The following is a 55,521-nucleotide window of genomic DNA, read 5'->3' as shown; positions in this document are numbered from 1 at the left end:
GCACGGTCCTCTGCCGGTGTTGTAAGGAGATCCTATGATTCGCGAGCAAATAGAAGCAAAGTTAAGGGCGGCGTTTGAGCCCGCGTATCTGGAAGTCGTTGATGAAAGCTATCGTCATAACGTTCCGGCGGGCTCAGAAAGCCATTTCAAAGTGGTATTGGTCAGCGATCGCTTCGTCGGCGAACGTTTTTTGACGCGCCACCGCTCCATCTACGGCGTGCTGTCGGAGGAGCTGGCGGACGGCGTACACGCGCTGGCGCTGCACACCTACACGCTCAAAGAGTGGGAAGGGTTGCAGGATACCGTGCCGGCCTCGCCGCCGTGTCGCGGCGCCGGGACGCTGGCCTGAGGGGGAAATTTTCAGGTATCAGTGGAACTTTGCCCTTGAATTAGGGTATTACTACTGACGAATTTTGAAACGGCCTGCGGGCCGTTTCTGTTTTTGACGACGACACGGCCGATGCGCAATGTGGCCAACGTTCGGGCTGTTTTGGCGGCCTTTTGGCGATCGAATCGGCAAAAGTGTGAGTTTTAGCGCGCCTGCGCCGCCTAGCTTTCCTCGACTCGCCATGCATGCGCCGCTATAATGTCGCGTCTTATTTTTCCGGAATGGTTTCGGGACGCTTCTGTCATCAGGGAACTCGGTTCTTATTTGTAGCCGTCCTGGTTCTTGGAACGGAGTTGACCGAGCACTGTGATTTTTTTGAGGTAACAAGATGCAAGTTTCAGTAGAAACCACTCAAGGCCTTGGGCGCCGTCTCTCTATTACTGTACCGGCTGATACTATCAAGCAGGCGGTGAAGAAAGAGCTGATCAACGCAGCGAAAAGCGTGCGTATCGACGGCTTCCGCAAAGGCAAAGTGCCGATGAACATCGTGGAACAGCGTTACGGCGCCTCTGTTCGTCAGGACGTGCTGGGCGAAGCGATGCAGCGCAGCTTCGTTGACGCGATCATCAAAGAAAAGATTAATCCGGCCGGCGCACCAAACTACGTGCCGGGCGAGTACAAAGAAGGTGAAGACTTCACCTTCGCCGTTGAATTCGAAGTGTATCCAGAAGTTGAGCTGAAAGGCCTGGAAAACATCGAAGTTGAAAAACCTGTGGTTGAAGTGAACGACGAAGACGTCGACGCGATGCTGGATACCCTGCGCAAGCAGCAGGCGACCTGGAAAGAAACCGATCGCGCAGCGGAAGCTGAAGATCGCGTGACCGTTGACTTCACCGGTTCTATCGACGGTGAAGAGTTCGAAGGCGGCAAAGCGTCCGACTTCGTACTGGCAATGGGCCAGGGCCGCATGATCCCAGGCTTCGAAGAAGGCCTGGTCGGTCACAAAGCGGGCGAAGAGTTCTCCATCGACGTGAACTTCCCGGAAGATTACCACGCGGAAAACCTGAAGGGCAAAGCGGCCAAATTCGCTATCGTGCTGAAGAAAGTTGAAGAGCGCGAACTGCCGGAGCTGACCGAAGAGTTCATCAAGCGTTTCGGCGTGGCGGACGGTTCCGTTGCCGGCCTGCGCACCGAAGTTCGCAAGAACATGGAGCGCGAGCTGAAAGGCGCCGTGCGTAACCGCATCAAGTCTCAGGCGATCGACGGCCTGGTGAGCGCGAACGAAATCGACGTGCCAGCTGCCCTGATCGACGGCGAAATCGACGTACTGCGTCGTCAGGCTGCACAGCGTTTCGGCGGCAACGAGAAGCAAGCGCTGGAACTGCCACGCGAGCTGTTCGAAGAGCAAGCGAAACGCCGCGTAGTGGTTGGCCTGCTGCTGGGCGAAGTGATCAGCACCAACGACCTGAAAGCTGACGAAGACCGCGTGAAGACGCTGATCGAAGAAATGGCTTCTGCCTACGAAGATCCGAGCGAAGTCATCGAGTTCTACAGCAAAAACAAAGAGCTGATGAACAACATGCGCAACGTGGCTCTGGAAGAGCAAGCGGTTGAAGCCCTGCTGGCAAAAGCGAAAGTGACTGAAAAAGCCACTACCTTCAGCGAGCTGATGAACCAGACTCAACAGGCGTAATGCCGGCGTGCCGGGCGCCATGAACGGCGCCCCCGGTTTCGCCTGGCGAACCGGCGCACGATGAAAAAGCCCGCAACCTCAGGTTGCGGGCTTTTCTTTTTGCCACGTTGCTGATTAATCTCAGGTTAAGTGGGGCAATATGCACTATATTTACCCTGTTGCCTGGGGAACTGGCTGGCATGATAACGGTCAGATTAACGGCATCGTTTTCGGCGCGCGGAGAAAATCGGCCTCTGGGCTTGAAATCGCGCCGGGATCCCCCAATCTGTAAAGAATAATTCTGGGGCTGTTTGCCAAAGTGCGCGGGATGAAATAACCGTCGGGTACGTGCGGCGCGGGTCGAATGCTTGAGCATAGTCATCATGGCCGTTCTCAAGTAGAATCGGCGTATTAGGGTGACACCCTGGCCGCCAAGGCAATTTCTATTAGGAGACGGTAATGTCATACAGTGGCGAACGAGATCAATTTGCACCGAACATGGCGCTGGTGCCGATGGTGGTAGAGCAGACTTCACGCGGGGAGCGTTCTTACGACATCTATTCCCGCCTGCTGAAAGAGCGCATCATTTTCCTGACCGGCCAGGTGGAAGATCACATGGCCAACCTGATCGTGGCGCAAATGCTGTTCCTCGAAGCGGAAAGCCCGGAAAAAGACATTTTCCTCTACATCAACTCGCCGGGCGGGGTGATCACCGCGGGCATGTCGATTTACGACACCATGAAGTTCATCAAGCCGGACGTCAGCACCATCTGTATGGGGCAGGCGTGCTCGATGGGCTCCTTCCTGCTGACCGCGGGCGCCAAAGGCAAACGTTTCTGTCTGCCGAACTCGCGCGTGATGATTCACCAGCCGCTGGGCGGCTACCAGGGCCAGGCGACGGACATCGAAATCCACGCGCGCGAAATCCTCAAGGTGAAAGCGCGCATGAACGAACTGATGGCCGAGCATACCGGCCAGCCGCTGGAGCAGATCGAGCGCGACACCGAGCGCGATCGCTTTATGACCGCGGAAGAAGCCGTGGAATACGGCCTGGTTGACGGCATTCTGACACACCGCAGCTAGAACCACGCGGCGCCGATGGACTATAGTAATCAGAGTGGGCAGGGGCTCGCTCTGCTATGGCCACTCGGCGTTCCCGATATGAGTTTGGGCGCACTGCCGCCGTGATTTTCCTGCGGGACAAGACTAAAGAAGAGGTTTGACTGATGACAGATAAGCGCAAAGACGGTTCAGGAAAGCTGCTGTACTGCTCTTTTTGCGGCAAAAGCCAGCATGAAGTGCGTAAGCTGATTGCCGGGCCGTCAGTGTATATCTGCGATGAATGTGTCGATCTGTGTAACGACATTATTCGCGAAGAGATTAAAGAAGTTGCCCCGCATCGTGAGCGCAGTGCGCTGCCGACGCCGCACGAGATCCGCCACCACCTGGATGACTACGTCATTGGCCAGGAGCAGGCGAAGAAAGTGCTGGCGGTTGCGGTGTACAACCACTACAAACGCCTGCGCAACGGCGATACCAGCAACGGTATCGAGTTGGGCAAGAGCAACATCTTGCTGATCGGCCCGACCGGCAGCGGCAAAACCCTGCTGGCGGAAACGCTGGCGCGCTTCCTGGACGTGCCGTTCACCATGGCCGACGCCACCACGCTGACCGAAGCCGGTTACGTGGGCGAGGACGTGGAAAATATTATCCAGAAGCTGTTGCAAAAATGTGACTATGACGTGCAGAAAGCGCAGCGCGGCATCGTTTATATCGATGAAATCGATAAGATTTCCCGCAAGTCCGACAACCCGTCGATCACGCGTGACGTCTCCGGTGAGGGCGTGCAGCAGGCGCTGCTGAAGCTGATTGAAGGCACCATCGCCGCGGTTCCGCCGCAGGGTGGGCGCAAGCATCCGCAACAGGAGTTCCTGCAGGTCGATACCTCCAAGATCCTGTTTATCTGCGGCGGCGCATTCGCCGGCCTGGATAAGGTGATCGGCCAGCGCGTCAACACCGGCTCCGGCATCGGCTTCGGCGCGACCGTCAAGGGCGAGTCCGAGAAGGCGACCGAAGGCGAACTGCTGCTGCAGGCCGAACCGGAAGACCTGATCAAGTTCGGCCTGATCCCTGAGTTCATCGGCCGTCTGCCGGTGGTGGCGACCCTGAGCGAGCTGAGCGAAGACGCGCTGATTCAGATCCTGAAAGAGCCGAAGAACGCCCTGACCAAGCAGTATCAGGCGCTGTTCAACCTGGAAGGCGTGGAGCTGGAGTTCCGCGACGAAGCGTTGAACGCCATCGCCAAGAAAGCCATGGCGCGCAAGACCGGCGCCCGCGGCCTGCGTTCCATCGTGGAAGGCGCGCTGCTCGACACCATGTACGATCTGCCGTCGATGGACAGCGTAGACAAAGTGGTGATCGACGAGTCGGTCATCGCCGGCCAATCCAAACCGCTGCTGATTTACGGCAAGCCGGAAGCTCAGGCGTCTGGCGAATAATTAGCCAGTCAAACCAGGGCGTTATCAGCAAAATGGGGGATTTTATCCCCCATTTCTTTTTCCTGCATTCTTGCCGTTGAATGTAAGAGATTCATCCCCATATACTCGTTAACCAGATTTTATGAAACGTTAGATGCTTGCGTCTCATGAGATTCCCCCTCAACCTGGCGGAAATTAAACTAAGAGAGAGCTCTATGAACCCTGAGCGTTCCGAACGCATTGAAATCCCCGTTCTGCCATTGCGCGACGTGGTGGTTTATCCGCACATGGTGATCCCGTTATTTGTTGGCCGGGAAAAATCGATTCGGTGCCTCGAAGCCGCAATGGATCACGATAAGAAGATCATGCTGGTGGCACAGAAAGAGGCCTCAACGGATGAACCTGGCATTAACGACTTGTTCTCGGTTGGCACCGTAGCGTCGATCCTGCAGATGCTGAAGCTGCCGGACGGCACGGTAAAAGTGCTGGTCGAGGGGCTGCAGCGCGCGCGCATCACCACGCTGTCCGACAGCGGTGAGCATTTCGCCGCGCAGGCGGAATACCTTGAGTCGCCGTCGATCGACGAGCGCGAGCAGGAAGTGCTGGTGCGCACCGCGATCAATCAGTTTGAAGGCTATATCAAGCTGAACAAAAAAATCCCGCCGGAGGTGCTGACTTCACTGAACAGCATCGACGACGCCGCGCGCCTGGCGGACACCATCGCCGCCCACATGCCGCTGAAACTCAGCGACAAGCAGTCAGTGCTCGAGATGTCCGACATCACCGAGCGCCTGGAATACCTGATGGCGATGATGGAATCGGAGATCGATCTGCTGCAGGTCGAGAAACGCATCCGCAACCGCGTCAAGAAGCAGATGGAGAAGAGCCAGCGCGAGTACTATCTGAATGAGCAGATGAAGGCGATTCAGAAAGAACTGGGCGAGATGGACGACGCGCCGGACGAGCACGAAGCGCTGAAGCGCAAGATCGATGCGGCGAAAATGCCGAAAGAGGCGCGCGAGAAAACCGAAGCGGAACTGCAAAAGCTGAAGATGATGTCGCCGATGTCGGCGGAAGCGACCGTGGTGCGCGGCTACATCGACTGGATGCTGCAGGTGCCGTGGAATGCGCGCAGCAAGGTGAAAAAAGACCTGAACAAGGCGCAGGAAGTGCTCGATACCGATCACTACGGTCTGGAGCGCGTCAAGGATCGCATTCTCGAGTACCTCGCGGTGCAGAGCCGCGTCAGCAAAATCAAGGGGCCGATCCTGTGTCTGGTGGGGCCGCCGGGCGTGGGTAAAACCTCGCTGGGGCAGTCGATCGCCAAAGCGACCGGCCGCCAGTACGTGCGCATGGCGCTGGGCGGCGTGCGTGACGAAGCGGAAATCCGCGGCCACCGTCGTACCTACATCGGTTCGATGCCGGGCAAACTGATCCAGAAGATGGCCAAGGTCGGGGTGAAGAACCCGCTGTTCCTGCTGGATGAGATCGACAAGATGTCTTCCGACATGCGCGGCGATCCGGCCTCCGCTCTGCTGGAGGTGCTGGATCCGGAACAGAACGTGGCGTTCAACGACCACTACCTGGAAGTGGATTACGATCTGTCCGACGTGATGTTCGTCGCCACCTCGAACTCGATGAACATTCCTGCGCCGCTGCTGGACCGTATGGAAGTGATCCGCCTGTCGGGTTACACCGAGGACGAGAAGCTCAACATCGCCAAGCAGCACCTGCTGCCGAAGCAGCTTGAGCGCAACGCGCTGAAAAAAGGCGAGCTGACGGTCGACGACAGCGCCATCATCGGCATCATTCGCTTCTACACCCGCGAAGCCGGGGTGCGCAGCCTGGAGCGTGAAATCTCCAAGCTGTGCCGTAAAGCGGTGAAAACGCTGCTGATGGACAAGAAGCTCAAGCATCTCGAGATCAACGGCGACAACCTGAAGGATTACCTGGGCGTGCAGCGCGTCGATTACGGCCGTGCGGATACCGAAAACCGCGTGGGCGAAGTCACCGGGCTGGCGTGGACGGAAGTGGGCGGCGATCTGCTGACCATCGAAACCGCCTGCGTGCCGGGCAAAGGCAAGCTGACCTACACCGGTTCCCTGGGTGAAGTGATGCAGGAATCGATTCAGGCGGCGCTGACCGTGGTGCGCGCGCGCGCGGAGAAATTGGGCATCAACGCCGATTTCTACGAGAAACGCGACATCCACGTGCACGTGCCGGAAGGGGCGACGCCGAAAGACGGCCCGAGCGCCGGTATCGCGATGTGCACCGCGCTGGTCTCCTGCCTGACCGGCAACCCGGTACGCGCCGATGTGGCGATGACCGGCGAGATCACGCTGCGCGGCCAGGTGTTGCCGATTGGCGGCCTGAAAGAGAAGCTGTTGGCGGCGCATCGCGGCGGTATCAAAACCGTGCTGATCCCTTACGAGAACAAGCGCGATCTGGAAGAGATTCCGGACAATGTTATCGCCGATCTGGAGATTCATCCGGTGCAGCGAATCGATGAAGTTTTGAACATTGCGTTGCAAAACCCGGCCTTCGGCGCACTGCCGGTAGCGGCAAAATAGTGACGAATCGCAAAAACCATTGATAAAACTTATACTGGCAAGCCATTTCGGACTTGCCAGTATTTTTTTGTACCGCTAAGTTAGATCTCTGTCGGCCCGCGTTTTGCCACCCAGTCGGTGGCTTGCCAAGGTTCGATGGGATTGATATAACAGCTGCGCTGTCGCAACCGTAGGGATTTTTCGGTGCGACGATAGAATTCTAGAGGGGATGATAGAGTGAATAAGTCACAACTGATCGACAAGATTGCCGCAGGTGCTGATATTTCCAAAGCGGCAGCGGGACGTGCTTTAGACGCAGTAATCGCTTCCGTTACCGACTCTCTGAAAGCAGGGGATGACGTGGCTCTGGTAGGTTTCGGTTCCTTCACCGTGCGTGAACGTTCGGCTCGTACCGGCCGCAACCCGCAGACCGGTAAAGAGATCAAAATCGCGGCAGCCAAAGTACCGGCCTTCCGTGCAGGGAAAGCGCTGAAAGACGCTGTAAACTGATTTAGCGTCTAACCGTTTAGCGTAACAGGGTTTTGTAATAAACAATCACCTGACGCAGCGGTGCTGGTAAGGTAAGATACAAGGCGCATCGGACTGATGCGCTTTTTTTATTTTTGTCGCAGGGAACGCGCCTGCACAAGGGTTGTTAATCCACATCACAGCGGAGTGTTGTCACACTATGATGGACAATTTACGCGCGGCTGCTAATCACGTCGTGCTCAAAATCATCCTGGCCCTGATCATCCTGTCATTCGTTCTGACCGGGGTGGGTAACTACCTGATCGGCGGCTCCGGCGATTATGCTGCGAAAGTAAATGGTCAGACGATCGAGCGCGCTCAGCTGGAACAGGCTTTCCAAAGCGAGCGTAGCCGCATGCAGCAGCAGCTGGGTGACCAGTTCTCCGCGCTGGCCGGCAACGAAGGCTATATGCAGCAGATGCGCCGTCAGGTGTTGTCCCAGTTGATCGACAACATGCTGCTCGACCAGTACGCCAAGAAGCTGGGCCTGGCGGTCAGCGACGATCAGATCAAGGACGCCATCCGCAAGGCGCCTTACTTCCAGACCAACGGCCAGTTCGATAACGCCAAATACCTCGACCTGATCGGCCGCATGGGCTACACCGCCGACAACTTCGCGCAGTCGATGCGCCAGCAGTTGGTCAATCAGCAGGTGATCCAGGCCTTCGGCGATTCCGGCTTCGTGCTGCCGTCCGAATCGCAAGCCATGGCGGCGTTGGTGCTGCAGGAGCGCGACGTGCGCCTGGCGACCATCGATTTGAAAGCGCTGCAGGCGAAACAGAGCGCCGGCGACGACGAACTGAAGGCGTATTACGATCAGAACAAGAACAGCTTCATCGCACCTGAGCAGGTGAAGGTGAGCTATATCCCGCTGGACGCTGCGTCCATGCAGGACAAGGTGAAAGTGAGTGAAGAAGACATCAGCGCTTACTACGACCAGCACAAGAGCAGCTATGGCCAGCCGGAGCGTAAAAACTACAGCGTGATCCAGCTGAAAACCGAGGCGGAAGCCAACGCGGCGCTGGACGAGCTGAAGAAGGGCGCCGATTTCGCCACGCTGGCGAAAGAGAAATCCACCGATATCATCTCACGCCGCACCGGCGGCGAGCTGGGTTGGCTGGAGCCGGAAACCACCGCCGACGAGCTGAAGCAGGCTAACCTGACCGAGAAAGGGCAGCTGTCCGGCGTGGTGAAGTCTTCCGTCGGCTACCTGATCGTGCGTTTGAACGATATCGAACCTGAGAAAGTGAAGCCGCTGAGCGAAGTGCATGACGCCATCGCCAAGCAGGTGCAGCAGGAGAAAGCGGTAGACGCGTATTACGCGCTGCAGCAAAAGGTGAGCGAAGCGGCGACCAGCGACAACGAATCTCTGGCCTCGGCTGAAGAAGCGGCCGGCGTGAAAGCGGCGCAAAGCGACTGGTTCACCCGTGACAACATTCCTGCCGCGCTGAACTTCAAGCCGGTCGTGCAGGCGATCTTCGACGGCTCGCTGATCGGCGAGAACGGCGCGCCGGGCAGCAACTCCGACGTGATCACCGTAGACGGCGACCGCGCCTTCGTGGTGCGCGTGAGCGGCCACAAGCCGGAAGGCATCGAACCGTTCGACCAGGTGAAAGACCGCGTGGCGGAACTGGTGAAGCGCAACAAGGCGCTGCAGGCAGCGAAGCTGCAGGGCGAGAAGCTGCTGGTTGAGCTGAAGCAGGGCAAGGGCGACGAGGCGATGAAAGCCGCCGGCCTGAGCTTTGGCGCCGTGCAGAAGATGGCGCGCGCGCCGGAAGACAGCCAGCTGGTAGAGAGCGTGTTCGCGCTGCCGCACCCGCAGGACGGTAAACCGGTATACGGCATGTCGCAGGATCGTCAGGACAACGTGGTGCTGATCGCGCTCGATGCGGTGAAGCCAGGCACGTTGCCGGAAGACGAAATGAAAACCTTCGTTGGCAAGATGGAAGAGGGCGCGACCGGCGTCTCCTTCGATTCGCTGCTGGCGAGCCTGCGTAAAGAAGCCGAGATCAAAATGGGCGCCGCTGAGCAACAGCCTCAGTAATCGCCGCATTTTTCTGCAACGCAGTGCAACAAACAAAGGCCGCTTTCGCGGCCTTTTCCACATCTGATATCCGCCGATTGCTGAATATCCGCCGCCGCGGCAAGGTAGCCGTGCTGTCACACACAAGGAGGATACAGCATGCAACATTCAGAGAAAAAAGCGTTTTTCGGTTACCGTCGTCACGTTAACGCCGCGCTGACCGCGCTGTTGTTATGCCTGGCGGGGCCGGCCGCCGCGGTGAATAAAGCCGAGGCGCCGGCCCCCATGCTCTCAACGCCGGCGAGCAATGGCGGGCAACAGACGATGACCAGGGTGGCCAAAGAAACGGCGGTCAGCATCAATCAGGCTACCGCCGAACAGCTGGCCGCCGCCTTGAGCGGCGTCGGCCTGAAGAAGGCGGAAGGCATCGTGCGCTACCGCGAGCAGAATGGGCCATTCACCCAGGTTGAGCAGTTGCAGGAGGTGCCGGGCATCGGGCCGGCGCTGTTTGAGAAGAACCGCGCCCGGCTGAAAATGTGATCCCGGTCGCGGCTGCGTGGCAAAATGCCGCTGAGGCCGAAACTCCTCTGCTACATTTTACAGGTCTTACCAGTTTGGCGCGTTGACCAAACGGGCGAGGGAGCCAGCGCGGCTCCCTCTTTCTGTAATCACCAGGCAGGAGCGATCGTTCCCTATGCAAACCTTTATCAAAGTTCGCGGTTATCATCTTGATGTTTACCAGCACGTTAACAATGCTCGCTATCTGGAGTTTCTGGAAGAGGCGCGTTGGGAGTGGCTGGAGAACGAGGCCGGGTTCCGCTGGATGACGGAAAACAACATCGCTTTCATCGTGGTGAACATCAATATCAATTACCGCAGCCCGGCGGTATTGGGGGATAAGCTGCGTATCGACAGCCAGATGGTGCAGCTCAACGGCAAGAGCGGCGTGCTGAGCCAAAAGGTGACGCAGGATCCGGCGGGGACGCCGGTGGCCGACGCGCTGCTGACTTTCGTGTGCGTCGATCTGAAAACGCAGCGTGCGCTGCCGCTCGAGGGGGAACTGCGTGCGCATCTGGAGGCGCTTGTGCCGCAGGAAAACTCACGGTAAACAGGGGGAGAACGGGCGGCAGAAGCTGCCGCCGTCACTGCCTCAGGCCAGACCGGCCTTTTGTTTCAACGCGGCCATCACTTCCGCCTGATTGGCGCGATACTGCGTCAGGCCATTGGCGCGCAGGTTGCAGGCGGCGCACTCGCCGCAGCCGTCACCCTTGATGCCGTTGTAGCAGGTCAGCGTATCCTGGCGCACGCGATCCAGCTGGTGGTAATAGTCCGCCAGCGCCCAGGTCTCGGCCTTGTTCAGCCACATCAGCGGCGTTTCGAAGCGGATATCGCGGGCGATGCCCAGCGTCACCGCCTTGTTCAACGCTTTAACGAACTCGTCGCGGCAATCGGGGTAGCCGGAGAAATCGGTTTCACACACGCCGGTGATCACCGCTTCCGCTTCCACCTGGTAGGCGTAGATCGCCGCCAGCGTCAGGAACAGGATGTTGCGGCCCGGCACGAAGGTGCTCGGCAGCGCATTTTTCTGATTGGGGTCGTAGGCGGGAACCGGGATATTGTCGCGCGTCAGGCTGCTGACGGCCAGCTCGTTGAGCAGCGTTACGTCCAGCACCTTGTGCGCCTTGGCGCCGAGGGCCACCGACAGCTCCTGAGCCACTTCAATCTCGGCGCGATGGCGCTGGCCGTAATCGAACGTGACGCAGTGAACTTCGTCATACTGTTGCAATGCCTGGATCAAGCAGGTCGTGGAGTCTTGTCCACCGCTGAAAACGACAACCGCGCGCTTCATAAAATCACCTTTTTGGGCTTTGGCCTCTCCCGATACACATTCGGGCGGCAGGATAAAATTGCGTTGCGGCGACAATAGTAGCAGAAAGGGCCGCCAGGCGCAGGGCGGTTCGGCTCAGGCCGGGGCGTCGTCCACCGGCGGCGGCAGCCACGCCTGGCAAAAATCGAACCAGCCGTGAGCGGTCAGCGTGACGCCATGCATGCGCGGCGGCGCGCTGATCTGATACTGGTAGTGAAACAGCGGCGTGATGATGGCGGCGGCCATCAGCCGTTGATAATAAGCCTGCAGTTGTGCGAAGCGCGGTTGCTGCGCCTGCAGCTGCTGGATCTGCCGCAGCGTGTCCTGTTGCTGTTGCCAGCGGCTTTCCGTCAGGATGCCGCGCCACAGCGTATCCTGCCGCAGCCAGCTCTCCAGCGTCGCCTCCGGCGCTTCGCCGATCAGGTTGTCCGCCAGCAGCAGGTCGGCCTGGGCGATCTGTTCCTCGCTTTGCCAGCGCTTGCCGGCGTAGTAGCGCACTTCCAGCTCGCAGCCGTGCTGCGCGAGCAGCCGCTGTAGCGCGGCCGTCACCGTTTCCAGCTCGACCGGCGGCCGATACAGCAGCGTCAGCCGGGCGGGCAGGGCGACGTCCTCTTCGACCTGTTGGCGGGGGATGCGCCAGCCGGGCAGCATTTCATGGCTGGGGGTGATCACGCTGTTGGGGATCGGCAGATGGCTCAGCAGGCCGGACTGCTGGATCAGCATCAGCAGTTTTTGCCCCTGGGCTTCGCTCAGCACGCCGTGGCGCAGGTTCAGCGCCAAATAACACCAGCCCAGGCTCATGCTGCGCTGCACCGGCCGGGCCTGCGCCAAATCGTCTTGTTGACCGATGGTGATGCGCACCGGGTGCTGGCAGCTGGTGTAGGGGGCGGCGGTGGGCAGATCGGGGGTGATCCAGTATTCGATGGTGTCCAGATACGGATGCTGCAGGTGGTAACCGGCGTGCTGTTCCAGCCGCACCAACTGCGGTTCATTCAGCGTCAGCTTGAACGGGCCGGCGCCGATGGCCGGCAGCTCCGGGTGGGTCATCAGGCAAGGCAGTTCCGCCAGCCGGTGGGCCAGCCAGTAATCCGGCAGATGCAGATCGAACTGAACGCACAGCGGATGCGGCAGGCTGATGCGCGCGACGTTGGCCAGGCTCGGTTGGCTGCGCGGGTGGTGTTGCAGTTTTTCCAGCGTTTGCAGCAGTTGGTGGCCGGTCAACGGTTCGCCGTTGTGCCAGCGCAGCTGGCTGCGCAGAAAGAAGCGCCAGCGCAGGCCGCGATCGCTAATCTGCCAATGGTGCGCCAGATCGGGCTGCGGTTCCGGGTTACCGGTCATCAGGCGCGTCAGCCCGGCGTGAAGGGTCGACACCAGGTGTTGCTCGGCGCGGCCGGTCAGCGTGAGCGGGTCGAGCGCTTCCAGCGTGCGGTAATAGGGAATGCGCAGCGTCGGGCTGCCGGCCTGCCATTGCCCGCCGAGGTGCGGGCTGAGCAGATCCTGCAGGTGCTGCGGATCGAGCTGCGCCATCTCCAGCGCCCCCTGATGGTTGCCCTGCTGCAGCAGCTGTTGCAGCAACTGAGCGCGTAGCTCATCCGGGGTTTTCAGGCAGTGCAGGCGGGCGCGTTTGCCGCGGCCGGGCTGCGAATGCCAGCTCAGCCAGCCCTGATCCTGCAGCTGTTGCACCAGCGTGCGGGCGTGCCGCTCGCTGCAGTAGAACATCGCCGCCAGCTCGCCGATGGTCACGGCGACCGGCGCGCTGCCGAGCTGATGGTACAGGCGTTGATATTGGCTGAGGCGGTGAACCAGGCGCATGGGCAGAAATCCGGAACGGTTTTCTCAAATTGTTCACTATTACTTCCGTAAATGCCATCCCATACTGCATTGATTGCAATCGCGTTCACATTCAAGAGGTCTTTATGTATCGCCTGGCAGCTTTCGATATGGACGGCACGCTGTTGATGCCGGATCACCGGGTTGGCCCGGAAACGCTGGCGGTGCTGAACCAGCTGGTGGAACGGGAGATGGTGGTGACGTTCGCCACCGGGCGGCACTACCTCGACGCGCAGCCGATCATGGCGCAGCTGGGGCTGCAGGGCTACCTGATCACCGGCAACGGCACGCGGGTGTATGACAACCGCGGCCAACAGCTGCACGCCACCGATCTGCCGGCGGCGGTCGCCGAGGAGGTTTTGCATCATCATTGGCGCACCCGCGCCAGCATGCACGTGTTCCGCGACGAAGGCTGGCTGACCGAGTTTCCCGTGCCGGAAGAGATGCTGCGGGCGCACCACCTGAGCGGCTTTCGTTTTCAGCTGGCCGACGTGCGCCGCCTGCCGGCGTGCGGCAACAGCAAGGTGTGCTTTGTCGCGCCGCACGAGGAGCTGCTGGCGTTGCAGGTGCAGCTGCGGGCGCAGCTGGGTGACGAGGCAGACCTGTGCTTTTCCGCCTACGACTGCCTGGAGGTGCTGCCGCTCGGTTGCAATAAGGGCACGGCGCTGGACCGGCTGAGCCGCCATCTGGGGCTGACGATGGCCGACTGCATGGCGTTCGGCGACGCGATGAACGACAAAGAGATGCTGGGGGCGGTGGGGCACGGCGTGGTGATGGGCAACGCCCTGCCGCAGCTGAAATCCCTGCTGCCGCAGCTACCGGTTATCGGCCATTGCCAGCAGCAGGCGGTGGCCCACTATTTACAACATTGGCTGCGTTCACCTTGCCTCACCTATTCCCCCGAAGAATGAGGTTCTCCTTACAGCCGGCCGGGTATGACTACCCGGCTTTTTTTTATCCGCAGCCTGGCGTTACAAATCCGCCAACTGCGCCAGATACGGCTGCAGATCGCCGATGTTATTGCTGACCCATTCCGGGTTGTAATAGGTATCCAGATAACGCTCGCCGCTGTCGCACAGCAGGGTGACGATCGACCCTTGCTCGCCGTTTTCCCGCATCTGTTTCGCCAATTGCAGCGCCCCCCAGACGTTGGTGCCGGTGGAAGCGCCAACCTTGCGGCCGAGCACGCCTTCCAGCCAGTGAATGGTGGCGACGCTGGCGGCATCCGGCACCCGCAGCATGTTGTCGACCACCGACGGGATGAACGACGGCTCGGCGCGCGGGCGGCCGATGCCTTCGATGCGGCTGCTGCAGCTGCCGATCAGGGTGCGATCGCCGTGATGGAAGCAGTCATAGAACACCGAGTTTTCCGGATCGACCACCGTCAATTGGGTGTCGTGCCCCTGATAGCGGATGTAGCGCCCCAGCGTGGCGGAGGTGCCGCCGGTGCCGGCGCTCATCACGATGTGTTTCGGCACCGGGAAGGGTTCGCGCGCCATCTGGCGGAAGATGCTGTCGGCGATGTTGTTGTTGCCGCGCCAGTCGGTGGCGCGCTCGGCGTAGGTGAACTGATCCATATAGTGGCCGTTCAGCTCTTTCGCCAGCTGTTCGGAGGCGGCGTAGATCTGGGCGGCGTGATCGACGAAGTGACAGCGGCCGCCGTAAAAGGCGATCTGTTCCACCTTGCGGCGCGCGGTGCAGGACGGCATCACCGCGATGAACGGCAGGCCGATCAGACGGGCGAAGTAGGCTTCGGACACCGCGGTGCTGCCGGAAGAGGCCTCGATGATGGTGGTGTTTTCGGTGATCCAGCCGTTGCACAGGCCATAAAGGAACAGCGAGCGCGCCAGACGGTGTTTCAGGCTACCGGTCGGGTGGGTGCTCTCATCTTTCAGATACAGGCAGATGCCGGGAAACGCCGGCAGGTTCAGGCGGATCAGGTGCGTATCGGCGGAGCGCTGAAAATCCGCTTCTATTTCACCGATAGCATATTTTACCCAAGAGTTTGTCATGATTTGGCCTCAGAATAGGGGGCTGGTTTATGGCGTAGCATAGCCTGTCGGCAGGAAAAAAGGATTGCCATTTTCCCTGTTTAATCGCCTAATGGGAGAAAATTTTTCTCCTGGTAGCCGCTATGTTAGATAAAACAGACCGTAAGCTGCTGTGCATGCTGCAGCAAGATTGCACCCAGTCGCTGCAGGCGCTGGCCGATGCGGTCAATTTGACCTCGACGCCGTGCTGGAAACGGCTGAAGCGCCTGGAAGACGAGGGCTATATCCGCGGCCGGGTGGCGCTGCTGGATAACGAAAAGCTCGGCCTGGGGCTGACGGCGTTTGTGCTGATCAAGACTCAGCAGCACAGCAGCGAGTGGTATCAGGCGTTTGTGCAGTTGACCAGCCAGATGCCCGAGGTGCTGGCGTTCTACCGCATGGCTGGGGAGTACGATTACCTGATGCAGGTCGAAGTGGCGGACATGAAAAGCTACGACGGCTTTTATAAGCGCCTGGTGAACGGCGTACCGGGCCTCATCGACGTCACCTCGAGCTTTGCCATGGAAAAAATCAAATACACCACTGCATTGCCGGTGCCGGAGTGAAAAGTTCACCGGACGGGCGGCTCAACGGTGGTATCCTGCTCCGCTGAAGCAGAAAAAGAGACAAATCCCATAAAATCCTGGAATCAAACTGCGTGAGATTATTTGCTCAAATCGGCTGGTACTTCCGCCGGGAGTGGCGCCGCTACCTCGGGGCGGTGGTGCTGCTGATCGTCATCGCCATCCTGCAACTGTTGCCGCCTAAGCTGGTCGGCATCATCGTGGACGGCGTCACCGAAAAACAAATGTCTACCGGCGTGCTGATGGCCTGGCTCGGGCTGATGATCGGCACCGCGATCGTCGTTTACCTGCTGCGCTATGTGTGGCGGGTATTGCTGTTCGGCGCGTCCTACCAGCTGGCGGTCGAGCTGCGCGAGAACTTTTACCGCCAGCTCAGCCGGCAAAACCCGGCGTTCTACCTGCGCCACCGCACCGGCGATCTGATGGCGCGCGCCACCAACGACGTGGACCGCGTGGTGTTCGCCGCCGGCGAAGGCGTGCTGACGCTGGTGGATTCGCTGGTGATGGGGTTGGTGGTGCTGGTGGTGATGAGCACCCAAATCAGCTGGCAGCTGACGGTGCTGGCGTTGATCCCGATGCCGCTGATGGCGATCGCCATCAAATATTACGGCGACCAGCTGCACCAGCGCTTTAAATCGGCGCAGGCGGCGTTTTCCAGCCTGAACGATCAGGCGCAGGAAAGCATGACCAGCATCCGCATGATCAAGGCCTTTGGGCTGGAAGATCACCAATCCAACCGCTTTGCCGACGTCGCGGCGCAGACCGGCGCCAAGAACATGCACGTGGCGCGGGTGGATGCGCGCTTCGATCCGACCATTTATATCGCCATCGGCGCCTCTAACCTGCTGGCCATCGGCGGCGGCAGCTGGATGGTGGTGAACGGGTCGCTGACGCTCGGGCAACTGACCAGCTTTGTGATGTACCTCGGCCTGATGATCTGGCCAATGCTGGCGCTGGCCTGGATGTTCAACATCGTCGAGCGCGGCAGCGCGGCCTACAGCCGCATCCGCAGCCTGCTCGACGAGGCGCCGGCGGTGCAGGACGGCCCGCAGGCGCTGCCGGCCGGGCGCGGCGTGCTGGACGTGGATATCCGCGCGTTCCACTACCCGGAAAACCCGCACCCGGCGCTGCATGATGTGGCGCTGACGCTGAAACCGGGGCAGATGCTGGGGCTGTGCGGGCCGACCGGCGCCGGCAAATCGACGCTGCTGTCGCTGATCCAGCGCCAGTTCGACGTCGATCAAGGGCAGATCCGCTATCACGGCCTGCCGCTGCCGCAGGTCAAACTCGACGACTGGCGTTCGCGGCTGTCGGTGGTGAGCCAAACGCCGTTCCTGTTCTCCGATACCGTGGCGAACAACATCGCGCTGGGTCATCCGGGCGCGACGCAGGCGCAGATCGAACAGGCGGCGCGGTTGGCCAGCGTCCATGAGGACATTCTGCGGTTGCCGCAGGGCTATGACACCGAGGTGGGCGAACGCGGCGTGATGCTGTCGGGCGGGCAGAAACAGCGAATCTCCATTGCGCGCGCGCTGCTGCTGGATGCGGAGATCCTGATCCTCGACGACGCGCTGTCGGCGGTGGACGGCCGCACCGAACACCAGATCCTGCACAACCTGCGCAGCTGGGGGCAAGATCGCACGGTGATCATCAGCGCGCACCGGCTGTCGGCGTTGACCGAAGCCGGCGAGATCCTGGTGATGCAGCACGGTGGCGTGGCGCAGCGCGGCGATCATGCGGCGCTGGCGGCGCAGCCGGGCTGGTATCGCGATATGTACCGTTATCAGCAGCTGGAAGCGGCGCTGGACGAAGCGCCGGAAAACGGCGAGGAGGCGTTGGCCGATGAATAAAGTGCAAAAGCTGTGGCCGACGCTGAAGCGGCTGCTGGCCTACGGCTCGCCGTACCGCAAACCGCTGGGACTGGCGGTGCTGATGCTGTGGATCGCGGCGGCGGCGGAAGTCGCCGGGCCGATCCTGGTGAGCTATTTCATCGATAACTACGTCGCCAAAGGGCAGCTGCCGCTGACGATCGTCGGCGGGCTGGCGGCGGCTTACATTCTGCTGGAGCTGCTGGCGGCGGCGCTGCATTACTTCCAGGCGCTGCTGTTCAACCAGGCTGCGGTGGGCGTGGTGCAGCGGCTGCGCACCGACGTGATGGACGCCGCGCTGCGCCAGCCGCTCAGCGCCTTCGACACGCAGCCGGTCGGGCAATTGATCTCGCGCGTCACCAACGACACCGAGGTGATCAAGGATCTGTACGTGATGGTGGTCTCCACGGTGCTGAAAAGCGCCGCGCTGATCGGCGCCATGCTGGTGGCGATGTTCAGCCTCGACTGGCGCATGGCGCTGGTGGCGGTCTGCATCTTCCCGGCGGTGTTCGTGGTGATGGGCATCTATCAATACTACAGCACGCCGATCGTGCGCCGGGTGCGCAGCTATCTGGCGGACATCAACGACGGCTTCAACGAAGTGATCAACGGCATGGGCGTGATTCAGCAGTTCCGCCAGCAGGTGCGCTTCGGCGAGCGCATGAGCGCCGCCAGCCAGTCGCACTATCTTGCACGCATGCAGACCCTGCGGCTCGACGGTTTTCTGCTGCGGCCGCTGCTCAGCCTGTTTTCGGCGCTGGTGCTGTGCGGCCTGCTGATGCTGTTCGGCTTCAGCGGCGAAGGCGTGATTGGCGTCGGCGTGCTCTACGCCTTCATCAATTACCTGGGGCGCCTGAACGAACCGCTGATCGAGCTGACGTCACAGCAGTCGATCCTGCAGCAGGCGGTGGTGGCCGGCGAACGCATCTTCGAGCTGATGGATCGCAGCCAGCAGAGTTACGGCGCCGACGATCGTCCGTTGGCCGGTGGCCGCATCGACATCACCGATCTGAGCTTCGCCTACCGCGCGGACAAAAAGGTGCTGCAGCACATTTCGCTGGCGGTGCCGTCGCGCGGCTTCGTGGCGCTGGTCGGGCATACCGGCAGCGGCAAGAGCACCTTGGCCAACCTGCTGATGGGCTATTACCCGGTCAGCGAAGGGGAAGTGCGTCTCGATGGCCGCCCGATCTCCAGCCTGTCGCACCGCACGCTGCGCCAGGGCGTGGCGATGGTGCAGCAGGATCCGGTGGTGATCGCCGATTCGGTGCTGGCTAACGTCACGCTGGGGCGCAACATCGAGGAAGAGGCCGTGTGGCGGGCGCTGGAAACGGTGCAGCTGGCGGATCTGGTGCGCGGCTTCCCGCAGGGCATTCACACCCGGCTGGGAGAGCAGGGCAATAACCTGTCGGTCGGGCAGAAACAGCTGCTGGCGATGGCGCGGGTCTTGGTGCAGGCGCCGCAGATCCTGATCCTCGACGAGGCGACCGCCAACATCGACTCGGGCACCGAACAGGCGATCCAGCGCGCGCTGCGTGCGATCCGCGAGCACACCACGCTGGTGGTGATCGCCCACCGATTGTCGACCATCGTCGATGCCGACTCCATTCTGGTGCTGCATCGCGGCCAGGCAGTGGAGCAGGGCAATCATCAGCAGCTGCTGGTGCAGCAGGGGCGCTACTACCAGATGTATCAGCTGCAGCTGGCGGGCGAGCAGTTGGCGGAAGCGGTGCGCGAGGAGAGCCAACCCGCCTGAGCATGGGCCGCGATCGCGGCCCTTGTTTCTTTCCCTCGCACCACAAGCAGGCAACCCACCTGCGTCACGCCCCCTTTCTGCACTTTTTCGACGCGATGCGCACCAAATCAGTGCGCATTATTTAACCCATTCAAGGTATCGGTGCTGCGCTGCGTCGCGGGGGCGCCCACGCGCCCGCTAATTCGCTGAATCGCCATGAAAAATTAAATTTGGCACAGCCCTTGCTACATAAGAGGCGTACCAGGGGTGAGTTTGGGCTTAATTCGTGGAGGGGCAATATGAAGCTGGTGACCGTGGTAATCAAACCGTTCAAGCTGGAGGACGTGCGCGAGGCCCTGTCCTCCGTGGGCATTCAGGGGTTGACCGTAACCGAAGTGAAGGGCTTTGGCCGCCAGAAGGGGCACGCCGAGCTGTATCGCGGCGCCGAGTATAACGTCAACTTCCTGCCCAAGGTCAAAATCGATATCGCCATTGCCGACGATCAGTTGGATGAAGTGGTTGATGTGATTAGCAAAGCCGCCTACACCGGCAAAATCGGCGACGGCAAAATTTTCGTTGCCGAGTTGCAACGCGTGATCCGCATTCGCACCGGCGAAACCGACGAATCGGCACTGTAACCGCGAACTCAGTTAAGTGATGGGGATGATTGATAATGAAAAGACTGTTATCCATGTTGGGCCTGAGTTCGGTAACCCTGGTTCCTTCTTTGGCCCTGGCCGCTCCGGCGGTCGCTGATAAGGCCGACAACGCCTTTATGATGATCTGCACCGCGTTGGTGCTGTTCATGACGCTGCCCGGCATCGCGCTGTTTTACGGCGGCCTGCTGCGCGGCAAAAACGTGCTGTCGATGCTGACGCAGGTCACCGTCACCTTCGCGCTGGTTTGCGTGCTGTGGGTGCTGTATGGCTACAGCTTGGCGTTCAGCGAAGGCAATGCGGTGTTCGGCGGGTTCGAAACGGCGATGCTGAAAGGCATCGGTATCGACAGCGTCACCGGCAGCATCAGCCAGATGATCCACGTCGCCTTCCAGGCCTCCTTCGCCTGTATCACCGTGGCGCTGGTGGTGGGCGGCTTCGCCGAACGCATTCGCTTCTCGGCGGTGCTGATCTTCGCGATCCTGTGGTTCACGTTGTCTTACCTGCCGATCGCGCACATGGTGTGGGGCGGCGGCTACCTGGCCGCCGACGGCGCATTGGACTTCGCCGGCGGCACCGTGGTGCACATCAACGCCGCCAGCGCCGGGTTGATCGGCGCCTACCTGATCGGCAAGCGCGCCGGCTTCGGTAAAGAGGCCTTCAAACCGCACAACCTGCCGATGGTGTTTACCGGGGCGTCGATCCTGTATATCGGTTGGTTCGGCTTTAACGCCGGCTCCGCCAGCGCGGCCAACGGCATTGCGGCCCTGGCATTCCTCAACACCGTGGTTGCCACCGCGGGCGCCATTCTCTCCTGGACCTTCGCCGAATGGGTGCTGCGTGGCAAGCCTTCGCTGCTGGGCGCCTGCTCCGGCATGATCGCCGGGTTGGTTGCGGTGACGCCGGCGGCGGGCACCGTGGGCGTGGGCGGGGCGTTGATCATCGGCCTGGTGGGCGGCGTCGCCGGTCTGTGGGGCGTCGTAACGCTGAAAAAATGGCTGAAAGTGGACGACACCTGCGACGTATTCGGCGTGCACGGGGTGTGCGGCATCGTCGGCTGCCTGCTGACCGGCGTGTTCACCGCCTCTTCACTGGGCGGCACCGGCTACGCCGAAGGCGTGACGATGGGCCACCAGGTCTGGATCCAGCTGGTGAGCGTGCTGATCACGCTGGTGTGGTCGAGCGTCGCCGCCTTTATCGCCTTCAAGATCGCGGGCGCCATGGTGGGGCTGAGAGTGCCGGAAGAGCAGGAACGCGAAGGGCTGGATGTCAACAGCCACGGCGAGAGCGCCTACAACCAATAAGACTCGAAGCAGGGCAGTGCGCTAAAGACTAAAATAATGATGAAGCCAAAAGGGGCGATGGAAACATCGCCCCTTTCTTTATATTGCGGATCAGGCGTCGCGCTGGCGAATCACCCCTTCCTGCACGGTGGTGGCGACCAGTACGCCGTCGCGGGTGTAGATCTGGCCGCGCACAAAGCCCCGTGCGCCGGAGGCGGAGGAGCTCTCCACCGCGTACAGCAGCCAGTCATCCATGCGGAACGGACGGTGGAACCACATCGAGTGGTCAATGGTGGCCACCTGCATGCCCGGCTCGAGGAAGCCGACGCCGTGCGGCTGCAGCGCCGTCGGCAGGAAGTTAAAGTCCGACGCGTAGCCCAGCAGATATTGGTGGATGCGTTGATCGTCCGGCATGCTGCCGTTGGCGCGGAACCACACGTAGCGATGCGGTTCTTCCACGCTGCCTTTCAGCGGGTTGTGGAATTTCACCGGGCGCATTTCGATCGGCTTCTGGCCGATAAATTTTTCGCGCACTTTTTCCGGCAGCATATGCGCCAGTTTCTGGGCGATCTCTGACTCGGACAGTAGCCCTTCCGGCGGCGGCACGTCCGGCATCAGGTTCTGATGCTCGAAACCCGCTTCCGGGCTCTGGAAGGAAGCGGTCATATAGAAGATAGGTTTGCCGTGCTGGATGGCGCTGACGCGGCGCGCGCTGAAACTGTTGCCGTCGCGCAGGGTTTCCACGTCGTAAACGATGGGCTTGCTGCTGTCGCCCGGGCGCAGGAAGTAGCTGTGGAACGAATGCACGCTGCGTTCGTCCGGCACCGTCTGTTTGGCGGCGTACAGCGCCTGGCCGACCACCTGCCCGCCGAACACCTGGCGCAGCCCCAGATCTTCACTCTGGCCGCGGAACAGCCCTTCTTCGATTTTCTCCAGATCCAGCAGATCGAGGAGGTTTTGCAATGCCTGGCTCATAAAGTTATTACCTTTCTAATAATCATTTTGCGCAGTGTGCGGAATATCACGGCGCGGCGTCAACATTTTGCGTTAAAGGGCCGATGAGAATGCTCTTAATCGTGGACGCCTTGGGTTGTTTAAGTGATTAATAGGCGGGGTAAAGTGGATTTATCAGTGTTTTGTGCTAGGTTTAATAGGTGAGGTGGTGAAAGCCACCAACATGTTGATAATAAAAAAGGAGACCGATCCATGAAACTCTGGCAAATCGTAGGCGGTGCCGCGGCACTGACGATCACGCTGGCGGGATGCGCGCAAAAGAGTGCTGATGTGCCTACCCAGGCGGCCGGTAACCCGGCGGCTGCGCAAACGCAGATTCAGGGCCCGGCGGTGACAGGTTCGGTTAATATACGTCAGCGCATTGCGCTGCCGCCGGACGCCGTACTGACGGTCACCCTCTCTGATGCCTCGCTGGCGGATGCGCCGTCCAAAGTGATTGCACAGCGCGCGGTACGTACTGAAGGGCAGCAGGCGCCATTCAGCTTTACGCTGCCGTACAACCCGTCCGACATCCAACCGAATGCGCGTATCATTCTGAGCGCGGCGGTGACGGTCAACGGGCGACTGATGTTTATTACCGACACCATCCAGGAAGTGGTTAACCGCAACGGCACCCGTGCCGATCTGCTGCTGGTTCCGGTTCAGGGTGTGCCGATTCAGGCTGCGCCAACCGCCATGCAGTAAGCTTACTGCGGTACAGCAAGATGAAATCAGCAGCCTTTGCGCTTCGGCCAAAGGCTGTTTTGTTTTACCAGCGCCAGCCGTAGCGATCGAAATCGACCGTGCTGTGCGGGCCGAAAATAATCCCCTCCGCCAGCAATGCCTGCCGTTGCCGTTGAAAATCCTCCCCCTGCTGCGAGATCTGTCCGTGCCGGTTGATCACCCGGTGCCAGGGCAGCGTGCTGCCTTCCGGCAAACGCCGCAGCACGCCCCCGACCTGACGCGCGGCGCGCGGCGAGCCGGCCAGCCGGGCGACTTCGCCGTAGGTGGTGACTTTGCCGAACGGGATGGCGGCCACGATATGGAAAACCCGCTGGCTGAAAGAGGCGTCTTCTGGTTGCATATTGCTGTTCCTGCGTGACTCAAAACCCAGGCGAAGAGTGTGCCACAGCGCAGGTGGGTAAGAAAACAGCGGTTAACCCCGGTTGGCTTGCTATTTGATGGGGCATCGCCGATAATGCCCACCGCTTCGGAGTACAGAAGCCGTCAATGGGGGCCCTGTTGGTTCTCCCGCAACACTAACTTGTGAACTCGGTCAGGTCCGGAAGGAAGCAGCCGCAGCAGGTGACGTGTGTGCCGGGATGTAGCTGGCAGGGTCCCCACCCATTTTGCGGCCCGCAAAACGCTTATCCCCGTTATTCCTCATGTCGACAAGCTGCGCAAGCGTCATTTCGTACGCCGCGAGCGTGAATCTTTTCCTCTGCGCCGTTTTTGCCCTTCTCCTCCCGTGACCAAATGTATTGTTGCCAACAGATCCGATGACGGTGAAAAAATAGCGTTTATATCGTTATTTGTGGGACAAATAATGACGCAGGGATAGGGAAAATTCTTAAAGTTGCACGCCTGTTGGGATGGCGTTAGTATGGTTTATTCTCGTTGCGAAAAAACTATCCGCGCTTCGCGGCGGTCGACGAACTGGCTGAATAAGTTTAAATAATAACCCGTGTGCGCTGTCAGGCTGAACATGATTTATATCATTGATAAAGATATTACATTTAACACTGAAAACGGTTCATTGAAGAGTATAAAGAAGGGACGGGAAGTTTTCTTATCCAGCGTCAATTCGAGAGTATTCAAATGCTTGCTCGAGCATGGCCACGAGGCGGTAAGCCGGGAAACGCTGTTGCAACAGGTTTGGAGCGATCACGGCTTGAGCGCTTCTTCCGCGACGTTAAATCAATATATCAGCCTGACGCGGCGGGCCTTAACGTCTGTCGGTTTCAACGAGTGCCTGATCGTTACCCTCTCTAAAAAGGGGTATAGACTCAATAGAATAATATCGATAGAGCGGCTGCGGATTGATTTGCCTGAGCCTCCCCACGCCGCGGACGTTCCCGCTACATCGCCCACATCCTCCGCGGCGTCAAAAAATACCCACCATTATTTTTTTATTCTGCTGCGCAGCTTATCGATCGTCGTGCCATTATCTTTTCTGGCGCTGTGCTTCATCTATTACAAACATCATCGCGACAGTGAAAAGAAGCAGGTATTGTCTTACGTCGGTACGGTGAACGGCTGCCCGATCTACTATGCCGGCCATTTTTTGGAGAATCATCAGGACGACTATTTGCAGTTCTTGAGCCGTAAGGATCTTTATGGCCAGCGTTGCCGCCCCGGTGAGATTATCATCACTAAGGTTAACCGTTCTCATAATGCCAGTGAAGACAGCGGACGCCAGTTTATCGCCAAATGCACGAAGGACAGTGCGGCCGTTTTGCATAATTGTGAGAGCGAGTACATCCGGGCATGGAAAAAAAGTTAAATATCTTGTCAGCCACGCTGGTCGGCCTGTGTGTGTTGACCGGCAGCGTGGTGTATTCCCTGGTGCGCAGCCATCATGGCTTCGGCGATTTGTCCTGCGAAGCGAACGCCACGTTTAATTATTTCAATTCGCTGGACGCGCAGGCGGCGCACGATGATATCCAGCTGTCGCTAAAAATAAACTACATCTTTTTGTCCGGCGATAAGGGCGTGATGATGCTGTCGGGCCTGGCCAACGATGGCGAAGAGAAGTATTTCGTCAACCGACGGGTTAACTTCAGCTACGTCTCGCAAGGCAGTTTTTATCGCTTCCACTATGGCGAGGTGAATTATTCGCCGCGTGATACCTTGCCGGACGAGGTGTATACTTACTTTTTCAGCACTGAATCGACGTTTTATCATATTCGCAGCGTGGATAAGAATACGTTGATGTTTAGCGATGCCTACTCGCCGATGTTTTTATGCAATATTGAATCCTGATCTGCATGTTATTTTTATATGGGGTTAAGGTGTATTCTGGTTACCTTTTATATCCTCGGGTCCTGCCTTTTCCGCACACAGCTAATAACATGGGTTATTATGCGTGAATGCCTATTTTTTCATTGTTAATCAAATTTAATGGTGATTTAGCTATTTTATAAAAACGGCTATCATCATGTTTTTAAATGATTTAATGAATCTAAGGCGATGCGGTATAGCCATATTAATTTTATATTGTTTATTTTAAAGAAATAAGTTGCATGAATGTTTTTCGCATGATTAATTGAGGCCGCTCTTGAAACGGCGAACTATTAATTTTCATTGAAAATGCATCTCGCCGCATGCGTGCAAAGGTGATGGCACAAGAGCCTTTGGACTTCATTAAACTGATAGGCGAGAGATGGACATACATAACATTGCCCTGAACGAGACTCTGTTGGAAAATGAGTTGGTGATATTAAACAACAATGAAAAAACGCTGTTGTTTAAAAAAGAGAATGTGCTCATTGAAATGACCGAATTACAGCGGCGCTTCATGCTGTGCCTGTTGAGCGGTATTTATAAGAAGAACGACATTATTCGCGCGGTCTGGTTTTGCAATCATGAGACCATCAGCGACAACAATTATTATCAGATGATATTCCAATGCCGTTCTTTGCTCTCACGCCACGGTATTCCCGGCGAGGTGATCAAGACCATTCCCCGATTTGGCGTGATGCTGAGTTTTCAGGCCTGCGAGCGCGCGGCCGTTAATTTGCAGGGGGAATGCCCGTCGCCATTGGCTAATAAGCGCCGGCGAACGTGGTTGGACGCCGTGAATTATAAAGTGGCCCTGATCATCACGCTGCTGTTTTCTGTCGCGATGGTGGTCGGTATTTCCGCTTAGCGTTGACACCGTTGAATAACCGGGGGGCACGTGAGCAAGCGGTTGACAGACCTTCTTATTCTACTTTTCTGCCTGATAAATCTGGCATTCATGCTCCAGCTGGGATGGCGAATGGTGGCCGGGGATGGCGCGCCCGTTGAGCCGAGCCGTGAAAACGCGCGCGGGCCGGTGCGTCATAGTGTCTTTCCTCAGGAAGATGACATCGGAAAAATTCATGACGCGCACTGGTTTGGCCGCTATCAAGCGGCGAAAAACGGCGAAAAGGCGCACGGGTATAAAGTCGGCGAATGGGCGATCGGTGCCGAGCTGCTGGCTAACGCGCCGGAAGCCGCAGCGCTCGGCAAGATAGCCGGCCTGCTGTTCAGCGACAACGCCAAAAAAAGCCTGGTCATCGTCGAGCATGGCGGCAAGCAAACCGGTTATGGCGTTGGCGACCGTCTGGCCGGCAGCAATGCCGTTATCGTGCGGATAGTGAAAAATAAAATACTGCTCGATGAAAACGGCTATTACGCCACGCTGACGTTTAAAGAGTAGCCGGCGCGCCGTTTCGGCGCGGGGTGTTTCATAGCATAAGGCGACATTGTGATTACGCATTTCATTTATCGTTCCGGCCCAGGCTGGAGCGCCGGCTTATGGCGCGCATTAGCGGCGGCGGCCGTCATGATCGCGCTGGGCGGCGCGGCGCGCGCGGAGCAATTCTCTGCCAATTTCAAAGGCACGGACATTCAGGAATTTATCAATACGGTCAGTAAAAACCTGGGCAAAACCATCATTATCGATCCGGCGGTGAAAGGTAAGGTCACGGTGCGCAGCTACGAACAGCTCGACGAGAAACAGTATTACCAGTTCTTTCTCAACGTGCTGGACGTCTATGGCTATACGGTCATCGGCATGCCCAACAACGTCCTGAAGGTGATCGCCGCCAAAGAGGGGAAAAGAGCCGCGCTGGCGCAAAACGGCGCAGAGGCGATCGCCGAAGGGGATGAGGTGGTGATGCGCGTGGTGCCGCTGCGCAATATCGCGGCCAAGGACGTTTCGCCGATATTGCGCCAGCTTAACGACAGCATCGGCGTGGGCAGCGTGGCGCATTACGAGCAGGGCAACGCGCTGTTGATCACCGGGCGGGCCAGCGTGGTCAACGGCCTGCTCGAGCTGGTCAGGGAGATGGATCAGGACGACGGCAATCGGGTCGAGACCCTCGCGCTGAAGCATGCGGCGGCGCCGGAGATCGCGCGCATGGTGAATGAACTGTTTCGCGAAGAGGGCAAGCGGCGTACGGCCGGCGCGAGCTCGCTGCGGCTGGTGGCGGATGAGCGAACCAACAGCGTGATGATCGCCGGGGACGATCGGGCCCGCGAACACGCCAAAGAACTGATTGATCAGCTGGATAACAAGAGCGTCACCCAGGGCAATACCCAGGTTATTCCGCTCAAATACGCCAAGGCGCAGAGCCTGGTCGAGGTATTGACCGGCGTGAGTGCGGGCCTGCAAAACGAGAAAGAGAGCGCCGCCGCCAACGTGGCGCTGCTGAAAAACGTGGTGATCAAGGCCGATGAGCAGACCAATGCGCTGATCATCACCGCCGCGCCGGACGTGATGCGCGATCTGGAGGCGGTGGTCGCCAAGCTCGACGTGCGCCGCGCGCAGGTGCTGGTCGAAGCGGTGATCGTCGAAGTGCAGGATGGGCAGGGGCTGAACATCGGCGTGCAGTGGGCCAACAAATACGGCGGCGGCACGCAGTTCGCCGGCTCGGCGCCCGGGGTGTCGGCGGGGTTCGAAAATGGCATGAGCGACGTGTTCGGCAAGGCCAACGGCCTGATGACCGGTTTCTACAGCGGTAACTGGGGCGTATTGCTGTCCGCCATCGCCAGCAACAACCAAAACAATATCCTGGCCACGCCGAGCATCGTCACGCTGGATAACGCCGAGGCGGAGTTCAGCGTCGGGCAGGATGTGCCGATCCTGACCGGTTCGCAAACCACCAACAGCGATAACGTCTTCAACACTGTGTCGCGCAAGACGGTGGGGATCAAACTCAAGGTCAAACCGCAGATTAACCAGGGCCAGTCCGTGCTGCTGCAGATCGAACAGGAGGTCTCCAGCGTTGCCGACAGCGCCGGCGCCACGCCGGATTCGCTGGGGGCGACCTTCAATATCCGCACGGTCAACAACACGGTGCTGGTGGACAGCGGCGAAACCGTGGTGGTGGGCGGCCTGTTGGACAAGTCCAACTCGGAGCTGGAGAGCAGCGTGCCGATCCTCGGCAAGATCCCGCTGGTGGGGGCGCTGTTTCGCTCGACCGCCACCAAAGCGAGCAAGCGCAATTTGATGCTGTTTATCCGCCCGACCATCATTCGCAGCACCGAGGGGTATGCCCGGCAGAGCCAACGCAAGTTAGGCAAGTTCGACGCCGAGCAGCAGGACGATCATGAGCTGAATGACGCGCTGCGCGGCGAGATCGCCGGCGATAAGAAGGCGCTCGACAATCGGGCGTTTCTCGCCACCGTTGCCAGTATCGACGCGTTTTATCCGCGGGGAGCCCGCCCGTGAAGCGCCGTTCCGCGGGGCCGCTGCTGCCTTTCGCCTGGGCGCGCCAGCATGGCGTGCTGGCCGTCGATGGGCAGAGCGGCATCCAAATGTATTGCCATCCTGAAACGAGCCACGCCGGGTTGATGGAGGCCTACCGCTGCCTGCCCGGCGTGCCGGCGCTGGCCCAGCTGGAGGTGGAGGCTTTTGATCAACGGCTGGTGGCGCACTACCAGCAGGAGAGCGGCCAGGCGCAGAGAATGATCGACGATCTGGGCGGCGAACTGGATTTTTACGCGCTGGCCGAAGAGCTGCCGCAGCAGCAAGACCTGTTGGACGAACAGGACGATGCGCCGATTATCCGCCTGATCAACGCTTTACTGAGCGAGGCGATCAAAGAGCGCGCCTCCGATATCCACATCGAAACCTACGAGAGCGAGCTGGTGATCCGCTTTCGCATCGACGGCGCGCTGCGGCGGATTCTGGCACCGCAGCGCAAGCTGGCGGCGCTGCTGGTGTCGCGCATCAAGGTGATGTCGAAGCTGGATATCGCCGAGAAGCGCGTGCCGCAGGACGGGCGCATGGCGCTGAAGGTCGGCGGGCGGGCGATCGACGTACGGGTGTCGGTGATGCCGGCCAGCCACGGCGAGCGCGTGGTCATGCGCCTGTTGGACAAACAGGGCGTGCGGCTCGAACTGCCCAGCCTGGGTATGGCGCCGGCGCACCAGCAGGCGTTGCTGCGCCTGATCCGCCAGCCGCACGGCATCATTTTGGTCACCGGGCCGACCGGCTCCGGCAAGAGCACCACGCTCTATACCCTGCTGAGCCAGATCAACGATGAACAGCGCAACATCATGACGATCGAAGATCCCGTCGAGTATGAGTTGGCCGGCATCGCGCAGACGCAGGTGAATCCCAAGGTGGACATGACCTTCGCACGCGGCCTGCGCGCGCTGCTGCGTCAGGATCCCGACGTGGTGCTGATCGGCGAGATCCGCGACGGCGAAACGGCGCAGATCGCGGTGCAGGCCTCATTGACCGGGCATTTGGTGCTGTCGACCCTGCATACCAACACGGCGATCGGCGCCGTGACCCGGCTGCGGGACATGGGGGTCGAACCGTTTCTGCTTTCGAGTTCGCTCAGCGGCGTGTTGGCGCAGCGCCTGGTGCGTCGGCTGTGCCCGCAGTGCCGCGAGCCCTATGCGCTGTCTGACGCGCAGCGGCGCCAGCTGGGGCTGCCACCGACGCAGGCGGTGACCTGCTGGCGCCCGTTGGGGTGCGAGGCCTGCGGCGGGCAGGGATATCACGGTCGAATCGGCTTGCACGAACTGTTGGTGCTGGATGAACCGATGCGCATGGCGATCCATCGCGGTGACGGCGAGCTGGACATCGCGAAACTGGCCGCCGAACGCTACCTGCCGCTGCGCCAGGATGGGATCGCCAAAATGCGCGCCGGGGAGACCAGCCTGGAGGAAGTGCTGCGGGTGACGCGCGAAGGGGACGGCGATGAAGTTTGATTATCGCGCCTGCGATCGTGAGGGGCGCGCCCAGCGTGGCGTGTTGGAGGCGGATTCTCTGCGCCACGCCCGCGATCGCCTGCGTGAAAAGGGGTGGCAGGTGCTGGCGGTGCAAGCGCGCGGGCGGCCCGTTTTCGCCGGCATGTTGGCTGGCCGCTGGATGAGCGGCGTGAGCAGCGGCGATGTGGCGCTGTTGACCCGGCAGCTGGCGACGCTGCTCTCCGCTGCGCTGCCGCTCGAGGAAGCGTTGATGGCGGTGGCGCGGCAAACGGAGAAAAAAGGCCTGCAGGCGGCGTTGGCTCAGGTGCGGCAGCGCATTCTGGAGGGCTTCCCGCTGGCGCAGGCTCTAGGGCAGCATCCGCGAATTTTTGACCGTCTCTACTGCGCCATGGTGGCGGCCGGTGAGATTTCCGGTCATCTGGCGCCGGTGCTGGAGCGGCTGGCCGACTACGTCGAACAGCGCCAGCAAATGAAGAACAAGATCGTGCAGGCGCTGGTGTACCCAATGGTGCTGACGGCGGTGGCGATCGGCGTGGTGGCGATCCTGTTGACGGCGGTGGTGCCGAAGGTGATCGAACAGTTTGTGCATATGAAGCAGACCTTGCCGCTGTCGACCCGGATGCTGCTCGGCGCCAGCGACGGGCTGCGCCAATGGGGGGCGTTGGCACTGATGTTGGCGCTGGCGAGTCTCGGCGCTTTCCGCTATCGCCTGCGGGATCCGGCGCGGCGCGTGCGCTGGCATGCGTTCATCCTGCGGTTGCCGGTGGTCGGCAAGCTGGCGCTGGCGGTGAATACGGCGCGCTACGCCAAAACGCTGAGCATTTTGAACGCCAGCGCGGTGCCGTTGCTGGAGGCGATGCGCATCAGCGCCGGCGTGTTGGGCAACGACGCCGCCCGCGAACGGCTACTGGCGGCGATGGAGCGGGTGCGGGAGGGCGAAGGGTTATCGCCGTCGCTCGAGGGTACCGCGCTGTTCTCGCCGATGATGCGGCACATGATCATGTCCGGCGAGCGCAGCGGTGAGCTGGACATGATGCTCGAGCGGGCGGCGGCTATGCAGCAGGAGGCCTTCAGCCGGCAAATCACGCTGGCGCTGGGGTTGTTCGAGCCTTTATTGGTGATCGCGATGGCCGGTTCGGTGCTGTTCATCATTTTGGCCATCCTACAGCCGATATTGCAGCTCAATAATATGGTCGGCTAATCATGCCATTAATGGAGAGTAAAGTGAGTTATATCAGCAAGACAAGCAGGTCTCGGCAGCGAGGGTTTACGCTGCTGGAAATCATGGTGGTGATCGTCATTCTGGGGCTGTTGGCCAGCCTGACCATTCCAAGCCTGATGGGAAACAAGGAGAAGGCCGATCGGCAAAAGGCCGCCAGCGATATCGTGGCGCTGGAGAACGCGCTGGATATGTACAAGCTGGATAACGGGCGTTATCCCAGCGCGGAGCAGGGGCTGGCGGCGCTGGTGACCCGGCCGGTGCTGGCGCCGATCCCGAGGAATTATCCCGAAGACGGCTATATTCGCCGGTTGCCGCAAGATCCCTGGGGGCAGGAGTACCGTCTGCGCAACCCGGGGCGCCACGGCAAGCTGGACGTGTTTTCTCTGGGCCAGGACGGCGTTGCCGACACCGATGACGACATCGGCAACTGGGTGGCCGACGCCGACGCGCCATGAGGCGCATACGCGGCTTTACGCTGCTGGAGATCATGCTGGTATTGCTGTTGCTGGGAGTGACCAGCGGCCTGGTGATGCTGAGTTTTCCTGCGGATGAGAAGCCGCTGGCGCGGCAGGGGGAGCGGCTGAACCATTGGCTGTATGCCCTCGCCGAGCGGGCCGAACGTGAAGGGGTTAGTTATGGCGTGGCGTTCTCCAGCGGCGGTTGGCGCAGCGTCGTCGCCGAAGAGGGGCGGGATGAATACGTTTTGCCGGAGGGCATCGCGCTGCGGCTGAGCGTTGAGGGGCAAGCCGTCACGCTTGACGACGCGGCGGCGCAGATGCCGCAGGTGTGGCTGTATCCGGGGGGCGAAACCACGGCGTTCAGCGTGGCGCTGTCGCAGGGCAAGTGCCAGTGGCGATTGCAGGCACCCGGTTACTTCGTATTTGAAACGACGGATATTCGTTGCGATGACGCGGAAAATTAAACGCCAGCGGGGTATGACGCTGCTGGAGGTAATGGTGGCCTTGATGATCTTCGCCATCGGCTGCCTGGCGCTGATCAACAGCACCGGCGGCCAGGTGCGCAGCCTGAGCGCGATCGAAGCCAAGACCGTTGCGCTGTGGGTGGCGGACAACCAGTTGACGCTGCTGCAGCTCGACCCGCATCCGCCGACGCTGGCCTGGCATTCGGGCACTGCGGCGATGGCCGGTGAAACCTGGCACTGGCGCTATCGCGGGCAGGAGACCAGCGACGCCGGAATGCGGGCGATCGCGATTGAAGTCCGGCGCGATCCGCAGGATCGCAACGCGCTGGTGGAGATGCTGGCCTACAGGGCACTGCCATGAAACGCGGTTCGCAATGCGGTTTTACGCTGGTGGAAATGCTGCTGGCCATCGCCCTGTTCGCCATGCTGTCGCTCACCGCGCTGGCGGTCTTTAGGGGCGTGCTGAAAAGCGATGAAATCACCCGGCGCAAATCGACGCAGCTGACCCAGCTGCAACGGGCGCTGGCGATCGTCGAACGCGATTTCACTCATGCGCAGGCGCGGGCGCCGATTGGCGATAAGCGCTTGCCGGCGGTGCCGGAGTTCGCGGTGCGGCAGACGGTGGGCGAGGACGCGGATATACAGCTGCTGCTGATCCGAAACGGCTGGCCGAATCCACACGCTCGGCTGCCGCGCGCCACGCTGGAGCGGGTGGTGTATCGCTACCGGCAGGGGCGGCTCGAGCGTCTCAGCTATCCGAGTTTGGACAGCCCGCAGGCGGCGGCGCGCAGCGTGCTGCTGCTGCCGGAGGTGACGCGGTTCCGCCTGCGTTTTTACCTGCAGGGCGAATGGTTGACGGCCTGGCGCGCCGGCGGGCTGCTGCCGCAGGCGGTGGAGATCGTCGTCGAAACCCCCGCGCTGGGGGAGGTGCGCCGCATCGTCACGGTGCCCGCCGCGAGGCCATCATGAAAAAACAACGCGGTATGGCGCTGTTGATGGTGCTGCTGCTGATGTCGCTGATGGCGATCGTGGCGATCAATATCAACGACAACTGGCAGCGTTCGCTGGCGCGCACCCAGTCTCAACAGGATCGGCTGAAGGCCAAATGGCTGCTGCTGGGCGGGGAGATCTACGCCCAACAGCGATTGCGGCAGGCGGGAGAGAAGCGCAAGGCCTGGGGAGCATCAGGAGCGGCGTTCAGTATGCGTACCGAAGAGGGGGAGGTGGCGATACGCCTGCGCCGCGTCGATGCCTGTTTCAACCTAAACGCCCTGATCCGCGCCGCCGGCCCAACGGAGGCCGGGGATAGCGAGGGGGTTCCCCCCAATAAGGAGAGGCGGATATTCATGCTGTTACTGAACAACCTGGGGATCGCCGACGCGCAGGCGGCCGCGATTGCCGAGGCCATCGTCGCCAGGGGCGATGACGAGGGGTATCTGATGGGGAATGTCAGCGAACTGCGGGAGCTGGCCGGCATCGATCGTGAGCTTTACCTGCGCCTGGCACCGCAGCTTTGTGCGGCGCCGGATGCCGAACTGCGCATCAACCCGGATGCCGTGAGCGAGGCGCAATTACCGCTGCTGCGGGCGATGCTGATGAACGCCCTGAGCGATGAACGGCTGCGGGCGCTGCTGGCGGCCCGTCCGCCGCAGGGCTGGCAGACGCTGGCGTTTTTGTCGCAGGAAAAAGCGCTGCAAGACTTGGGTGACGACGATCTCGGCGAGCGATTGACGTTCGACGATAGCCGCTGGATTGCGCAGCTGCAGCTGACGCTGAACGACGGGCGCTATCGGCTCGTCAGCGCGTTGCAACCGGGCCAGTCAGGCGTCACGGTCAGCGGACGCCTGTTCGACAGAGGGGAGGGGTAAAGGGTGGCGAATACAATCCTGCTTATCGCGCTGAGCGAGGACTTGATGGCCGATGTGCGCTGGGGCCGCGTCGGCGAGACGAGTTGCCGCTTTGGCGCCCACCTCGATCTGACCGAAGGCGGCGGCGAGTTGGCGGCCATGGCGCAGGGCAGCCGCGTCGTGGTGTTGGTGCCTGCCCGTCATGTGGCGCTGAGGAAAACGACATTCCAGGGCAAGGCCCGGCAGGCGACGCCGCTGGCGCTGGCCTACGCCCATGAGGCCGGGTTATTGGCCGATGCCGAGCAGATGCACTGGGCGGTGCTGGACAAGGCGCAGCGCGATTTCACCCTCGCCGGCGTCGCGCTGACGCAGATGCAGGAATGGGTCGAGCGCCTGAGCGCCAGAGGCATTCGCGCCGATAAAATGCTGCCCGACGTGCTGGCATTGCCGCTGCCCGGCCAATGCAGCGCGCTGCATTGGCGCAACCACTGGTTGATCCGAACGGGAAGCGGGCAGGGAATGCAGCTGCCCGACGCCTGGCTGGGCTGCGCTTCACTGCCGACGCCGGACTGGTGTCTGCACCGCGGCGGGGAGGTTCCGGCGGGCTGGGAAGCGGCGCGCATTGACGAGGATCCGCTCTGGCGACTGGCGGAAGAGGCCTGGAACAGTACATTCACGCTGCTGCAGGGACGTTTCAAACCGAGCGTACGCTGGCCGCGCCGCCTGCCCGACAAGACCGCCTGCGCGCTGCTGTTGCTCAGCGGTTCGCTGCTGGTGGGCGGTTTGCATCACCAACAGATGGCCCGGCAGAGCGAGAGCCAGATTGCGGCGCTCTCACGGCACCTGCTGCCGGGCCAGGCCGCGTCGGCGTTTGCCGAGCAGGCGGCGAAAGCGCGGGTGCGGCGTATGCAGGATGCCCTGAATGCGCCGCAGCTGTTCAGGTTGTTGCCCTACGCGGCCGGGGCGCTCGCGTTATGGGCGCCCCCGCAGCTGCAGGCGCTGGCTTTCGACGCCACCGACGATCGTCTGGTGGTGACGGTGAACAGAAACGACGTGCCGCTGCCGGCGCCGGTTAACGACGGCGAGGTCAGCATGGCGTTCAGCGAAGGCGGTGCGTCCAACCAGGCGATCCTGACGGTGAGAGGTGAGCGATGAATATCGGGTGGCGCGATAAGGCGTTGCGGCGGGCGGTGCTGTTAAGCCTGTTGCTGCTGGCAGCCTGCGGCTACTGCCTGTATCAGTTTTCACAGGCGCAGAAAAGCGCACAGCGCCTGGCCGCGCTGCAGGGGCAGGCACGCGTCATCCAGCAACTGCAGGCGCGCTTGCCGCCGGATGCCGCTGCGCGCGAGCAACTGCCGGAGCTGCTGCGGCAGAGCGCGCAGGCGTTCCGCGTCCCCATCGTCGCCCTGACGGAAAGTGATGCGCAGATGCAGGTGGGGCTGCCGCCTGTGCCGTTTGAAAGCCTGCTGTCGTGGCTGGCCGCCCTGCAGCGTGAGCATGGCATCCGCGTGCTGGCGCTCGCCGTGGAGCGCGCGGAGCAGGCGCCGGGCGTAGTGCAGGTCAACCTGCTGCGGGTAACGACGCAGCCGTCGATGTAACCAACGCGAAAGAATCATCAGGGATCAGAAAAAATCATGCTATTTGCTATAAACGCGGCGGCAGATGAACACTGGCTGTTATTTAGCGCCGTGTTGAGTCTGTGCGTCGGCAGTTTTATTAACGTAGTCGTTTATCGGCTGCCCATTATGCTTGAGCGCGAAATGGAAACGGCGCAGGCCGAGCGGTTCGATCTCTTTTGGCCGCGTTCATTCTGTCCGTCATGCACAAAAAAATTATCGGCGTTCGATAATATTCCTTTATTAAGTTGGCTGCTGTTGCGTGGCCGCTGTCGTTATTGCCGCCGTCCTATTGCCGTGCGTTATCCACTGCTGGAATTATTTCTGATGCTGATGGGGATAACGCTGGCCTGGCGGCTCGGCATCGGGGTGGATTGGTTTTTCATGCTGGCGTTGGTTGCGCTGTTGCTGGCGTTGGCGGCGATCGACAGCCAATGTCAGCTGCTGCCGGATTGCCTGACGCTGTCGCTGCTGTGGATCGGCTTACTGTGGCATTGCTTGGCGCACCCGGCCTTTTTGCCGGCGGCGGTCATTGGCGCGATGGCGGGCTATCTGGCGCTCTGGCTATTGTATTGGGGATTTCGTTTGGCGACCGGCCGCGAGGGGCTGGGATACGGCGATTTCAAACTGTTGGCGGCGCTTGGCGCCTGGGGCGGCTATGCCGCTTTGCCGTCGATCCTGCTGTTCGCCTCCGCCGGCAGCCTGCTGTGGCTGTTGCTGCGCGCGTGGCGCGGCGGCGATGCGGCCCAACCCCTGCCTTTCGGGCCGGGGCTGGCGACGGCGGGCGCCGGCGCGGTGGCCTGTCAGTGGCTTGAGCTGCCGATAGGGGGCTAACGCAGCTGGGCTAAAAAAGGCGCCAGCGAGCGGTTGAGTTCACGGCACTTTTCCTGCAGCGGCGTGGCGTCGGCCTCCAGCTGCGCGGCGACGTGTTTACCCGCCGCAAGCAGTTGGGCGCGATTGAGCGCCGGCGTCCAATCTTTTTCCTTCGCTTCCTGCAGCGCCGCCGCCGCGAGCTTATCGCCGGCCGGAATATCGGCGCGGTTGCACCTGTCTCTTAGAAATTGACCGGCGCCGACCAGCGACGACAGCTGGTCGCGTTGGGTGGCGGCGTCAGGAGCCGATTTGGCGGCGTGCTGGCAGCCGGATAACAGCAGGGATGCCACGATCGCTGCGGCAATATTTTTCAATGTCACGTTATTTTCTCTGCGGTGTTGGTACGGTGTATTTATTTTCTTGCTCGGTGCTACGGTATTTCACGCTTTCCGGATTATTTTAAACGTTTGTCATGCCATTTAATATCATGACGATATTAGGTTTTATTATTTTAATGCATTCTAAGTGCCGGGCGTTCAGGGCTTCTACTTATTATTCCTCTCGCGGTATCGCCGCATCTCTTTGAGTTTCTTCTCACTCAGTTGGAATCCAATAAATTTAACTGGAGTCGTAATGAAATTATCCAAAATCGCCCTGATGATGGCAACGCTCGCGGCCTCCTCGGCCGCCTGGTCGCACGGTTATATCGAAGTGCCCGAGAGCCGCGCCTACAAGTGCAAGCTGGGCAGCAACACCGACTGCGGCCGGGCGCAGTGGGAACCGCAGAGCGTCGAGCAGGTTTCCGGCTTCCCTGGCGGCGCGACGCCGCTCGACGGCCAGCTGGCCAGCGGCGGGGTGAACGGCTTCGAGTCGTTGGATCGCCAGGGCGTCAACGTCTGGGCGTTGAACACCATGAAGCCGGGGCCACAGACGTTCACCTGGTACCACACCGCCAAGCACAAAACCAATAACTGGCGTTACTACATCACCAAACAGGACTGGGATGTGAACAAGCCGCTGTCGCGCGAGGCCTTCGAAAAAGAGCCGTTCTGCGAGATTGATGGCCATGCCAAGCCGCCAAAAGATCGCGAAGTGCACCAGTGCGTGGTGCCGGAGAGAACCGGCTATCAGGTGATTTACGGCGTGTGGGAAATCAATGACACGGTAAACAGTTTCTATCAGGTGGTTGACGTTAACTTCGAAGACGACGGCGTCGTGTCGGAATGGCGCAAGCAGCTGCAAGGTTCCCTCACCGGTAAAAACCTGCAGGTTGGCGACAAGGTGATCGCCCGCTTCTTCGATGCGGACGGTGAAGTGCTGACGATGAAAACCGAACTGGCGATCGACAGTGAGACGCTGACCGACAAAAACCGCTGGGGTCACGCGCTGGCCAGCAAGATCAACGCCGAACAGAAAGCGGTGCGTGCCGGGGTGAAAGACGGCAAAGGCAACGTCAATCCGGTGTTTGGCAACAACGCGGTCTACGCCAAGCAGGGCAGCACGATGAAGAGCGTGGTGATTTCCTATGAGGAAGAAACGCCGGCTATCACCGAAGAGATCCGCATCGGCAACCTGTCCAGCACCAAAATCAAGGACGGCAAAGCTCAGCTGACCTTCAATGCCGAGGTCAAAGGCAAACTGACGGTTGAAGCGCGCGTTTACGACCACGGCCAGACGGAAAAAGGCTACCTGAAAGCGACGCTGGAAGACGCCAGCCAGCCGCTGACTATGGCGCTGAGCAACGTCAGCAAAGGCCACCACATGCTGAAAGTGATCGCCAGCAACGACAACGGGCAGAGCATTCAACCAGATATCGAAAACTTCAACCTGGAGGCGGAATCCACCGGCGGTGGCGGCGGCAACGGCGACTATAACTTCGTCTTCCCGAACGCGCTGAGTAAATACACTGCCGGCACCACGGTGCTGCAACCGAAAGACGGCAAGGTATATCAGTGCAAACCTTTCCCTTACAGCGGTTACTGCATGCAGTGGAACAGCGGCGCGACTCACTTTGAGCCGGGCGTGGGTTCCAACTGGCAGGATGCCTGGGTCGTGAAAAAGTAAGCGTAAATCGGATAGCCAAGCGGCCAGCGATGGCCGCTTTTAAAGGAGTTTTATGTCACACGAACCTGCCCGTTACGATCTTTTCAGTCGGTTACTGCATTGGGGCATTGCCGCCGTGATGATCTACGTAATGATCGTTGGTTATTCACTGCATTTTATGACGGATGCACGCATCTTCGCCTTTTTTTCCGTGACCAATATGTCGCTGGCCTTGGTGCTGACACCGCTGATGATGGCGCGCTTTATCTGGCGTTTTTTCCGGCCTAAGGTGCCCTATGGCGATATGCTGCAAGGGCACGAGAAGGGATTGGTGCATTTGCTGCACGAAATATTCTACCTGCTGATTTTCGTGGTGCTGCTCAGTGGATTCCTTATGCTGGAGCACGGCTTTGCCGTTTTCGGTGCGATCGACTTCCCTCGCCCGATAGCAAATCTCGACGTTAACCGCTTCTTTTTCGCCGTGCACCGTTATTCGTGCATCGCGCTGTCGGCCATGATCGTGCTGCACATAGCGGCGGTGATTAAACACCACTGCTTCGCCGGGCAGGCGATTTTGCGCCGCATGCTCTGATTTTACGGGGCGATCACGCCGCCCGGCGAGGCAGTGCGGCGGCGTGGCCGCGAAGGTAATAGGGAAGAGCGACGGCATGACCGTGACGCGTGTGGCCGATAAGCAGGGAGTGCGAGAGACAGCACGCGTTAATCGCGTTAAGGCGTAATACCCCGGACATGAACAGAGAATTGTTTCTATTTATTATTAACGATAAAAATGAACGTAATTAACATTTCATTGTCAATAGGAAAAATACGTATTCAGTTTGAACATTGAAGCCGATAAAAGCATCGGCTCAACGCGTTGGGGGATGATTATCTGACATATTTCCAAACGGAGGTGGGGATTTTGTCATACAGTTTGTTCATGGTGAGCTCCGCCAGACGGTGATCGGCCGCTGAGTAAAACAGCTCCAGTTCATCATCGGAAAGCTCGTACTTATTTTTCTCAATAACACGTTCGAGAGTATCAATCGTGGTGCATTTACGTAAACGCATCAGATAGTCGGTTTTAGTCATGGTGGCCTTTAGTTTAATAACCGTAAAATAGCTCGGGAATAATTATCCCCTAAGTTTTCATTGTCGTACAGATGTCCTCTCCTGAGAACATTCTGAATAATCTCGCCTTGGTTTTTTGCCAGCGGCGCAGGTCGGAATCATTGATACCGTAGCTGCTGAACAGCGTATAGGTATCGTCGAGATATTCTTCGACTAACTCCGACAGGTCTGATTCGTCCATGTATTTAATTTTATAACTCATCACAAACGAAGCGATATGTTCGATCAACTCATTAAGCTGCAGGTTGACGGAGGACGTCGGATCGTTGACCCACCCATGGTGACTGTCTCCCAGGGTAGCGATACCTTCATCATACAAATTTTCGCACAAGAATTTGAGCTGAGCAATGTCGTGTCGCTTAGGCGAATACTCATCCATATCATCCCCTCCGTAAGTCTTAATTGCGGTGTGATAACACTATGTGAGTAAGCTGATTTACATCATGGACGGAGGCAGCTTAACGGTGGTTAAATAAACTTCCCGTAAAATGAATATAAATCATTTTTTCGCGTTTGGCCTGCAGTTATTACGTAAACTTACAATTCATCCGCAGTTGATGGCCGTGAGTTATCAATGATGTCGAAGATTAAACCCCGCTCCGTCACTCGGAACCGTACGCTGTCGTTGATGATATCTTCGCTGTTGATATCCAGACAGGCATTAAAAATTCCCCACTTATAGCGATAACTCATTGAATAATCGCCGTCACCTTGTCGTACTATATCAAGTATTTCTAATGAATCTTCGGCATAGCGTGCGCTTTCAGAATAAAAACTCAGTCCGCTGGTCAGCGCCGGCACTAACTCCGCTATATTGTCATTAATCACTTTCTTTAATTTTTTAACAGAAAGTGCGTTGACGTCCAGGTTACAGGCAAGGGTAACAAGCATTAATCTCGGCCAACAGCAATGTTATCTGCTTATCTTACTCCTTTTTCACTCACGCCGGTAAATTTTTCGATTTACCGCTGTTTTTTACCTTATGCCAACATTTCAACCGAATGGGAATATCCCTGGATTTGATAAGGAGGCTGCGGGGGGAAGCGCCGCTGCGCGAAGGACTGTTACGTTCCGTTGCATTATTGTCGCGCCATAGCTTGAGATGTGGCAATGGGTGTGATGTTATATTATAACTATTAACCCATCATTTTGGTCACCACATTGACTCCCTCTTCACAACATGACGCCGCGCCGTCACTGAATTCGTTGTTTACCACCTCCGCCGCCGCGCGCTGTGCGGGGGCCGTTGCGCTGCTGGCCCTGCTGTGGCTCGGCATCTTCTGGGCGGTATCGCTGCCATGATCTCCTTGCGCCAGCTGGCGATAGGCTATGGCGTCACGCCGCTTTTCCCGCCGCTGAGCGGGCAGTTCAGCGCCGGTTCGTTAACCGCGGTGGTGGGCGTCAACGGGGCCGGGAAATCGACGTTGCTGAAAACGCTCGCCGGATTGTTGCCGCCGCTGGGCGGCAGTCTGAGTTTTAGCGGCGGCAAGCCACCGCGCAGGGCTTATCTACCGCAGCAGGCCGAGTTGGATCGGCAATTCCCGATCGCGGTAAGCGATCTGGTGGCGATGGGCTGTTGGCCGCAAAGCGGCATGTTCGGCGGTATGAACAGGCGTGCGGCAAGCCAGGTCAATGAGGCGCTGGCGAACGTTGGCATGAGCGCGCTGGCGCGCAGCCCGGTGGGCGAACTGTCCGGCGGCCAGCTGCAGCGGGTGCTGTTTGCGCGCCTGCTGGTTCAACCGGCGCCGCTGATTTTGCTGGATGAACCTTTTACCGGCATCGACAGCGCCACCACGCAGATCCTGCTGCAGGCGATCGCGCAACTGCATCGGCAGGGGAAAACGGTGATCGCCGTGCTGCACGATATGTCGATGGTCGCCGAGCATTTTCCACAGGTGCTGTTGCTGACGCCGCAGGCTTGCCACTGGGGCGCGGCCGAGCGGGTATTGGAACAAGTGCCGAGGTATCACGCCGCCGAACGGCAGCCGGATCTGCGGGCGGTGGCGCCATGATGCTGTGGCATGGGCTTATCGATCCTTTCCTCTCTTTCGGTTTTATGCGCCGCGCGCTCATGGCGTGCCTGGCGTTGTCGCTCAGCGCCGCCCCGCTGGGCGTGTTTTTGCTGCTGCGCCGCATGAGCCTGGTGGGGGATGCCTTGTCCCACGCGGTGTTGCCGGGTGCGGCGATCGGCTATCTGATCTCCGGCATGTCGCTGGTGGCGATGGGGGTGGGCGGTTTTATCGCCGGGCTGGCGGTGGCGATGCTGTCCGGCCTGGTGAGCCGCCGCACGCCGCTGAAAGAGGACGCCAGCTTCGCCGGGTTCTATCTGGGCTCACTGGCGCTGGGGGTCACGCTGGTCTCGCTGCGCGGCTCCAGCGTGGATCTGCTGCACGTGCTGTTCGGTTCGATCCTGGCGGTGGATGCGCAGGCGATGCTGATGGTCGGAGCGATCGCCTCGGTTTCGCTGCTGGCGCTGGCGGCGCTGTACCGTGCATTGGTGATCGAGTCCTTCGACGTCACGTTCCTGCGCGTCAATGCGCCGCGCCGGTTGGCGCTGATCCACGGCCTGTTTCTGGCGCTGGTGGTGGTCAATCTGGTGGCGGGATTCCAGATCCTCGGCACCCTGATGTCGGTGGGGCTGATGATGCTGCCCGCCGCCAGCGCGCGCTTCTGGGCGCGCAATCTGCCGCAGACGCTGGCGACGGCGATGGGCATCGGCGCGCTTTCCAGCCTGATTGGGTTGGTGTGGTCCTATTACGCTTCGCTGCCCGCCGGCCCGGCGATCGTGCTCAGCGCCAGCGTCATCTTTTTCGTCTCGATCCTGTTTGGAACGCGCGGAGGCATTTACGCCTTCGCGCGCCGTTGAGAAGTGCCATTTGCAAGGAGAAAGTATGAAACGTTTACCTATATCGCTGGCGGTCGCTGCGCTGCTGGCCAGCCCATTGGCGATGGCGAAGACCGTCGACGCCGTCGCCAGCTTTTCCATTCTGGGCGATATCGTCAAACAGGTGGGGGGCGATCACGTCAAGGTCAGCACGCTGGTGGGGCCGGATGGCGATCCGCACAGTTTCGAGCCTTCGCCGCAGGACGGCAAAAAGTTGGCTCAGGCTGATGTGGTATTCGTCAGCGGACTGGGGCTGGAAGGGTGGATCGATCGCCTGGTCAGCGCTTCGGGTTATAAAGGGCAGGTGATCACCGCTTCACAGGGCATCAGCACCCGCCAGATGGAGGAGGACGGCAAAGCGATTACCGATCCTCACGCCTGGAACAGCATGAAAAACGGCGTGCAGTACGCCACCAACGTGATGAACGCCCTGATTGCCGCCGATCCCGAGGATGCCAACTATTTTCGCCAGCGCGGGGCCGAATACATTCAGCAACTGCAAAAGCTGGACCTGTGGGCCAAAACCCAGTTCGCCGCAGTGCCGCCACAGAAACGTAAAGTGCTGACCAGCCATGATGCTTTTGGTTACTTTGGGCAAGAGTATGGCGTCACTTTCCTTGCCCCGGTCGGATTTTCCACCGAGGCCGAAGCCAGCGCCAGCGACGTGGCCGGCCTGATCAAGCAGATCAAACAGGAAAAGGTCAACGCTTACTTTATCGAGAATCAGACCGATCCGCGGTTGGTGAAACAGATTGCCGCCGCCACCGGCGCCAAGGCGGGCGGCGAGCTGTACCCTGAAGCGCTCTCCCGTACGGGCGGCCCGGCGGCCACCTATGAACAGGCGTTCAAACACAATGTCGACGCGCTGCTGAGCAGCATGAAGTAACCTCTGCCCCCGCCTGCCGGCGGGGGACAGCTTGCAGGCACTTTCTCGCCATAAAAAAAGCCCCGTTGAGCAGCAACGGGGCTTTGCGACAGATGACACTGGGGAGTTAACGCTTTTTCTTACGTCCCTGTACCGCTTTGAATCGCGGATTGCTTTTACAGATCACATAGATGCGGCCACGACGACGCACGACTTTGCAATCCGGGTGGCGATTTTTCGCCGAACGCAATGAACTCAATACCTGCATGGGATTTCCTTGTTACTTATTGCCGATAAAGCGGCCAAAGCGCTGCTGGAAGCGCGCCGTGCTGCCTTCTTTGGAATAGTCTTTCTGCTTGCCGGTGTAGTACGGATGCGAAGCGGAAGAGACGTCGAGGGTGACATACGGCCAGCTTTCGCCGTCCAGCTCGATGGTGCGATCGGTTTTGATGGTCGATCCCACTTTAAAGTAGGCGTTGGCGCTGACGTCGTGGAAGACCACGGTGCGGTAATCGGGATGGATGCCGGGTTTCATAATGGCTCTCTCGTGTAATGTTATACTATAACAATAATTATGCGCCGACCCGGCGTCGCGATCAAGCGTAAATTGCGCCCACGAGTGAATTAATGAGAACGGTTTGCATTAAGCAACTGAAGCAAAAGAAAAAGGCCGCATGCGCGGCCTTTTCGATTATCGGGTGAATGTCACATCACTGAGCGATCAGTGGTGCTCTACCGGATGGCTGTGTTCCAGGTCTTCGTTCTTCTTGCTGAAGCGGCGGCGAACCACCACGAAGAACACCGGCACGAAGAAGATCGCCAAGACGGTGGCGGTGATCATCCCGCCCATTACGCCGGTACCTACCGCGTTCTGTGCGCCGGAGCCCGCACCGCTGCTGATAACCAGCGGCAGAACCCCGAGGATGAAGGCCAGAGACGTCATCAGGATTGGACGCAGACGCATACGCACCGCTTCCAACGTCGCTTCGATCAGGCCTTTGCCTTCTTTCTCCATCAGATCCTTGGCGAATTCCACGATCAGGATGGCGTTCTTCGCCGATAGACCGATGGTGGTCAGCAGCCCCACCTGGAAGTACACGTCGTTGTTCATGCCGCGCATCGTCGCGGCCAGCAACGCACCGATAACCCCCAGCGGCAATACCAGCATGACCGAGAACGGCACGGACCAGCTTTCATACAGCGCCGCCAGACACAGGAACACCACCAGAATTGAGATGGCGTACAGCGCCGGCGCCTGGTTGCCCGACAGACGTTCCTGATAGGACATGCCGGTCCAGTCGTAACCGATGCCGCTTGGCAGTTTGGACGCCAGCTGTTCCATCAGGTTCATCGCTTCACCGGTACTCTTGCCCGGTGCGGCCTGGCCCAGAATTTCCATCGACGGCAAGCCGTTATAGCGTTCCAGGCGCGGTGAGCCGTATTCCCATTTCGCCGAAGAGAAGGCGGAGAATGGCACCATCTGGCCGCTCGTGCCGCGCACGTACCACTTGTTGATGTCTTCCGGCAGCATACGGAACGGCGCGTCGGCCTGTACGTATACCTTCTTCACACGACCGCGGTCGATGAAGTCGTTGACGTACGAGCCGCCCAGCGCGGTGCTCAGCGTGCTGTTGATGGTGGTGATGCTGACGCCCAGCGCCTTGGCTTTCTCCTGATCGACGATCAGTTTGAACTGCGGCGTATCTTCCAGGCCGTTCGGGCGCACGCCCACCAGCACGTCCGGATGTTGAGCAACCATGCCCAACAGCTGGTTACGCGCTTCGGTCAGTTTCTCGTGCCCCAGGCCGCCCTGGTCAATCAGCTCGAAGTCGAAGCCGGTTGCGGTACCGAGTTCGATGATCGCCGGCAGGTTGAACGGGAATACCAGGCCTTCTTTAATCTGCGAGAATGCGCCCATGGCGCGACCCGCGATCGCTTCGACCTTGTTCTCGCTCCCTGGACGCTCGCCCCAGTCTTTCAGGCTGACGAATGCCAGGCCGTTGTTCTGGCCGTTACCGTTGAAGCCGAAGCCCGCGACGGTAAACACCGAAACCACGTTGTCCTTTTCCTTGTTCAGGAAGTAGTCGGAGACTTCTTCCAGCACTTTGTTGGTGCGGGACTCGGTGGCGCCGGCAGGCAGCTGCACCATGGTCAACAGGATGCCCTGATCTTCGTCCGGCAGGAACGAGGAAGGCAGGCGCAGGAACAGCAGGCCCATGCCAACCACGATCAGCAGGTAGATGATCAGATAGCGACCGGTGCTGCGCAGGATGTTGCCCACGCTGTCGGTATAGTGATGCGTGCTTTTCTCGAACATGCGGTTAAACCAGCCGAAGAAGCCTGTTTTAACCCCGTGATCGCCTTTCGGGATCGGTTTGAGCATGGTGGCGCACAGTGCCGGCGTCAGGATCAAGGCCACCAGCACCGACAGCGCCATCGCGGACACGATGGTGATCGAGAACTGGCGATAGATGGCGCCGGTTGAACCGCCGAAGAACGCCATCGGCACGAATACCGCCGACAGCACCATGGCGATACCCACCAGCGCGCCCTGAATCTGGCCCATCGATTTACGGGTGGCTTCTTTCGGCGGCAGCCCCTCTTCGGCCATGACGCGCTCGACGTTTTCCACCACCACGATGGCGTCATCCACCAGCAGGCCGATCGCCAACACCATGCCGAACATCGTCAGGGTGTTTATCGAGAAGCCGAACGCCGCGAGTATCGCAAAGGTCCCCAGCAGCACCACCGGCACCGCGATGGTTGGGATCAGCGTCGCGCGGAAGTTCTGCAGGAACAGATACATCACCAGGAATACCAGGATGATGGCTTCGATCAGCGTTTTCACCACTTCGTTGATGGAGATCTTAACGAACGGGGTGGTGTCGTACGGATAAACCACTTTCATCCCTTGCGGGAAGAATGGCGTCATCTTGGCCAGCTCATCTTTCACACCTTTGGCGGTGTTCAAGGCGTTGGCGCCGGTTGCCAGTTTGATACCCAGACCGGCGGCAGGCTTACCGTTATAGCGAGCGGTAACGGCATAGCTTTCCGCGCCGCGCTCGATGTGAGCGACGTCGCGCAGGCGTACCTGGGAACCGTCGGTATTCACCTTCAGCAGGATCTTGCCGAACTCTTCCGGCGAAGTCAGACGGGTCTGCGCGATGATCGAGGCGTTCAACTGCTGCCCCGGCACCGGCGGCAGGCCGCCCAGCTGGCCTGCGGCGATCTGGTTGTTCTGCTCGGTGATGGCGGAGGTCACGTCCGTGGTCGTCAGCTGGTAGTTGTTCAGCTTGTTCGGATCCAGCCAGATACGCATCGCGTACTGGGCACCGAACAGCTGCACTTCACCCACGCCGGACGAACGGCTGATCGGATCCTTGATGTTGGACGCCACGTAGTCCGCAATATCGTCCTGAGTCATGTTCGGATCGTCGGAAACGAAGCCGGCCACCATCAGGAAGCTGCTGCTGGATTTTTCTACTTTCAGGCCCTGTTGCTGAACTTCTTGCGGCAGCAATGGGGTGGCCAACGACAGTTTGTTCTGGACCTGAACCTGCGCGATGTCAGGATCGGTGCCGGATTCAAACGTCAGGGTAATGGTGACGCTACCAGAGGAATCACTGGTGGAGGACATGTACATCAGGTTATCGATACCGTTCATGTTCTGTTCGATAATCTGCGTGACGGTATCCTGCACCGTTTTGGCATCTGCGCCCGGGTAGTTGGCGGAAATACTCACCGCCGGCGGTGCAATAGTGGGATACTGCGCAATAGGCAGTTTCATTATTGCAAGCACCCCCGCCAACATGACGATGATGGCGATTACCCAGGCGAAAATTGGGCGGTCTATAAAGAACTTAGCCATGTATTACAGGCTCCTTTTTATGACTTCTGCGCTTCAGACTGCGGCTGTTTTTGCGCCTGAGTGTCAACTTCCTGCACTTTTACCTGCGCGCCCGGATGCACTTTCATCAGGCCGGAGACGATCACGCGATCGCCGGCTTTCAGGCCATCGGTAACCAGCCATTTGTCGCCAATCGCCTGGTCCGCCTTCAGCGTGCGCAGCTCAACTTTGTCGTCTGCCCCTACCACCAACGCCGTCGCTTCGCCGCGCGGGTTGCGGGTTACGCCTTGCTGAGGCACCAGCAGCGCATCGCTGCGCACGCCTTCGTCCAGACGGGCGCGCACGAACATGCCCGGCAGCAGCGTATCGTTCGGGTTAGGGAACAGGGCGCGAATGGTGATGGAGCCGGTGGTCTCGTCGACGGTGACGTCGGAGAATTCCAGCGTGCCTTCCTGTGCGTATTCGGTGCCGTTTTCCAGCAGCAGTTTCACTTTAGCCTTGCCGTTTTCCTGCTTCAGCGCGCCGCTGGCCAACTCTTGCTTCAGGCGCAGGAAGTCGGTGCTCGACTGGGTGACGTCGACATACATCGGATCCAGCTGCTGCACGGTGGACAGGGCGGTCGCCTGGCCGTTGCTGACCAGCGCGCCTTCGGTCACGGCGGACTTGCCGATGCGGCCGGAGATCGGGGAGGTCACCTTGGTGTACGCCAGGTTGATGCGCGCGGTTTCCACGGCGGCCTTGGCGGCCACCACGGCGGCATCCGCCTGCTGCAGGGTGGAGACGGCGTTGTCGTAGTCCTGCTTGCTGATGTAGCTGGTACCCAGCAATGGCTTGTAGCGGTTTACCGTCACGCGTGCGATGGAAGCGCTGGCCTGTGCTTTGGCCAAATCGCCTTTCGCGCTGTCGTAGCTGGCTTGATAGGTGGCGGGATCGATTTGGTACAGAGACGTCCCGGCCTTGATATCGCTGCCTTCAACGAAGTTGCGCTTCAGGATGATGCCGCTGACCTGAGGGCGAACTTCGGCGATACGATACGCAGCGGTGCGGCCAGGAAGATCGGTAGTGATGTTGAGAGGCTCGGCCTTCAAGGTGACTACGCCCACTTCAGGCGCCTGTTGTTGGGCGCCTTGCTGTTGGGTTTCTTTATCGTTACATCCTGTTAGCACTAAGCTGCCTGAAAGCATCAGAACGGCCGCCAGAGGCGTTAACCCTCTGTTTTTGTTCATAGAAAAACCTCAAGTGTCCGATTTCAAAATGATCAATGGATCACAAGCTTTAAAACCCATTGCTGCGTTAATTATATGTGCGTGCTATGGTACATACATTCGCGAATGTATGTAAATCACACTCCCCCTAAATAACAATGCCATGGCACGAAAAACCAAACAGCAGGCGCAAGAAACCCGACAGCAAATCCTTGATGCTGCGGTGAGAGAGTTCTCTGAACGTGGCGTTGCTGCAACGTCACTGACAGATATTGCCACCGCTGCCGGGGTTACGCGTGGAGCCATTTACTGGCACTTCAAGAATAAGGTAGACCTGTTTAATGAAGTTTGGGAATCTACCGAGCCGAAAATTGACCAGCTCGAAACAGAGTATCAGGCAAAGTTTCCCGATAATCCACTGCGGGTTATCCGAGAAATTCTGATTTACATTCTGACGTCTACGGTTGAAGACGGCCGTAGGCGGGCGTTGATGGAAATTATATTCCACAAATGCGAGTTTGTCGGTGAAATGATGCCGCTGCTGGATTCGCGCAAGGTGCTCTACCTCGCCGGCTACGAACGCATTGAAGCGGTGCTGTATAACTGCATTCACCACGGGCAATTACCCGCCGATTTACATACCCGCCGCGCGGCGATCATCCTGCGCGGTTAGATCACCGGCCTGATGGAAAACTGGCTGTTTATGCCGGAAAGTTTCGATCTGCGGGCCGAAGCCGAAGCGCTGGTGGACGCGTTTTTGGAAATGCTGCAGTTTTGCCCCACCTTGCGCCTCAAACCCGACGCGGCGACGTCTGACGCCGACCGCCTTCCTTTATAAGGAGAGATTTCATGTCATCCATCGTTCTCATCGCCAATGGCGCCGCCTATGGCCATGAATCCTTGTTTAATGCGCTGCGGTTGGCCATCGCCATGAAAGAGCAGTAGAGCAGTCTCGACCTGCGGCTGTTTCTGATGTCCGATGCGGTGGTGGCCGGGCTGGCCGGGCAGCAGCCGCACGAGGGATACCACCTGCAGCAGATGCTGGAGATCCTCACCGCGCAGCAGGTGCCGGTCAAGCTGTGCAAGACCTGTGCCGACGCGCGCGGCGTCAGCCGCTTGCCGCTGGCGGACGGCGTGGCGATCGGTACGTTGGTCGAGCTGGCGCAGTGGACGCTGGCGGCGGAAAAAGTGCTGACTTTCTGATTCCGCTGCAACGGGCCATCAGCTGCAACGCTTTTGTTGTTCGTTGCCCGCCGGCGGCCGTGACAATCTTCAGGCTTCTTAACCGATCCGAAGCTAAATCATGCAGCGCTGATTGATTCTGCCTTCTCTGGCGCCGCTCACGTTTGTCGGCGCATCGCTGCCGCGACACGTTTTTTTTTCCTTATTATTTGCGCGCTCAGCTCGCCGGACGAAGGCGGCCAGACGGCGGGTTGATGAGCGTTGAAAGAAGAAAGGGACAGCGGCGCTGTCCCTGATTACTGTCCGGCAGGCAGATAGGGAGAGGTGACGCCGGCGCGCTGCAGTTTTTCCTGATAATCCCGTTTGACGATATCCAGCGCAGCCAGCGCGGTGGCCGGATCGATCTCGTTGCATTCCAGCAGGTAAATCAAGTCTACCGCCAGCTGCAGTTCGGGTGAGGCGTTTTCCAGAGACATAGCACCTGCGCTTAATTAATGGAATGAATAACTCGCGTACCGGCAGAGTATAGTGAACCCGGCGCGCAACCGGGAATAATCATTAAAATATTGTGATAAATCTTCAAAAACCGTTTTCTTTGCGCTCGATATTGCGCTCGATGCGCGCCAGCGCCTGGCGGCAGCGCATCAGGCGCCCCTCCAGCGCCGCCAGCTCGTGCTGCAGCTTTTGCTGCGCCGCCAGCGTGGTCTGGCGGCCAAGCAGGCTTTCCCGATCCTGAATCATGGCGATCAGCCGGCGTTCGTAGTCCTGATGCTCGGCCAGCTTGTGGTACAGATCGGCCTCAGGGGCTTCTTTCGGCTGGTTCTTGCGCCGCAGCGCTTGGGTGGCCAGCTCGCGCTGCAGGGCGGCGATCTGAGCCACCAGTTTTTCGGCCAGAAAGGCCACCTGGCTGGTGCGGCTGTCGTTGGCGGCGCTTTGCAGCTGGGCGAAATTCTTCTCCACCTCGGCCAGGTAGTCGCGCAGCCGCGTGCCGCGGTTGGCGAACAGGGCGGCGTCGAAGCGCGCCTGCGGGATCGGAACGTCGCCGCGCGGGGTCACTTCGGCCGCCAGCGCCGCGAACTGCTGTGCCAACACCTGTCAAAGACGCTGAGTGCTCACATAAGCTCCCTCTTGATTTCACCAGGCGTAAGCTTGCCCGCGATCCTGCCGTGAAACAAGCGCCGCACGCATATTCCGCCGGCGCGGCGCCGATGCTACAGTAGGCGGCAACCGATTGAGGAGCGAAGAGCCGCATGACGCGTGGGTTATTGATCATTTTGGGCTGGCTGGCGGTGGTGCTGGCGACGTTGGGCGTGGTGCTGCCGCTGTTGCCGACCACGCCGTTTCTGCTGTTGGCCGCCTGGTGTTTCGCCCGCTCTTCGCCGCGCTTTCATCACTGGCTGCTGCACCGCTCCTGGTTCGGCCCCTACCTGCGCCACTGGCAACAGCATCGCGCGCTGCCGCCGGGAGCGAAGTGGAAGGCGGTGCTGGTGATCGTGCTCACCTTCGCCTGTTCGCTGTGGCTGGTGAAAATCTGGTGGGTGCGCGGGCTGTTGCTGCTGATGCTGGCCATTTTGCTGACCTTTATGCTGCGCCTGCCGGTTATTGACCTGCCGCAACAAAAACAGCGCTGATTGTCCCTTAAACTCCCCAATAGCTTTCAAGCCGCAGCCAGGCGACAAACGCAGGCATCCCCGGGAGCTTACTTAGGTAAGTGACCGGGGGGAATGCGTGCAGTCAACAACGCTGCGGGTTGAAAGATGCAGGGGAGAGTTGCATTTGTCCGCCAGTTTGCATAGATTTGGGCGTTTTCGTGCGCGGATCGCCTGCCATTTCATCTCCGGTGTGTTTCACCCGGCGGCGGCGGGTGAGCGGCGCGCCGGTTTTCAGGCAGTTTTATCAGGCAACAATTATGACCGCTACTGCGCAGCAGCTTCAGTTTATTAAAGACAGTATCAAAACCATCCCGGATTATCCGAAGCCGGGCATCCTGTTCCGCGACGTGACCAGCCTGCTGGAAAACCCGTTGGCCTACGCCGCCAGTATCGAGCTGCTGGTTGAGCGCTATCGCGAAGCGGGCGTGACCAAGGTGGTGGGTACCGAAGCGCGTGGTTTCCTGTTCGGCGCGCCCGTCGCGCTGGCGTTGGGCGTCGGTTTCGTGCCGGTACGCAAACCGGGCAAACTGCCGCGCGCCACGCTCAGCGAAAGCTATGAGCTGGAGTATGGCACCGACAAGCTGGAGATCCACACCGACGCCATCACCGCGGGTGACAAAGTGCTGGTGGTGGACGATCTGCTGGCGACCGGCGGCACCATCGAAGCGACCACCAAACTGATCCGCCGCCTGGGCGGTGAAGTGAACGACGCCGCATTCATCATCAACCTGCCGGATCTGGGCGGGGAAGCGCGTCTGAACAAGCTGGGCATCGACTGCTACTGCCTGGTGGACTTCGCCGGCCATTGATGCGGCATCGCCCCTTGGGCATAACGGCCTCGCGGATCGCCGCGGGGCTGTGTTAGCATGACCCTCCAGATTCCTCGACTTCTCCGGTATTAATGAGCTATCAGGTTCTCGCCCGTAAGTGGCGCCCTCAAACGTTCGCAGACGTGGTCGGCCAGGAACATGTCCTGACCGCGCTGGCCAACGGCCTCTCGCTGGGGCGGATCCATCACGCCTATCTGTTCTCGGGCACGCGCGGCGTGGGGAAAACCACCATCGCGCGCCTGCTGGCCAAAGGCCTGAACTGTGAAACCGGCATCACCGCCACGCCGTGCGGCCAATGCGACAACTGCCGCGAGATCGAGCAGGGGCGCTTCGTCGATCTGATCGAGATCGACGCCGCTTCCCGAACCAAGGTGGAAGATACCCGCGATCTGCTGGACAACGTTCAGTACGCGCCGGCGCGCGGCCGCTTCAAGGTCTACCTGATCGATGAAGTGCACATGCTCTCGCGCCACAGCTTCAACGCGTTGCTCAAGACGCTGGAAGAGCCGCCGCCGCACGTCAAATTCCTGTTGGCCACCACCGATCCGCAAAAGCTGCCGGTGACCATTCTCTCGCGCTGTCTGCAATTCCACCTCAAGGCGCTGGACGTCGATCAGATCCGCCAGCAGCTGGAAACGGTGCTGACGGCGGAGCAGATCACCAGCGACGCCCGCGCGCTGCAGCTGCTGGCGCGCGCCGCCGACGGCAGCATGCGCGATGCGCTGAGCCTGACCGATCAGGCGATCGCCATGGGGCAGGGGCAGGTGACCGCCGCCACCGTCAGCCAGATGCTCGGCACGCTCGATGATGAACAGCCGCTGGCGATCCTCGAAGCGCTGGTCAGCGCCGACGGCGAAAAGGTGATGGCTCAGGTCGCACAGGCCGCTTCGCGCGGCGTGGACTGGGAAAACCTGCTGGTGGAGACGCTGGCGCTGCTGCACCGCATTGCGATGGTGCAGCTGCTGCCTTCGATGCTCGACAATCAGTACGCCGCCGTGGAACAACGGCTGCGCGAGCTGGCGCGCACCCTGCCGCCGGCCGATGTGCAACTTTACTACCAGACGCTGTTGGTCGGCCGCAAAGAGCTGGCCTATGCGCCGGATCGCCGCATGGGGGTTGAGATGACCCTGCTGCGCGCGCTGGCGTTTCACCCGAAAGCGGTGATCCCGGAGCCGGTGGCGTTGGTGCAGACCGCGCCGGCGCCGATGGCGCAGCCGCAGGCCGCCGCATCGCAACAGCCGCCGCAGTTTCAGGACGCGCCGCCGCCGCTAGGGCAGCCGGCCGCGCCGTCGCGGCAATCATCGACCCCATTACCGGATGCCACCGCCCAGCTGTTGAAAGCGCGGTCCCAGCTGCAGCGGCAGCAGGGAGCATCCACACCAAAAAAGAATGAGCCGGCGGCGCCAGGAATAGCGCGGCCGGCAAACTCGGCGCTGGGGCGTTTGGCTTCCGTGACCGAGCGTAGCCAGCAGCGTCTGGCGGAGAAGAAGGTGCCGGAAAAACCGGCCAAGCCGGAAGCCTATCGCTGGCGCGCGCAGACCGAGCCGGAAGCGGCACCGGAACCGCTGGCGACGCCGAAAGCGTTGCGCACGGCGTTGGAGCACGAGAAAACGCCGGAGCTGGCCGCCAAGCTGGTGGTGGAGTCGCTGGAGCGCGATGCCTGGGCGGCGGAAATCGACAGGCTGAAGATCCCGAAACTGGTGCAGCAGCTGGCGTTGAACGCCTTCAAGCAGCAGCCGGAAGCGGGCAAGATTTGCCTCCATCTGCGGTCTTCGCAGCGTCATCTGAATTCGCCTTCGGCGCAGAAGACGCTGGCCGAAGCGCTCGGCGAGCTGTACGGCAGCCCGATCGAGCTGACCGTGATAGAGGACGATAATCCGGCGGAGCGCACCCCGCTGGAATGGCGACAAGCCATCTATGAAGAAAAGCTGGCGCAGGCGCGCCAGTCCATCGTTGCGGATACCCATATTCAGACGCTGTGCCGGTTCTTCGACGCGGATCTGGATGAAGAGAGTATTCGCCCCCTTTAAACGCCGCGCGAGGTGCGCGGCCCTAGCGACGAGAGACGACTATGTTTGGTAAAGGCGGTCTGGGCAACCTGATGAAGCAAGCCCAGCAAATGCAAGAAAAAATGCAGCAGATGCAGGAAGAAGTCGCCAAATTGGAAGTGACCGGCGAGTCTGGCGCGGGCCTGGTGAAGGTCACCATCAACGGCGCGCACAACTGCCGCCGCGTGGAGATCGATCCTAGCCTGATGGAAGACGACAAAGAGATGCTGGAAGATCTGATCGCCGCCGCGTTCAACGACGCCGCGCGCCGCATCGAAGAGACCCAGAAAGAGAAGATGGCCTCCGTCTCCAGCGGCATGCAGTTGCCGCCTGGCTTCAAGATGCCGTTCTGATGCAAACCAGCCCGCTCCTTGAATCCCTGATGGAGGCGCTGCGCTGCCTGCCGGGCGTCGGCCCGAAATCGGCGCAGCGCATGGCGTTTCAGCTGCTGCAGCGCGATCGCAGCGGCGGCATGCGCCTGGCGCAGGCGTTGACGCGCGCGATGTCGGAAATCGGCCACTGCGCCGACTGCCGCACCTTCACCGAGCAGGACGTCTGCACCATCTGCGCCAATCCGCGCCGTCAGCAAAACGGCCAGATTTGCGTGGTGGAAAGCCCGGCGGATATCCACGCCATCGAGCAGACCGGCCAGTTCGCCGGGCGCTACTTTGTGCTGATGGGGCATCTGTCGCCGCTGGACGGCATCGGGCCGGGCGATATCGGACTGGATCGCCTGGAGCAACGGCTGGAAAAGGAAAGCATCACCGAAGTGATCCTCGCCACCAACCCGACGGTGGAAGGGGAAGCGACTGCCAACTACATCGCCGAGATGTGCGGCCAGTATGGCGTGCTCGCCAGCCGTATCGCCCACGGCGTGCCGGTGGGTGGCGAGCTGGAAATGGTCGACGGCACCACGCTGTCGCATTCGCTGGCCGGGCGTCACGCCATCAAGTTCTGATGTTTTTCCGGATGGGGCCGTTCGGCCCCGTCATTTTTTGCCAAAAATCTCCCGCCGTCCGCTTGAAAAACAAGACCCTGACCCTCATCTGATCCTCATTGTTCGATGTTGGTAGCCATTGTCTT

56 protein-coding genes, 1 other RNA gene, 2 pseudogenes and 1 other annotated feature are annotated in these 55,521 nt (G+C 59.8%); of the genes and pseudogenes, 44 read left to right on the top strand and 15 right to left on the bottom strand.

Translation table 11 applies throughout. The features are described from left to right. The first annotated feature begins 34 nt into the window (after positions 1 to 34). From bolA to REA38_RS21020, 9 genes are all read left to right on the top strand, one after another. A complete protein-coding gene (gene bolA / locus REA38_RS21060; RefSeq protein WP_004940361.1) occupies positions 35 to 349 on the top strand; it encodes a transcriptional regulator BolA in 315 nt (104 codons plus the stop codon). 367 nt (positions 350 to 716) lie between these two features. Next, entirely contained in the window at positions 717 to 2,021 is a 1,305-nt protein-coding gene (tig, locus tag REA38_RS21055; protein WP_004940358.1) for a trigger factor, read from the top strand. A gap of 438 nt (positions 2,022 to 2,459) precedes the next feature. Beyond that, on the top strand, positions 2,460 to 3,083 hold the full coding sequence (clpP, locus tag REA38_RS21050; protein ID WP_016928858.1) for an ATP-dependent Clp endopeptidase proteolytic subunit ClpP: 624 nt from the start codon (positions 2,460 to 2,462) through the stop codon (positions 3,081 to 3,083). Positions 3,084 to 3,226: 143 nt separating this feature from the next. After that, positions 3,227 to 4,498 carry an ATP-dependent protease ATP-binding subunit ClpX gene (gene clpX / locus REA38_RS21045; RefSeq protein WP_004940354.1) on the top strand — a complete coding sequence of 424 codons (1,272 nt, stop codon included), beginning with the start codon at positions 3,227 to 3,229 and terminating at the stop codon, positions 4,496 to 4,498. A 194-nt stretch (positions 4,499 to 4,692) separates the two neighbouring features. Further along, positions 4,693 to 7,047: an endopeptidase La gene (lon, locus tag REA38_RS21040; protein WP_033653263.1), complete on the top strand. Its 2,355-nt coding sequence runs from the start codon at positions 4,693 to 4,695 to the stop codon at positions 7,045 to 7,047. Between the two features lie 216 nt (positions 7,048 to 7,263). Next, complete coding sequence (gene hupB, locus REA38_RS21035; protein WP_004940351.1) at positions 7,264 to 7,536, top strand: nucleoid-associated protein HU-beta; 273 nt, start codon at positions 7,264 to 7,266, stop codon at positions 7,534 to 7,536. 178 nt (positions 7,537 to 7,714) lie between these two features. Beyond that, a complete protein-coding gene (gene ppiD / locus REA38_RS21030; protein WP_033637316.1) occupies positions 7,715 to 9,598 on the top strand; it encodes a peptidylprolyl isomerase in 1,884 nt (627 codons plus the stop codon). 138 nt (positions 9,599 to 9,736) lie between these two features. Then, a complete protein-coding gene (locus tag REA38_RS21025; RefSeq protein WP_101427840.1) occupies positions 9,737 to 10,117 on the top strand; it encodes a helix-hairpin-helix domain-containing protein in 381 nt (126 codons plus the stop codon). Between the two features lie 154 nt (positions 10,118 to 10,271). Next, positions 10,272 to 10,685, top strand: coding sequence for a thioesterase family protein (locus REA38_RS21020; protein WP_033637318.1), 414 nt, complete (start codon positions 10,272 to 10,274; stop codon positions 10,683 to 10,685). Positions 10,686 to 10,727: 42 nt separating this feature from the next. On the opposite strand, the gene queC is transcribed toward REA38_RS21020, so the two are convergent. Together queC and REA38_RS21010 are read right to left on the bottom strand one after the other, a co-directional pair. Beyond that, positions 10,728 to 11,426, bottom strand: coding sequence for a 7-cyano-7-deazaguanine synthase QueC (gene queC, locus REA38_RS21015; protein ID WP_004940343.1), 699 nt, complete (start codon positions 11,424 to 11,426; stop codon positions 10,728 to 10,730). 114 nt (positions 11,427 to 11,540) lie between these two features. After that, on the bottom strand, positions 11,541 to 13,256 hold the full coding sequence (locus REA38_RS21010; protein ID WP_039566991.1) for an SgrR family transcriptional regulator: 1,716 nt from the start codon (positions 13,254 to 13,256) through the stop codon (positions 11,541 to 11,543). Between the two features lie 104 nt (positions 13,257 to 13,360). On the opposite strand from REA38_RS21010, the gene cof reads away from it, so the two are divergent. Then, the gene (gene cof, locus REA38_RS21005) at positions 13,361 to 14,185 is read left to right on the top strand and encodes an HMP-PP phosphatase (RefSeq protein ID WP_049213809.1); all 825 of its coding nucleotides are present in this window, start codon (positions 13,361 to 13,363) and stop codon (positions 14,183 to 14,185) included. A gap of 60 nt (positions 14,186 to 14,245) precedes the next feature. Here the strand turns inward: cof and REA38_RS21000 are convergent, their stop codons facing one another. Then, on the bottom strand, positions 14,246 to 15,286 hold the full coding sequence (locus tag REA38_RS21000; RefSeq protein ID WP_101427841.1) for a PLP-dependent cysteine synthase family protein: 1,041 nt from the start codon (positions 15,284 to 15,286) through the stop codon (positions 14,246 to 14,248). A 122-nt stretch (positions 15,287 to 15,408) separates the two neighbouring features. On the opposite strand from REA38_RS21000, the gene REA38_RS20995 reads away from it, so the two are divergent. From REA38_RS20995 to amtB, 5 genes are all read left to right on the top strand, one after another. After that, positions 15,409 to 15,870 carry an Lrp/AsnC family transcriptional regulator gene (locus REA38_RS20995; protein ID WP_004940330.1) on the top strand — a complete coding sequence of 154 codons (462 nt, stop codon included), beginning with the start codon at positions 15,409 to 15,411 and terminating at the stop codon, positions 15,868 to 15,870. A 92-nt stretch (positions 15,871 to 15,962) separates the two neighbouring features. Then, on the top strand, positions 15,963 to 17,738 hold the full coding sequence (gene smdA, locus REA38_RS20990; protein ID WP_033653260.1) for a multidrug efflux ABC transporter permease/ATP-binding subunit SmdA: 1,776 nt from the start codon (positions 15,963 to 15,965) through the stop codon (positions 17,736 to 17,738). Then, positions 17,731 to 19,509, top strand: coding sequence for a multidrug efflux ABC transporter permease/ATP-binding subunit SmdB (gene smdB, locus REA38_RS20985; protein ID WP_308886567.1), 1,779 nt, complete (start codon positions 17,731 to 17,733; stop codon positions 19,507 to 19,509). Before smdA ends, smdB begins: the two co-directional genes overlap by 8 nt. 278 nt (positions 19,510 to 19,787) lie before the next feature. Then, positions 19,788 to 20,126: a P-II family nitrogen regulator gene (glnK, locus tag REA38_RS20980; protein WP_004940327.1), complete on the top strand. Its 339-nt coding sequence runs from the start codon at positions 19,788 to 19,790 to the stop codon at positions 20,124 to 20,126. Positions 20,127 to 20,161: 35 nt separating this feature from the next. Then, the gene (gene amtB, locus REA38_RS20975) at positions 20,162 to 21,448 is read left to right on the top strand and encodes an ammonium transporter AmtB (RefSeq protein WP_004940322.1); all 1,287 of its coding nucleotides are present in this window, start codon (positions 20,162 to 20,164) and stop codon (positions 21,446 to 21,448) included. A gap of 90 nt (positions 21,449 to 21,538) precedes the next feature. Here amtB and tesB read toward each other — a convergent pair whose 3' ends face one another. Further along, a complete protein-coding gene (tesB, locus tag REA38_RS20970) occupies positions 21,539 to 22,402 on the bottom strand; it encodes an acyl-CoA thioesterase II (protein ID WP_004940320.1) in 864 nt (287 codons plus the stop codon). 231 nt (positions 22,403 to 22,633) lie between these two features. Between tesB and REA38_RS20965 the strand changes: the two genes are divergently transcribed. Next, positions 22,634 to 23,125, top strand: a complete 492-nt coding sequence (locus tag REA38_RS20965; RefSeq protein ID WP_016928846.1) for a YbaY family lipoprotein — start codon at positions 22,634 to 22,636, stop codon at positions 23,123 to 23,125. Between the two features lie 64 nt (positions 23,126 to 23,189). On the opposite strand, the gene REA38_RS20960 is transcribed toward REA38_RS20965, so the two are convergent. Further along, complete coding sequence (locus REA38_RS20960; protein WP_033647296.1) at positions 23,190 to 23,504, bottom strand: MGMT family protein; 315 nt, start codon at positions 23,502 to 23,504, stop codon at positions 23,190 to 23,192. Positions 23,505 to 23,660: 156 nt separating this feature from the next. Here REA38_RS20960 and ffs point away from each other — a divergent pair. From ffs to REA38_RS20880, 16 genes are all read left to right on the top strand, one after another. Further along, positions 23,661 to 23,757, top strand: an RNA gene (gene ffs / locus REA38_RS20955) — signal recognition particle sRNA small type. A gap of 368 nt (positions 23,758 to 24,125) precedes the next feature. Next, positions 24,126 to 24,923, top strand: coding sequence for a winged helix-turn-helix domain-containing protein (locus tag REA38_RS20950; protein WP_308886565.1), 798 nt, complete (start codon positions 24,126 to 24,128; stop codon positions 24,921 to 24,923). Beyond that, positions 24,908 to 25,402: a FidL-like protein gene (locus tag REA38_RS20945; protein ID WP_033637327.1), complete on the top strand. Its 495-nt coding sequence runs from the start codon at positions 24,908 to 24,910 to the stop codon at positions 25,400 to 25,402. Before REA38_RS20950 ends, REA38_RS20945 begins: the two co-directional genes overlap by 16 nt. A 400-nt stretch (positions 25,403 to 25,802) precedes the next feature. Further along, positions 25,803 to 26,288, top strand: a complete 486-nt coding sequence (locus REA38_RS20940; protein ID WP_197846760.1) for a CadC family transcriptional regulator — start codon at positions 25,803 to 25,805, stop codon at positions 26,286 to 26,288. A gap of 30 nt (positions 26,289 to 26,318) precedes the next feature. Beyond that, entirely contained in the window at positions 26,319 to 26,822 is a 504-nt protein-coding gene (locus REA38_RS20935; RefSeq protein WP_033647289.1) for a type II secretion system protein N, read from the top strand. A gap of 126 nt (positions 26,823 to 26,948) precedes the next feature. Beyond that, positions 26,949 to 28,838, top strand: coding sequence for a type II secretion system secretin GspD (gspD, locus tag REA38_RS20930; RefSeq protein WP_308886576.1), 1,890 nt, complete (start codon positions 26,949 to 26,951; stop codon positions 28,836 to 28,838). After that, complete coding sequence (gene gspE, locus REA38_RS20925) at positions 28,835 to 30,331, top strand: type II secretion system ATPase GspE (protein ID WP_308886564.1); 1,497 nt, start codon at positions 28,835 to 28,837, stop codon at positions 30,329 to 30,331. Before gspD ends, gspE begins: the two co-directional genes overlap by 4 nt. Next, complete coding sequence (gene gspF / locus REA38_RS20920) at positions 30,321 to 31,532, top strand: type II secretion system inner membrane protein GspF (protein WP_049196360.1); 1,212 nt, start codon at positions 30,321 to 30,323, stop codon at positions 31,530 to 31,532. Before gspE ends, gspF begins: the two co-directional genes overlap by 11 nt. Before the next feature lie 11 nt (positions 31,533 to 31,543). Then, positions 31,544 to 32,008 (top strand): type II secretion system major pseudopilin GspG, encoded by a 465-nt coding sequence (gspG, locus tag REA38_RS20915; protein WP_048321315.1) that lies wholly within the window; start codon positions 31,544 to 31,546, stop codon positions 32,006 to 32,008. Further along, on the top strand, positions 32,005 to 32,475 hold the full coding sequence (locus REA38_RS20910) for a prepilin-type N-terminal cleavage/methylation domain-containing protein (RefSeq protein WP_049235191.1): 471 nt from the start codon (positions 32,005 to 32,007) through the stop codon (positions 32,473 to 32,475). Before gspG ends, REA38_RS20910 begins: the two co-directional genes overlap by 4 nt. Beyond that, a complete protein-coding gene (gene gspI / locus REA38_RS20905; RefSeq protein ID WP_223182041.1) occupies positions 32,459 to 32,836 on the top strand; it encodes a type II secretion system minor pseudopilin GspI in 378 nt (125 codons plus the stop codon). Before REA38_RS20910 ends, gspI begins: the two co-directional genes overlap by 17 nt. After that, entirely contained in the window at positions 32,833 to 33,444 is a 612-nt protein-coding gene (gene gspJ / locus REA38_RS20900; RefSeq protein WP_033653252.1) for a type II secretion system minor pseudopilin GspJ, read from the top strand. Before gspI ends, gspJ begins: the two co-directional genes overlap by 4 nt. Continuing rightward, positions 33,441 to 34,343 (top strand): type II secretion system minor pseudopilin GspK, encoded by a 903-nt coding sequence (gspK, locus tag REA38_RS20895; protein ID WP_308886563.1) that lies wholly within the window; start codon positions 33,441 to 33,443, stop codon positions 34,341 to 34,343. The genes gspJ and gspK overlap by 4 nt, the downstream gene beginning before the upstream one ends. Positions 34,344 to 34,346: 3 nt before the next feature. Continuing rightward, complete coding sequence (gspL, locus tag REA38_RS20890; RefSeq protein WP_308886562.1) at positions 34,347 to 35,477, top strand: type II secretion system protein GspL; 1,131 nt, start codon at positions 34,347 to 34,349, stop codon at positions 35,475 to 35,477. Next, positions 35,474 to 35,920, top strand: a complete 447-nt coding sequence (gspM, locus tag REA38_RS20885; protein WP_308886561.1) for a type II secretion system protein GspM — start codon at positions 35,474 to 35,476, stop codon at positions 35,918 to 35,920. The genes gspL and gspM overlap by 4 nt, the downstream gene beginning before the upstream one ends. A gap of 36 nt (positions 35,921 to 35,956) precedes the next feature. Beyond that, positions 35,957 to 36,772, top strand: coding sequence for a prepilin peptidase (locus REA38_RS20880; protein ID WP_308886560.1), 816 nt, complete (start codon positions 35,957 to 35,959; stop codon positions 36,770 to 36,772). Here the strand turns inward: REA38_RS20880 and gspS are convergent. After that, positions 36,769 to 37,131, bottom strand: a complete 363-nt coding sequence (gene gspS, locus REA38_RS20875) for a type II secretion system pilot lipoprotein GspS (protein WP_033647278.1) — start codon at positions 37,129 to 37,131, stop codon at positions 36,769 to 36,771. The genes REA38_RS20880 and gspS overlap by 4 nt on opposite strands. 253 nt (positions 37,132 to 37,384) lie before the next feature. Between gspS and gbpA the strand changes: the two genes are divergently transcribed. Both gbpA and REA38_RS20865 read left to right on the top strand, forming a co-directional pair. After that, a complete protein-coding gene (gene gbpA / locus REA38_RS20870) occupies positions 37,385 to 38,815 on the top strand; it encodes an N-acetylglucosamine-binding protein GbpA (RefSeq protein WP_101427849.1) in 1,431 nt (476 codons plus the stop codon). Between the two features lie 52 nt (positions 38,816 to 38,867). Then, a complete protein-coding gene (locus REA38_RS20865; RefSeq protein ID WP_101427850.1) occupies positions 38,868 to 39,386 on the top strand; it encodes a cytochrome b in 519 nt (172 codons plus the stop codon). A 296-nt stretch (positions 39,387 to 39,682) separates the two neighbouring features. Here the strand turns inward: REA38_RS20865 and REA38_RS20860 are convergent, their stop codons facing one another. The 3 genes from REA38_RS20860 to REA38_RS20850 form a co-directional block, all read right to left on the bottom strand. After that, positions 39,683 to 39,886 carry an HHA domain-containing protein gene (locus REA38_RS20860; protein WP_004940313.1) on the bottom strand — a complete coding sequence of 68 codons (204 nt, stop codon included), beginning with the start codon at positions 39,884 to 39,886 and terminating at the stop codon, positions 39,683 to 39,685. A gap of 49 nt (positions 39,887 to 39,935) precedes the next feature. Further along, positions 39,936 to 40,304, bottom strand: coding sequence for an Hha toxicity modulator TomB (gene tomB / locus REA38_RS20855; RefSeq protein ID WP_004940312.1), 369 nt, complete (start codon positions 40,302 to 40,304; stop codon positions 39,936 to 39,938). A 158-nt stretch (positions 40,305 to 40,462) separates the two neighbouring features. After that, a complete protein-coding gene (locus REA38_RS20850) occupies positions 40,463 to 40,816 on the bottom strand; it encodes a hypothetical protein (protein ID WP_033653245.1) in 354 nt (117 codons plus the stop codon). A 407-nt stretch (positions 40,817 to 41,223) separates the two neighbouring features. On the opposite strand from REA38_RS20850, the gene REA38_RS20845 reads away from it, so the two are divergent. Genes REA38_RS20845 through REA38_RS20835 form a run of 3 tightly spaced genes read left to right on the top strand, consistent with a single transcriptional unit; the run spans position 41,224 to position 43,695 of the window. Beyond that, on the top strand, positions 41,224 to 41,937 hold the full coding sequence (locus REA38_RS20845; protein WP_033647273.1) for a metal ABC transporter ATP-binding protein: 714 nt from the start codon (positions 41,224 to 41,226) through the stop codon (positions 41,935 to 41,937). Continuing rightward, entirely contained in the window at positions 41,934 to 42,791 is an 858-nt protein-coding gene (locus REA38_RS20840) for a metal ABC transporter permease (protein ID WP_033637343.1), read from the top strand. Before REA38_RS20845 ends, REA38_RS20840 begins: the two co-directional genes overlap by 4 nt. 25 nt (positions 42,792 to 42,816) lie before the next feature. Beyond that, the gene (locus REA38_RS20835) at positions 42,817 to 43,695 is read left to right on the top strand and encodes a metal ABC transporter substrate-binding protein (protein WP_041033680.1); all 879 of its coding nucleotides are present in this window, start codon (positions 42,817 to 42,819) and stop codon (positions 43,693 to 43,695) included. 106 nt (positions 43,696 to 43,801) lie between these two features. Here REA38_RS20835 and ykgO read toward each other — a convergent pair whose 3' ends face one another. From ykgO to sdeX, 4 genes are all read right to left on the bottom strand, one after another. Next, the gene (gene ykgO / locus REA38_RS20830) at positions 43,802 to 43,942 is read right to left on the bottom strand and encodes a type B 50S ribosomal protein L36 (RefSeq protein WP_004940304.1); all 141 of its coding nucleotides are present in this window, start codon (positions 43,940 to 43,942) and stop codon (positions 43,802 to 43,804) included. Between the two features lie 12 nt (positions 43,943 to 43,954). After that, positions 43,955 to 44,209, bottom strand: a complete 255-nt coding sequence (locus REA38_RS20825; protein ID WP_004940303.1) for a type B 50S ribosomal protein L31 — start codon at positions 44,207 to 44,209, stop codon at positions 43,955 to 43,957. 186 nt (positions 44,210 to 44,395) lie between these two features. After that, positions 44,396 to 47,542 (bottom strand): multidrug efflux RND transporter permease subunit SdeY, encoded by a 3,147-nt coding sequence (sdeY, locus tag REA38_RS20820; RefSeq protein ID WP_033637346.1) that lies wholly within the window; start codon positions 47,540 to 47,542, stop codon positions 44,396 to 44,398. Positions 47,543 to 47,559: 17 nt separating this feature from the next. Beyond that, complete coding sequence (gene sdeX, locus REA38_RS20815) at positions 47,560 to 48,747, bottom strand: multidrug efflux RND transporter periplasmic adaptor subunit SdeX (protein ID WP_033637347.1); 1,188 nt, start codon at positions 48,745 to 48,747, stop codon at positions 47,560 to 47,562. Between the two features lie 142 nt (positions 48,748 to 48,889). Between sdeX and acrR the strand changes: the two are divergent. Both acrR and REA38_RS20805 read left to right on the top strand, forming a co-directional pair. Next, positions 48,890 to 49,564 (top strand): annotated as a pseudogene (gene acrR, locus REA38_RS20810) (multidrug efflux transporter transcriptional repressor AcrR). Positions 49,565 to 49,575: 11 nt separating this feature from the next. Further along, positions 49,576 to 49,929: pseudogene (locus REA38_RS20805) on the top strand (DsrE/DsrF/TusD sulfur relay family protein). A 275-nt stretch (positions 49,930 to 50,204) separates the two neighbouring features. Here the strand turns inward: REA38_RS20805 and rsmS are convergent. Both rsmS and REA38_RS20795 read right to left on the bottom strand, forming a co-directional pair. Next, the gene (rsmS, locus tag REA38_RS20800) at positions 50,205 to 50,384 is read right to left on the bottom strand and encodes a pleiotropic regulatory protein RsmS (protein WP_016928837.1); all 180 of its coding nucleotides are present in this window, start codon (positions 50,382 to 50,384) and stop codon (positions 50,205 to 50,207) included. A gap of 103 nt (positions 50,385 to 50,487) precedes the next feature. Then, positions 50,488 to 51,000, bottom strand: coding sequence for a primosomal replication protein (locus REA38_RS20795; RefSeq protein WP_308886558.1), 513 nt, complete (start codon positions 50,998 to 51,000; stop codon positions 50,488 to 50,490). Positions 51,001 to 51,158: 158 nt separating this feature from the next. Here REA38_RS20795 and REA38_RS20790 point away from each other — a divergent pair, with 158 nt between their 5' ends. The 5 genes from REA38_RS20790 to recR all read left to right on the top strand — a co-directional run bounded on the left by REA38_RS20790 (position 51,159) and on the right by recR (position 55,396). After that, the gene (locus REA38_RS20790; protein WP_004940275.1) at positions 51,159 to 51,539 is read left to right on the top strand and encodes a DUF454 family protein; all 381 of its coding nucleotides are present in this window, start codon (positions 51,159 to 51,161) and stop codon (positions 51,537 to 51,539) included. Between the two features lie 278 nt (positions 51,540 to 51,817). Further along, positions 51,818 to 52,369, top strand: a complete 552-nt coding sequence (gene apt / locus REA38_RS20785; protein ID WP_015376864.1) for an adenine phosphoribosyltransferase — start codon at positions 51,818 to 51,820, stop codon at positions 52,367 to 52,369. A gap of 92 nt (positions 52,370 to 52,461) precedes the next feature. Next, positions 52,462 to 54,420: a DNA polymerase III subunit gamma/tau gene (gene dnaX / locus REA38_RS20780; protein ID WP_047568984.1), complete on the top strand. Its 1,959-nt coding sequence runs from the start codon at positions 52,462 to 52,464 to the stop codon at positions 54,418 to 54,420. After that, positions 53,753 to 53,817 (top strand) — a sequence feature (DnaX frameshifting element). Its footprint overlaps the gene before it by 65 nt. A 41-nt stretch (positions 54,421 to 54,461) precedes the next feature. Next, the gene (locus REA38_RS20775; RefSeq protein ID WP_004940264.1) at positions 54,462 to 54,791 is read left to right on the top strand and encodes a YbaB/EbfC family nucleoid-associated protein; all 330 of its coding nucleotides are present in this window, start codon (positions 54,462 to 54,464) and stop codon (positions 54,789 to 54,791) included. Further along, positions 54,791 to 55,396, top strand: a complete 606-nt coding sequence (gene recR, locus REA38_RS20770) for a recombination mediator RecR (protein ID WP_004940263.1) — start codon at positions 54,791 to 54,793, stop codon at positions 55,394 to 55,396. The genes REA38_RS20775 and recR overlap by 1 nt, the downstream gene beginning before the upstream one ends. The last annotated feature ends 125 nt before the right edge of the window (positions 55,397 to 55,521 follow it).

It is taken from the genome of Serratia sp. MF1(2023), from assembly GCF_030954545.1.
Lineage (GTDB): Bacteria > Pseudomonadota > Gammaproteobacteria > Enterobacterales > Enterobacteriaceae > Serratia > Serratia sarumanii.
The sequence above is the reverse complement of the archived record's forward strand: the minus strand, read 5'-3'. Positions and strand labels throughout refer to the sequence as shown.

Coding starts and splice junctions, on each gene's coding strand:
- REA38_RS20825 (WP_004940303.1), bottom strand. CDS start 44,209: ATGAAACCCGGCATCCATCCCGATTACCGCACCGTGGTCTTCCACGAC.
- amtB (WP_004940322.1), top strand. CDS start 20,162: ATGAAAAGACTGTTATCCATGTTGGGCCTGAGTTCGGTAACCCTGGTT.
- sdeY (WP_033637346.1), bottom strand. CDS start 47,542: ATGGCTAAGTTCTTTATAGACCGCCCAATTTTCGCCTGGGTAATCGCC.
- REA38_RS20995 (WP_004940330.1), top strand. CDS start 15,409: ATGTTAGATAAAACAGACCGTAAGCTGCTGTGCATGCTGCAGCAAGAT.
- REA38_RS20880 (WP_308886560.1), top strand. CDS start 35,957: ATGCTATTTGCTATAAACGCGGCGGCAGATGAACACTGGCTGTTATTT.
- rsmS (WP_016928837.1), bottom strand. CDS start 50,384: ATGTCTCTGGAAAACGCCTCACCCGAACTGCAGCTGGCGGTAGACTTG.
- tig (WP_004940358.1), top strand. CDS start 717: ATGCAAGTTTCAGTAGAAACCACTCAAGGCCTTGGGCGCCGTCTCTCT.
- REA38_RS20950 (WP_308886565.1), top strand. CDS start 24,126: ATGATTTATATCATTGATAAAGATATTACATTTAACACTGAAAACGGT.
- REA38_RS20940 (WP_197846760.1), top strand. CDS start 25,803: ATGGACATACATAACATTGCCCTGAACGAGACTCTGTTGGAAAATGAG.
- gspF (WP_049196360.1), top strand. CDS start 30,321: ATGAAGTTTGATTATCGCGCCTGCGATCGTGAGGGGCGCGCCCAGCGT.
- REA38_RS21025 (WP_101427840.1), top strand. CDS start 9,737: ATGCAACATTCAGAGAAAAAAGCGTTTTTCGGTTACCGTCGTCACGTT.
- REA38_RS21010 (WP_039566991.1), bottom strand. CDS start 13,256: ATGCGCCTGGTTCACCGCCTCAGCCAATATCAACGCCTGTACCATCAG.
- REA38_RS20845 (WP_033647273.1), top strand. CDS start 41,224: ATGATCTCCTTGCGCCAGCTGGCGATAGGCTATGGCGTCACGCCGCTT.
- sdeX (WP_033637347.1), bottom strand. CDS start 48,747: ATGAACAAAAACAGAGGGTTAACGCCTCTGGCGGCCGTTCTGATGCTT.
- REA38_RS20860 (WP_004940313.1), bottom strand. CDS start 39,886: ATGACTAAAACCGACTATCTGATGCGTTTACGTAAATGCACCACGATT.
- REA38_RS20965 (WP_016928846.1), top strand. CDS start 22,634: ATGAAACTCTGGCAAATCGTAGGCGGTGCCGCGGCACTGACGATCACG.
- queC (WP_004940343.1), bottom strand. CDS start 11,426: ATGAAGCGCGCGGTTGTCGTTTTCAGCGGTGGACAAGACTCCACGACC.
- glnK (WP_004940327.1), top strand. CDS start 19,788: ATGAAGCTGGTGACCGTGGTAATCAAACCGTTCAAGCTGGAGGACGTG.
- gspK (WP_308886563.1), top strand. CDS start 33,441: ATGAAAAAACAACGCGGTATGGCGCTGTTGATGGTGCTGCTGCTGATG.
- REA38_RS20840 (WP_033637343.1), top strand. CDS start 41,934: ATGATGCTGTGGCATGGGCTTATCGATCCTTTCCTCTCTTTCGGTTTT.
- REA38_RS21000 (WP_101427841.1), bottom strand. CDS start 15,286: ATGACAAACTCTTGGGTAAAATATGCTATCGGTGAAATAGAAGCGGAT.
- gspI (WP_223182041.1), top strand. CDS start 32,459: ATGACGCGGAAAATTAAACGCCAGCGGGGTATGACGCTGCTGGAGGTA.
- ykgO (WP_004940304.1), bottom strand. CDS start 43,942: ATGCAGGTATTGAGTTCATTGCGTTCGGCGAAAAATCGCCACCCGGAT.
- clpP (WP_016928858.1), top strand. CDS start 2,460: ATGTCATACAGTGGCGAACGAGATCAATTTGCACCGAACATGGCGCTG.
- ppiD (WP_033637316.1), top strand. CDS start 7,715: ATGATGGACAATTTACGCGCGGCTGCTAATCACGTCGTGCTCAAAATC.
- REA38_RS21020 (WP_033637318.1), top strand. CDS start 10,272: ATGCAAACCTTTATCAAAGTTCGCGGTTATCATCTTGATGTTTACCAG.
- REA38_RS20910 (WP_049235191.1), top strand. CDS start 32,005: ATGAGGCGCATACGCGGCTTTACGCTGCTGGAGATCATGCTGGTATTG.
- lon (WP_033653263.1), top strand. CDS start 4,693: ATGAACCCTGAGCGTTCCGAACGCATTGAAATCCCCGTTCTGCCATTG.
- REA38_RS20835 (WP_041033680.1), top strand. CDS start 42,817: ATGAAACGTTTACCTATATCGCTGGCGGTCGCTGCGCTGCTGGCCAGC.
- REA38_RS20945 (WP_033637327.1), top strand. CDS start 24,908: ATGGAAAAAAAGTTAAATATCTTGTCAGCCACGCTGGTCGGCCTGTGT.
- REA38_RS20865 (WP_101427850.1), top strand. CDS start 38,868: ATGTCACACGAACCTGCCCGTTACGATCTTTTCAGTCGGTTACTGCAT.
- gspM (WP_308886561.1), top strand. CDS start 35,474: ATGAATATCGGGTGGCGCGATAAGGCGTTGCGGCGGGCGGTGCTGTTA.
- gbpA (WP_101427849.1), top strand. CDS start 37,385: ATGAAATTATCCAAAATCGCCCTGATGATGGCAACGCTCGCGGCCTCC.
- bolA (WP_004940361.1), top strand. CDS start 35: ATGATTCGCGAGCAAATAGAAGCAAAGTTAAGGGCGGCGTTTGAGCCC.
- REA38_RS20850 (WP_033653245.1), bottom strand. CDS start 40,816: ATGCTTGTTACCCTTGCCTGTAACCTGGACGTCAACGCACTTTCTGTT.
- cof (WP_049213809.1), top strand. CDS start 13,361: ATGTATCGCCTGGCAGCTTTCGATATGGACGGCACGCTGTTGATGCCG.
- recR (WP_004940263.1), top strand. CDS start 54,791: ATGCAAACCAGCCCGCTCCTTGAATCCCTGATGGAGGCGCTGCGCTGC.
- tesB (WP_004940320.1), bottom strand. CDS start 22,402: ATGAGCCAGGCATTGCAAAACCTCCTCGATCTGCTGGATCTGGAGAAA.
- dnaX (WP_047568984.1), top strand. CDS start 52,462: ATGAGCTATCAGGTTCTCGCCCGTAAGTGGCGCCCTCAAACGTTCGCA.
- REA38_RS20790 (WP_004940275.1), top strand. CDS start 51,159: ATGACGCGTGGGTTATTGATCATTTTGGGCTGGCTGGCGGTGGTGCTG.
- REA38_RS20775 (WP_004940264.1), top strand. CDS start 54,462: ATGTTTGGTAAAGGCGGTCTGGGCAACCTGATGAAGCAAGCCCAGCAA.
- smdB (WP_308886567.1), top strand. CDS start 17,731: ATGAATAAAGTGCAAAAGCTGTGGCCGACGCTGAAGCGGCTGCTGGCC.
- REA38_RS20960 (WP_033647296.1), bottom strand. CDS start 23,504: ATGCAACCAGAAGACGCCTCTTTCAGCCAGCGGGTTTTCCATATCGTG.
- clpX (WP_004940354.1), top strand. CDS start 3,227: ATGACAGATAAGCGCAAAGACGGTTCAGGAAAGCTGCTGTACTGCTCT.
- gspJ (WP_033653252.1), top strand. CDS start 32,833: ATGAAACGCGGTTCGCAATGCGGTTTTACGCTGGTGGAAATGCTGCTG.
- gspG (WP_048321315.1), top strand. CDS start 31,544: ATGGAGAGTAAAGTGAGTTATATCAGCAAGACAAGCAGGTCTCGGCAG.
- apt (WP_015376864.1), top strand. CDS start 51,818: ATGACCGCTACTGCGCAGCAGCTTCAGTTTATTAAAGACAGTATCAAA.
- tomB (WP_004940312.1), bottom strand. CDS start 40,304: ATGGATGAGTATTCGCCTAAGCGACACGACATTGCTCAGCTCAAATTC.
- gspD (WP_308886576.1), top strand. CDS start 26,949: ATGATCGCGCTGGGCGGCGCGGCGCGCGCGGAGCAATTCTCTGCCAAT.